Origin of the sequence: Hymenobacter nivis, from assembly GCF_003149515.1 — a bacterium.
Classification (GTDB): domain Bacteria; phylum Bacteroidota; class Bacteroidia; order Cytophagales; family Hymenobacteraceae; genus Hymenobacter; species Hymenobacter nivis.
In genome coordinates, this window is sequence record NZ_CP029145.1 from 4,958,650 (window position 1) to 5,015,483 (window position 56,834).

The 56,834-nt window shown below is 61.5% G+C and carries 55 protein-coding genes and 1 tRNA gene; 36 read left to right on the forward strand and 20 right to left on the reverse strand.

The annotated features are described in order from the left end of the window. Positions 1–104 precede the first annotated feature (104 nt). From DDQ68_RS21945 to DDQ68_RS21965, 5 genes are all read left to right on the forward strand, one after another. The gene (locus tag DDQ68_RS21945) at positions 105–353 is read left to right on the forward strand and encodes a 4a-hydroxytetrahydrobiopterin dehydratase (protein WP_109658210.1); all 249 of its coding nucleotides are present in this window, start codon (positions 105–107) and stop codon (positions 351–353) included. A gap of 178 nt (positions 354–531) precedes the next feature. Further along, complete coding sequence (locus tag DDQ68_RS21950; RefSeq protein ID WP_109658211.1) at positions 532–819, forward strand: hypothetical protein; 288 nt, start codon at positions 532–534, stop codon at positions 817–819. 48 nt (positions 820–867) lie between these two features. Beyond that, complete coding sequence (locus DDQ68_RS21955) at positions 868–1,176, forward strand: transposase (protein WP_109652459.1); 309 nt, start codon at positions 868–870, stop codon at positions 1,174–1,176. Further along, positions 1,173–1,727 carry an IS3 family transposase gene (locus tag DDQ68_RS21960; RefSeq protein WP_109658212.1) on the forward strand — a complete coding sequence of 185 codons (555 nt, stop codon included), beginning with the start codon at positions 1,173–1,175 and terminating at the stop codon, positions 1,725–1,727. Before DDQ68_RS21955 ends, DDQ68_RS21960 begins: the two co-directional genes overlap by 4 nt. Before the next feature lie 49 nt (positions 1,728–1,776). Next, the gene (locus DDQ68_RS21965; RefSeq protein WP_162550341.1) at positions 1,777–2,076 is read left to right on the forward strand and encodes an integrase core domain-containing protein; all 300 of its coding nucleotides are present in this window, start codon (positions 1,777–1,779) and stop codon (positions 2,074–2,076) included. A 116-nt stretch (positions 2,077–2,192) separates the two neighbouring features. Here the strand turns inward: DDQ68_RS21965 and DDQ68_RS21970 are convergent, their stop codons facing one another. Continuing rightward, the gene (locus DDQ68_RS21970) at positions 2,193–2,762 is read right to left on the reverse strand and encodes an IS630 family transposase (protein WP_245897198.1); all 570 of its coding nucleotides are present in this window, start codon (positions 2,760–2,762) and stop codon (positions 2,193–2,195) included. Positions 2,763–2,895: 133 nt separating this feature from the next. Then, entirely contained in the window at positions 2,896–3,171 is a 276-nt protein-coding gene (locus DDQ68_RS23240; RefSeq protein WP_162550306.1) for a hypothetical protein, read from the reverse strand. Between the two features lie 130 nt (positions 3,172–3,301). On the opposite strand from DDQ68_RS23240, the gene DDQ68_RS24910 reads away from it, so the two are divergent. Both DDQ68_RS24910 and DDQ68_RS25065 read left to right on the forward strand, forming a co-directional pair. Next, complete coding sequence (locus DDQ68_RS24910; protein WP_109658215.1) at positions 3,302–3,592, forward strand: transposase; 291 nt, start codon at positions 3,302–3,304, stop codon at positions 3,590–3,592. 183 nt (positions 3,593–3,775) lie between these two features. After that, positions 3,776–4,006, forward strand: a complete 231-nt coding sequence (locus DDQ68_RS25065) for a hypothetical protein (protein WP_438830714.1) — start codon at positions 3,776–3,778, stop codon at positions 4,004–4,006. Between the two features lie 284 nt (positions 4,007–4,290). On the opposite strand, the gene DDQ68_RS21985 is transcribed toward DDQ68_RS25065, so the two are convergent. The 8 genes from DDQ68_RS21985 to DDQ68_RS22020 all read right to left on the reverse strand — a co-directional run bounded on the left by DDQ68_RS21985 (position 4,291) and on the right by DDQ68_RS22020 (position 10,053). Further along, entirely contained in the window at positions 4,291–5,715 is a 1,425-nt protein-coding gene (locus DDQ68_RS21985; RefSeq protein WP_109658216.1) for a DASH family cryptochrome, read from the reverse strand. 147 nt (positions 5,716–5,862) lie between these two features. Next, the gene (locus tag DDQ68_RS21990) at positions 5,863–6,558 is read right to left on the reverse strand and encodes an IS630 family transposase (protein ID WP_245897462.1); all 696 of its coding nucleotides are present in this window, start codon (positions 6,556–6,558) and stop codon (positions 5,863–5,865) included. After that, on the reverse strand, positions 6,555–7,025 hold the full coding sequence (locus tag DDQ68_RS21995) for a helix-turn-helix domain-containing protein (protein WP_109658218.1): 471 nt from the start codon (positions 7,023–7,025) through the stop codon (positions 6,555–6,557). Before DDQ68_RS21995 ends, DDQ68_RS21990 begins: the two co-directional genes overlap by 4 nt. A 109-nt stretch (positions 7,026–7,134) precedes the next feature. Further along, positions 7,135–7,986, reverse strand: coding sequence for an IS3 family transposase (locus DDQ68_RS22000; protein ID WP_109658219.1), 852 nt, complete (start codon positions 7,984–7,986; stop codon positions 7,135–7,137). Next, the gene (locus tag DDQ68_RS22005) at positions 7,983–8,270 is read right to left on the reverse strand and encodes a transposase (protein ID WP_109658220.1); all 288 of its coding nucleotides are present in this window, start codon (positions 8,268–8,270) and stop codon (positions 7,983–7,985) included. Before DDQ68_RS22005 ends, DDQ68_RS22000 begins: the two co-directional genes overlap by 4 nt. Next, positions 8,233–9,210 (reverse strand): hypothetical protein, encoded by a 978-nt coding sequence (locus tag DDQ68_RS22010; RefSeq protein ID WP_162550343.1) that lies wholly within the window; start codon positions 9,208–9,210, stop codon positions 8,233–8,235. The genes DDQ68_RS22005 and DDQ68_RS22010 overlap by 38 nt, the downstream gene beginning before the upstream one ends. Before the next feature lie 160 nt (positions 9,211–9,370). Then, positions 9,371–9,452, reverse strand: a tRNA-Leu gene (locus tag DDQ68_RS22015). A 37-nt stretch (positions 9,453–9,489) separates the two neighbouring features. Then, a complete protein-coding gene (locus DDQ68_RS22020; RefSeq protein ID WP_109658222.1) occupies positions 9,490–10,053 on the reverse strand; it encodes an iron-sulfur cluster co-chaperone HscB C-terminal domain-containing protein in 564 nt (187 codons plus the stop codon). 218 nt (positions 10,054–10,271) lie between these two features. Between DDQ68_RS22020 and DDQ68_RS24350 the strand changes: the two genes are divergently transcribed. From DDQ68_RS24350 to DDQ68_RS22030, 3 genes are all read left to right on the forward strand, one after another. Further along, positions 10,272–10,406 carry a hypothetical protein gene (locus DDQ68_RS24350; RefSeq protein WP_281271056.1) on the forward strand — a complete coding sequence of 45 codons (135 nt, stop codon included), beginning with the start codon at positions 10,272–10,274 and terminating at the stop codon, positions 10,404–10,406. Positions 10,407–10,424: 18 nt separating this feature from the next. Further along, the gene (locus DDQ68_RS22025) at positions 10,425–10,742 is read left to right on the forward strand and encodes a TolC family protein (protein ID WP_162550344.1); all 318 of its coding nucleotides are present in this window, start codon (positions 10,425–10,427) and stop codon (positions 10,740–10,742) included. 119 nt (positions 10,743–10,861) lie between these two features. Beyond that, complete coding sequence (locus DDQ68_RS22030; protein WP_109658224.1) at positions 10,862–12,019, forward strand: alpha/beta hydrolase; 1,158 nt, start codon at positions 10,862–10,864, stop codon at positions 12,017–12,019. 155 nt (positions 12,020–12,174) lie between these two features. On the opposite strand, the gene DDQ68_RS22035 is transcribed toward DDQ68_RS22030, so the two are convergent. Next, the gene (locus DDQ68_RS22035) at positions 12,175–12,945 is read right to left on the reverse strand and encodes an SAM hydrolase/SAM-dependent halogenase family protein (RefSeq protein ID WP_109658570.1); all 771 of its coding nucleotides are present in this window, start codon (positions 12,943–12,945) and stop codon (positions 12,175–12,177) included. A gap of 136 nt (positions 12,946–13,081) precedes the next feature. Between DDQ68_RS22035 and DDQ68_RS22040 the strand changes: the two genes are divergently transcribed. Next, positions 13,082–14,173 carry a PhoH family protein gene (locus DDQ68_RS22040; RefSeq protein ID WP_109658225.1) on the forward strand — a complete coding sequence of 364 codons (1,092 nt, stop codon included), beginning with the start codon at positions 13,082–13,084 and terminating at the stop codon, positions 14,171–14,173. A 96-nt stretch (positions 14,174–14,269) separates the two neighbouring features. Next, positions 14,270–14,704 carry a GNAT family N-acetyltransferase gene (locus tag DDQ68_RS22045; RefSeq protein WP_109658226.1) on the forward strand — a complete coding sequence of 145 codons (435 nt, stop codon included), beginning with the start codon at positions 14,270–14,272 and terminating at the stop codon, positions 14,702–14,704. Between the two features lie 242 nt (positions 14,705–14,946). Here the strand turns inward: DDQ68_RS22045 and DDQ68_RS22050 are convergent, their stop codons facing one another. Then, on the reverse strand, positions 14,947–15,882 hold the full coding sequence (locus DDQ68_RS22050; RefSeq protein ID WP_109658227.1) for a phytanoyl-CoA dioxygenase family protein: 936 nt from the start codon (positions 15,880–15,882) through the stop codon (positions 14,947–14,949). 103 nt (positions 15,883–15,985) lie between these two features. Here DDQ68_RS22050 and DDQ68_RS22055 point away from each other — a divergent pair, with 103 nt between their 5' ends. From DDQ68_RS22055 to DDQ68_RS22105, 11 genes are all read left to right on the forward strand, one after another. Then, positions 15,986–18,322: a ComEC/Rec2 family competence protein gene (locus tag DDQ68_RS22055; RefSeq protein WP_162550345.1), complete on the forward strand. Its 2,337-nt coding sequence runs from the start codon at positions 15,986–15,988 to the stop codon at positions 18,320–18,322. A 204-nt stretch (positions 18,323–18,526) separates the two neighbouring features. Next, entirely contained in the window at positions 18,527–19,333 is an 807-nt protein-coding gene (locus DDQ68_RS22060; RefSeq protein ID WP_109658229.1) for an enoyl-CoA hydratase/isomerase family protein, read from the forward strand. 53 nt (positions 19,334–19,386) lie between these two features. Then, positions 19,387–19,872: a sterol desaturase family protein gene (locus DDQ68_RS22065; protein WP_109658230.1), complete on the forward strand. Its 486-nt coding sequence runs from the start codon at positions 19,387–19,389 to the stop codon at positions 19,870–19,872. A gap of 258 nt (positions 19,873–20,130) precedes the next feature. Then, entirely contained in the window at positions 20,131–20,682 is a 552-nt protein-coding gene (locus tag DDQ68_RS22070) for an RNA polymerase sigma factor (RefSeq protein WP_109658231.1), read from the forward strand. A gap of 131 nt (positions 20,683–20,813) precedes the next feature. Beyond that, positions 20,814–22,304, forward strand: a complete 1,491-nt coding sequence (crtID, locus tag DDQ68_RS22075) for a bifunctional phytoene desaturase/3,4-desaturase (protein WP_109658232.1) — start codon at positions 20,814–20,816, stop codon at positions 22,302–22,304. Between the two features lie 75 nt (positions 22,305–22,379). Then, positions 22,380–23,222: a phytoene/squalene synthase family protein gene (locus DDQ68_RS22080; RefSeq protein ID WP_109658233.1), complete on the forward strand. Its 843-nt coding sequence runs from the start codon at positions 22,380–22,382 to the stop codon at positions 23,220–23,222. A gap of 111 nt (positions 23,223–23,333) precedes the next feature. Next, positions 23,334–23,804: a hypothetical protein gene (locus tag DDQ68_RS22085; protein ID WP_162550346.1), complete on the forward strand. Its 471-nt coding sequence runs from the start codon at positions 23,334–23,336 to the stop codon at positions 23,802–23,804. A 3,122-nt stretch (positions 23,805–26,926) separates the two neighbouring features. Continuing rightward, positions 26,927–27,547: a T9SS type A sorting domain-containing protein gene (locus DDQ68_RS23245; RefSeq protein WP_162550347.1), complete on the forward strand. Its 621-nt coding sequence runs from the start codon at positions 26,927–26,929 to the stop codon at positions 27,545–27,547. Between the two features lie 88 nt (positions 27,548–27,635). Continuing rightward, on the forward strand, positions 27,636–28,829 hold the full coding sequence (locus DDQ68_RS22095) for a carboxypeptidase-like regulatory domain-containing protein (RefSeq protein ID WP_162550348.1): 1,194 nt from the start codon (positions 27,636–27,638) through the stop codon (positions 28,827–28,829). A 39-nt stretch (positions 28,830–28,868) separates the two neighbouring features. Continuing rightward, on the forward strand, positions 28,869–29,720 hold the full coding sequence (locus DDQ68_RS22100) for a 4-hydroxy-3-methylbut-2-enyl diphosphate reductase (RefSeq protein WP_109658237.1): 852 nt from the start codon (positions 28,869–28,871) through the stop codon (positions 29,718–29,720). A 17-nt stretch (positions 29,721–29,737) separates the two neighbouring features. Beyond that, positions 29,738–30,472, forward strand: coding sequence for a fatty acid desaturase (locus DDQ68_RS22105; protein ID WP_109658238.1), 735 nt, complete (start codon positions 29,738–29,740; stop codon positions 30,470–30,472). A gap of 77 nt (positions 30,473–30,549) precedes the next feature. Here DDQ68_RS22105 and DDQ68_RS22110 read toward each other — a convergent pair whose 3' ends face one another. The 4 genes from DDQ68_RS22110 to DDQ68_RS22125 all read right to left on the reverse strand — a co-directional run bounded on the left by DDQ68_RS22110 (position 30,550) and on the right by DDQ68_RS22125 (position 35,093). Then, positions 30,550–30,924: a heavy-metal-associated domain-containing protein gene (locus DDQ68_RS22110; RefSeq protein WP_109658239.1), complete on the reverse strand. Its 375-nt coding sequence runs from the start codon at positions 30,922–30,924 to the stop codon at positions 30,550–30,552. A gap of 183 nt (positions 30,925–31,107) precedes the next feature. Beyond that, positions 31,108–33,453, reverse strand: a complete 2,346-nt coding sequence (locus DDQ68_RS22115; RefSeq protein ID WP_109658240.1) for a TonB-dependent receptor — start codon at positions 33,451–33,453, stop codon at positions 31,108–31,110. 95 nt (positions 33,454–33,548) lie between these two features. Continuing rightward, positions 33,549–33,986, reverse strand: coding sequence for a hypothetical protein (locus tag DDQ68_RS22120; protein ID WP_109658241.1), 438 nt, complete (start codon positions 33,984–33,986; stop codon positions 33,549–33,551). 78 nt (positions 33,987–34,064) lie between these two features. Next, complete coding sequence (locus DDQ68_RS22125; RefSeq protein ID WP_162550349.1) at positions 34,065–35,093, reverse strand: SGNH/GDSL hydrolase family protein; 1,029 nt, start codon at positions 35,091–35,093, stop codon at positions 34,065–34,067. Between the two features lie 189 nt (positions 35,094–35,282). On the opposite strand from DDQ68_RS22125, the gene mraZ reads away from it, so the two are divergent. From mraZ to ftsZ, 13 genes are all read left to right on the forward strand, one after another. Continuing rightward, positions 35,283–35,744: a division/cell wall cluster transcriptional repressor MraZ gene (gene mraZ / locus DDQ68_RS22130; RefSeq protein WP_109658243.1), complete on the forward strand. Its 462-nt coding sequence runs from the start codon at positions 35,283–35,285 to the stop codon at positions 35,742–35,744. Beyond that, positions 35,744–36,670 (forward strand): 16S rRNA (cytosine(1402)-N(4))-methyltransferase RsmH, encoded by a 927-nt coding sequence (gene rsmH / locus DDQ68_RS22135; RefSeq protein WP_245897200.1) that lies wholly within the window; start codon positions 35,744–35,746, stop codon positions 36,668–36,670. The genes mraZ and rsmH overlap by 1 nt, the downstream gene beginning before the upstream one ends. A 170-nt stretch (positions 36,671–36,840) precedes the next feature. Further along, a complete protein-coding gene (locus DDQ68_RS23600; RefSeq protein ID WP_211320200.1) occupies positions 36,841–37,755 on the forward strand; it encodes an FtsL-like putative cell division protein in 915 nt (304 codons plus the stop codon). Continuing rightward, on the forward strand, positions 37,752–40,196 hold the full coding sequence (locus tag DDQ68_RS22145; RefSeq protein WP_109658245.1) for a PASTA domain-containing penicillin-binding protein: 2,445 nt from the start codon (positions 37,752–37,754) through the stop codon (positions 40,194–40,196). Before DDQ68_RS23600 ends, DDQ68_RS22145 begins: the two co-directional genes overlap by 4 nt. Positions 40,197–40,265: 69 nt before the next feature. Continuing rightward, positions 40,266–41,714 (forward strand): UDP-N-acetylmuramoyl-L-alanyl-D-glutamate--2,6-diaminopimelate ligase, encoded by a 1,449-nt coding sequence (locus DDQ68_RS22150; RefSeq protein WP_245897202.1) that lies wholly within the window; start codon positions 40,266–40,268, stop codon positions 41,712–41,714. 37 nt (positions 41,715–41,751) lie between these two features. Beyond that, positions 41,752–42,972, forward strand: a complete 1,221-nt coding sequence (gene mraY / locus DDQ68_RS22155; RefSeq protein WP_109658246.1) for a phospho-N-acetylmuramoyl-pentapeptide-transferase — start codon at positions 41,752–41,754, stop codon at positions 42,970–42,972. A gap of 2 nt (positions 42,973–42,974) precedes the next feature. Further along, on the forward strand, positions 42,975–44,345 hold the full coding sequence (murD, locus tag DDQ68_RS22160) for a UDP-N-acetylmuramoyl-L-alanine--D-glutamate ligase (RefSeq protein WP_109658247.1): 1,371 nt from the start codon (positions 42,975–42,977) through the stop codon (positions 44,343–44,345). A gap of 30 nt (positions 44,346–44,375) precedes the next feature. After that, the gene (locus DDQ68_RS22165) at positions 44,376–45,578 is read left to right on the forward strand and encodes an FtsW/RodA/SpoVE family cell cycle protein (protein ID WP_109658248.1); all 1,203 of its coding nucleotides are present in this window, start codon (positions 44,376–44,378) and stop codon (positions 45,576–45,578) included. Positions 45,579–45,795: 217 nt separating this feature from the next. After that, positions 45,796–46,896, forward strand: a complete 1,101-nt coding sequence (murG, locus tag DDQ68_RS22170) for an undecaprenyldiphospho-muramoylpentapeptide beta-N-acetylglucosaminyltransferase (RefSeq protein WP_109658249.1) — start codon at positions 45,796–45,798, stop codon at positions 46,894–46,896. A 117-nt stretch (positions 46,897–47,013) separates the two neighbouring features. After that, positions 47,014–48,366 (forward strand): UDP-N-acetylmuramate--L-alanine ligase, encoded by a 1,353-nt coding sequence (murC, locus tag DDQ68_RS22175; RefSeq protein WP_245897464.1) that lies wholly within the window; start codon positions 47,014–47,016, stop codon positions 48,364–48,366. Positions 48,367–48,478: 112 nt separating this feature from the next. Further along, positions 48,479–49,237 (forward strand): cell division protein FtsQ/DivIB, encoded by a 759-nt coding sequence (locus DDQ68_RS22180; protein WP_109658251.1) that lies wholly within the window; start codon positions 48,479–48,481, stop codon positions 49,235–49,237. Positions 49,238–49,321: 84 nt separating this feature from the next. Then, positions 49,322–50,716, forward strand: a complete 1,395-nt coding sequence (ftsA, locus tag DDQ68_RS22185) for a cell division protein FtsA (RefSeq protein ID WP_109658252.1) — start codon at positions 49,322–49,324, stop codon at positions 50,714–50,716. A 116-nt stretch (positions 50,717–50,832) separates the two neighbouring features. Beyond that, on the forward strand, positions 50,833–52,305 hold the full coding sequence (ftsZ, locus tag DDQ68_RS22190) for a cell division protein FtsZ (protein ID WP_109658253.1): 1,473 nt from the start codon (positions 50,833–50,835) through the stop codon (positions 52,303–52,305). A gap of 141 nt (positions 52,306–52,446) precedes the next feature. Here the strand turns inward: ftsZ and DDQ68_RS22195 are convergent, their stop codons facing one another. From DDQ68_RS22195 to DDQ68_RS22210, 4 genes are all read right to left on the reverse strand, one after another. Continuing rightward, entirely contained in the window at positions 52,447–52,974 is a 528-nt protein-coding gene (locus DDQ68_RS22195; protein WP_109658254.1) for an NADPH-dependent FMN reductase, read from the reverse strand. 176 nt (positions 52,975–53,150) lie between these two features. Continuing rightward, positions 53,151–53,906: a succinate dehydrogenase/fumarate reductase iron-sulfur subunit gene (locus DDQ68_RS22200; protein ID WP_109658572.1), complete on the reverse strand. Its 756-nt coding sequence runs from the start codon at positions 53,904–53,906 to the stop codon at positions 53,151–53,153. Positions 53,907–54,061: 155 nt separating this feature from the next. After that, positions 54,062–55,996: a fumarate reductase/succinate dehydrogenase flavoprotein subunit gene (locus DDQ68_RS22205; RefSeq protein ID WP_109658255.1), complete on the reverse strand. Its 1,935-nt coding sequence runs from the start codon at positions 55,994–55,996 to the stop codon at positions 54,062–54,064. Between the two features lies 1 nt (position 55,997). Then, entirely contained in the window at positions 55,998–56,753 is a 756-nt protein-coding gene (locus tag DDQ68_RS22210; protein ID WP_109658256.1) for a succinate dehydrogenase cytochrome b subunit, read from the reverse strand. Positions 56,754–56,834: the final 81 nt, after the last annotated feature.

The following is a 56,834-nucleotide window of genomic DNA, read 5'->3' on the forward strand; positions in this document are numbered from 1 at the left end:
AAGGTCCGCCGGCCGTGGCCAAGCTTTTAGTGAAAATGGCTGCCCCACGCTTTTGGAGGCGTTCCTACAATGAACCCAGCAACTTATTCCCCCATGCCCTTTCCATGTGGATAGAACAAGATCATAGCCTTCAATGCCGCTTCCGTTTTGCTGATTTCAAGGTGGCCTTTGCGTTCCTTACCGAAGTGGCAGTTGAAGCCGAGCGTCTCGAACATCACCCTTGGTTCAGCAACGAGTATAACGTGGTAGCATTTCGTTTGTGCACCCACGATGCGGACAATAACGTGACCGCGCGGGACTATGAATTAGCAGCGGCCATTGATGCGATAGCAGGGCAGTACAATACTCTTTAGGATCCATTACGTGAGAGCATCAAAAAGTGTGGGGCAGTCGGGTCGTAGTCAAGTCAGGAGGGCGAGGGGCGGCTAACTGGCTCATTGCCCTTCACCAACAAGTACGGCTTCTCAAGTAACCTGCAAAGCGGTCGACCACCACTGCCCCACACTTTTTGATGCTCTCCTATTTTACACCTTGCCCCTGCAAGCGGCCCTGGGGGCCCTGCGCCTCAATAGCCGCGACGAAGCCGTCCGCTACGAGCCCCTGACCGGTGGGCCCAATGCCGCGCCTACGGCCGCCGTGGCCTGTACCGACTGGGCGCGTTACCCTTACTCGGTCATCCTGGTGCCGGGCAGCGGCCCCGAGCAGCCCGGCGTGGCGCTCGATTCGGCAGGAGCCAGGCGCTGCCGGCTGGCCGCGGCGCGCTACCGGGCGGGGCAGGCGCCGTTTATTGTGGTGTCGGGCGGTCACGTGCACCCGTGAGGTGGTCGGGTAAAAATGGACAGAATAGGGTCTTAACTTTCCAACTTTATGAAAGACAGTCCCCCACCTACCAAACGTCGGCGTTACGATGCCGCCTTCCGGGCCGGAGCCCTGCGCCTGGCCGGTGAAAGCCGCTCGACTCAGGCCGCCGCGCGCGCCTTGAACATCGACCCCAAGCGCATTTACAAGTGGCAGCAGCAAGCGCTTACGCCGGTGGCGGCCGCCCGTGGGGCGGAGCTGGACCCAGCCACGGCGGCCGAATTGCGGCCGTTGCGGGCTGCCAATCAGCGGCAGGCCCAGGAGTTGGACAATTTAAAAAAAGCCATCGCCATCTTTTCCGTGACCGACAGCCAATGAGTCGTTACCGCTTCATCGAGGTGCAACGCGCTCAGTGCCCCGTGCGCCGGCTCTGCCAGGTGCTGGGCATGCCGGCCAGCGGCTATTATGCGTGGCACCAAGCGCAACGGCAGGCAGTCAACCAGGAGCCACCCGCCTGGGAAGCGGCCTTGGTCCAAGTTTTCGCGCACCACAAACGCCGCTACGGCACCCGCCGGCTGCGGGTGGCCCTGCGCCAGAAAGGCTACCGGGTGGGCCGCCAGCGGCTACGTACGGCCATGCGCCGACGGGGGCTGCACGCGCTGCAACCCAAGGCCTACACTCCGCGCACCACCGACTCGCCCCACGGCCTGCGCTGCGCGCCGAATCGGCTGCTTGACCAGCCCAAGCCCACCCAGGCCAACCGGGTCTGGGTCAGCGATAGCACGTACCTGCCGCTGGCCAACGGTGACTGGGTGTACTTGTGCGCGTACCAGGACATGGCCAGCAAGCAGGTACTGGGCTGGCAGGTGGGAGTTTCGATGCCGGAGGAGCTTATTACCCGTGCCTTGCAGCGCGCTTTTTGGGCGTAACCGCCCACGCCCGGCTTACTGGTCCACTCCGACCGGGGTGGGCAGTATTGTGGCAACGTCTGTCTACCGGCAACTGCTCCACGACCACCAGGCCCTGCGCTCGCAGAGCCGCCGGGGCGATTGCGACGACAATGCCCAGGCGGAAAGCTTATGGTCGCGCCTCAAAACGGAGGTGCTCGAGCTACGGGAGCGGCCCGTTTTTGCCGACCTGGCCGACGCCCAGGCCAGCGTGGCCATCTATTTTGACTACTATAATCACGAACGTTTGCACTCCAGCATCGCCTATCAACTGCCGTATCACACTCACCAACAGCTTCTTCAACTTAATGCCCTAAACTGTCCAGCGTAATCGGACCACCTCACAGCACCTCTATATTGCGTGCAGTTCCAGACGCATGATATTGAATTTATGGAAGAGGTTGAGGTAATTCAGAGTTGTAAAGGATTGCTAGAGCGGTTTCCAAATCACTGTACATGATATCCACAATGGTTAAACCAATTTTTGGCATCCTGTTCGGTTACCCACTCGGCGGCGGCCCGGATGGCTTCCTCCAGCAGGTCGCGGGTAGGGGCCTTGGCGGTGCGCAGCCACGTCTTGAGCTTGCTAAAAGCCAGTTCAATGGGGTTGAAATCAGGCGAATAAGGCGGCAGGTAGCGCAGCCGTGCCCCGTATTTGCGCACGATATCGTCCAGCCTGTCCACCTTATGCACGGAGAGGTTGTCGAGTACCACCACGTCGCCCGGCCGCAGGGTGGGGCCGAGCACCTGGTCGAGGTAGGCGGCAAACACGTCGCCGTTGACAGCCCCGTTGACAGCCCCGTTGACGCTGAGCAACGCCCCGAGCCCGTCCGGGGTCAGGGCGGCGAGGAGCGTCACGTTCGGGCCGCTGAGCAACGGCACGGCCTGGTCCAGGCGCTGGCCGGCCGGGGCCCGGCCATAGCGGCGGCAGTAGGTGAGGTTAGTGCTCGTCTCGTCCACGAATACGAAACGGGTAACATCTTCTGGCTGAATGGCTTCCAAAAACAAGCGGCGCAAGGCTACGACGCGTTCGGTGTCACGCTCGGCGGCGTGGATGCTTTTTTTTTGCGCCCCCACCCCAGGCGCTCGACCGCCCGCCACGTACTCGTGCGGCTCAGGGCCGGGCCGGCGGCGGCGGCCAAGGCGAGGCTTATTTCGGCCAGTGTCGCGTCGGGCTGCGCCACCAGACAGGCCCGCAACAGGTCCTGGCCCGCAACAGGTCCTGGCCCGCCGGGTCCAGGCGCGGCATCGGGCCGCCGCTCGCGGGCAGGGCCGCCAGCGAACCGCTCGTACGTTGACGACGCAAAAGCTTGTCCACGAAGGAGATGGAAACGCTGAATTGCGCCGCCACTTGGTAAATCCGGGCCTGCGGCGCGGCACATGCCGCCGCTACCCGTTCCCGCAAATCAATCGAATACGCTTTCATAACAGAAGGTACGTGAAATTCTGTACATTGAATTGGAAACCGCTCTAAGAGCGTGTTAGGGAATCGCGGTAGGGAAAAAGAAAACGAGCCAGTAAGTTGCGGGCGGAGTTCCTAGGCTCCCGCCCGCCTTATGGTCGACTCGCATCAACCCCTCACTGACTCGCAATGGCAAGTTATCGCTCCGTCGTTGCCTACGCAACGAAAACGTCGTCATTGTCTACGCCAAGTAATTGATGCCGTGCGCTATGTCTGCCGCACGGGCTGCCAGTGGCGTTGCTTGCCCAGCAGCTTTCCCCCGCGGTCGGCCGTGTACTACTACTTCCGTCGCTGGCCGCTCACCGGCCGGTGGCAGGCCCTAACGGATGCTGTCAACCAAGCGGACCGGCTGGCCGCCAACCCCCTCGCTCGTCTGCCTCCATAGCCAAAGCGTGCGCCTCGCCCCGCGCATCTGTGAGCACCGGGGCGTCGACGGGGGCAAGCACGTCAATGGCCGTAAATGTCGGATTTTGACCGACGTACAAGGCCGCATTCTGGCTTGCCGGGTCCATGCGGCCAACGGGCACGACGGGGTAGAAGCCCTTGCCCTGCTGCCGGCCCGACCCAATTGGGCCAGCGCCTAATTACGGTGGTGACGGACAGGGGCTATCGCGGGCGCTTTGCCCGGCACCTGGCCCGCCTCGGGCTCACGCACCAAATTGGCAGCCGCCCGCCCAGTGCCCGCGGCTTCGTACCCGTGACGAAGCGTTGGGTCGTGGAGCGCGCCTTTGCCTGGCTCACCAGCTTCCGGCGGCTGGCCATCGACGACGAATACACCCCGCGCTCCCACGAAACCTAGCTGCTGGTGGCCAACATGACCAGGTGTCTCAATCGTTTAGCTCCCGCTTAATTTCCTAACACCCTCTAAACCAAGGCTATCGTGCGCCTCAACCACAAGCGCGCCGCCGAGGAGTTGGCCGAACACGTCCGCTACCTGCGCCCCGCCTACCAGGCTCTTCGCAAGCAGTAAACCGCCCTGGCCTTCCCGCTGCCGTAACGGCGGCCACCACCGGCCCGCAAGCCTAGCCCACCGCGTTAACCCCGCAGATGCGGCCGTTAGTTCTGCGCGCCCCACCCCGGCGGCTATCGGCTGTCATCTTCCCGGCCCCACTTGCGTACGTCTACCAGCGGGTTGGGATAGTCAACGCCCAGGCGCACGGCGAAGTGTTTCTGTTCGTCGTTGGTGAGCAACCCCACCGCGTGTACCTTGTCGGCGGGGACGTGCTCGAGTTGGGGCAGCCAGTGCTTCACATACTCGCCGGCGGGGTCGTAGTAAGTGGCTTGGCGCAAAATATCGAAGTAGCGGGTCTCGCGGGGGTCGTTGCCGACGCCCGCTACATAGAGCCAGTTACCCCAGTTCGAGCACGGGTCGTAGTCGATGCCCTGGCTCTCGAACCAGGCCGCGCCCCAACGCCAGTCCAGCTGCAAGTCCTTGACCAAAAAGCTAGCGACGTTCTGCCGCCCCCGGTTCGACATGAAGCCAGTTTCGAGCAGCTCCTTCATGTTGGCATCAATCAAGGGCACGCCCGTCTCGCCGAGCCGCCACTGCTCAAAGGTTCTCTGCGCCGATTTGGTAGTGGCCGGCATGTGCCGCAACGGTTCCTCCTTGAGTCCATTCGACCGAAAAATCCGGTTGCCGAACTTGACGGCTACGAAGCGGAAGTAGTCGCGCCAGAGCAGCTCGAAGCCCATCCAGTACGTTGATTCATTTTGGATCCGCTCGGTTTCGTAGCGCTGGATTTCGGCCAGCACGAAGCGCGGCGAGAGGCAGCCCAGCGCCAACCAGGCCGAAAACTTGGAGGAGTAATCCAAGCCCAGCATACCGTTGCGGGTTTCCTTATAGGTTCTGAGCAGGTCTTTGGTCCAGAAGTAGTCGTGCAGGCGATGAAAGGCTTCCGTCTCGCCGCCCCGAAAAGCCGGCCGGTACTCGGCCGCCGCGGGCACGGCCGGCACGGTTCCCAGCTCCAGGGTTTCGTTGAACTCCAGGTTGTCGGGCACGGCAAACATGGGTCGCACCTTCCCAAACTTCTCCACCTTGTTTTTGAACTGAGTGAAGACGTCGGGCAGGTTGCGCACTGGCATCGGCAGGTCATCAAGGTGGTGGAGCGTGGTTTGCCAGAACGTGCGCAGGGTGCGGCCGGCGGCCAGCAGGCGCTGCTCCAGGGCCGTTTCCACCGCCAGCTCCTCCTGCGTCACTTCCTCAGACGCGTACACCGCCTCGGCCCCCAGTTCCTGGGCCAGGGCCGGCAGTACCTCCTCAGGAAGTCCCACCCGAACGATGAGGTTGGAGCCTAACTGCCGCAGCCGCAGCCGTAGATCCTGCACCGACTCGGCCAGAAATTGCTGTCGCACGGGCCCAGTTTTGGCGAAACCCAACGGATGCTCGGCCAGCAGGCGCGGATCAAAGACGTAAACGGGCACTACCTGCACGGTTTCCTGGGCAGCCTGCCAGAGAGCCTCGTGGTCGTGGGTGCGCAAATCGTTGCGATACCAAAGAATAATTTTCATATGGGTTACGGAAATTAAGTGGTAGAACCTGGCGCAGTTCTGCGGTTGGGGTGCCGGGCGCAGAAGAAACGAGTTTGGATTACCGCTTAGCCAGCGGCCCCGCCGTTGAACAACCGGACCAGTGATAAGTCTGAGGTGGTCTAGTGCTCAGTCAGGCAAATTAGCTGCCCTAATTTTCTGATAGTGCCGGTCGAGTTTGACGCGCGCTTTTTCCAGGGTGAACTGCCATTTTACGGTGGCCCGCGCCGCATTGCGCTCGGCCACGCACGCGGCGACGTGGGCGGTGAGTTCGTCTTGCGTGGGGATACGCTGGTGCAGGCACTGGCGGGCGATGGCCGAGCGTTCGAGTTCGACCATGTTGAGCCAGGAAGCGTTTTTAGGCGTGTAATGCACCTCAAAGCGCGCGGCCAGCGCCCGGGCTTCGGCGGCTGGCAGGTGCTGGTAGAAGACGGCATCGGTATGGGTGTTGAGGTTGTCCTGCACCAACACGATTTTCTCGGCCTGCGGGTAGGTGGCGGCCAGGGCCTGCCTAAAGCGGCAGTAGTCAGCCCCGGTGCGGCGGGCCGAGACCTCGACCAGGCGCTGGCCGAGGCCCGGCTCGAAGGCCACCAGCAGGCAGGCCGTACCCTGGCGCACGTAGGTGCTGCTTTCCCGGCGGGGCCGCCCGGCTTTGGCCGGTTGCTCGCCCACGGCGGGTTGGGCCGGGACCGGCGGCAGGGGGACGGGCTGGCCGTGCAGCACGCACGGGCGCGCATCGAAGCAGACGACCGGAAAGAGCGGGTGGTAAGGCCGCTCGTACACGGCCAGTACGTCTTCCATCCGCGCAACAAACGCGGCGTTCACTGCCCCCAGGCACCAGTGCTGCTGGCGGTGAGGCGGCAACTCGTTTTTTTGAGCACCTGCGCCACTGTTTCGTGGGAAATGGTTTCTACCAGCGCCAGCTCCACGGCCTTGTCAGCCAGCAGACGCAGCGTCCAGCGGCTGTGGCCTACCGGGGCTGGCGTGCAGGCCAAGGCGGTGAGGGCGGCCCGCTGGGGCCCGTCGAAGCGCGGGGGCGTGCCACTACGCGGGGCCTCGGTCAGCGCGCACTGCCAGCCGCCTGCTTCGTAGCGGCGGCGCAGTTCGCTTACGGTCTGCCGGTTCAGGCCGACGGCCTTACCGGCCGCCTGTTGGCCGATGCCCGTAGCCAAGGCCAGCAGAGCTTGGGCGCGGCGCACGGCCCGCACCGGGCGGCAGCCTGTGCGGGTGAAGTTTTCCAGGGCGGCCTGGTCGGCGGCCGGTAGGGTAAAAGGGGTGATTGGTCGGGCCATACCAGGCTAACCTAAATTGCCTGCATTCTGTTAGTCAATTTGCCTGACTAAGCACTAGTTAAGCAGGAGAGAATTGGGTGATGTTGGCAAGTAGTTGCTGGTGAAAGTGCTAAGGCTTCGAATAGCCGATACTGGCGTGGCGGCGTTTGTGATTATAGTAGTCAACATAATCGGCCACGCTGGCTTGCGCGTCCGCTAAATCCGTGAAAACAGGCCAGTCGCGGAGTTCGAGCAGTTCGGTTTTGAGGCGCGACCACAAGCTTTCGGCCTGCGCATTATCGTCGCAGTCGCCGACTCGGCTATGTGAGAGCTGGGCCTTCGCCTCGCGTAGCAGCGTCTCATAGCTGTTGCCCACGTACTGGCCGCCCCGGTCGGAGTGCACAACCAGCCCAGGCGCAGGCCGCTGGGCGAGCAAGGCTCGCTGCAAAGCCTTGGTAACCAGGTCCTCGGGCATATCAGCCCGTACTTGCCAGCCCACTACCTGCTTGGTGCACACGTCCTGGAAGGCGCAGCAGTAAACCCAGTTCCCATTGGCCAGGGGCAGGTAGGTAATGTCGCTGACCCACACCCGATTAGCTTGGGTCGGTTTTGGCTGGTCCAGCAGCCGATTCGGGGCGCAGCGCTTGCCGTGGGTCGAATCGGTGATGCGCGGCACAAACGCTTTGGTTTGCAACGCTTTGCGCGCTTGGCGACGCAACACTGTGCGGATGGCTTGCCGCCCTACCGGGTGCCCCAACCCGCGCAACTCGACGCGTAAGCGGCGGGTGCCGTAGCGGCGTTGATGGGTATCAAACACGTCGACTAACGCCGTTTCCCAGGCCGGCTCCGCGGGGGCTGTAGCTCGCGCCGCCGCGCCTTTACGCCAGGCATAGTAGCGGCTGGGTACCACACCGAGGGCCTGGCAAAGCACCTGCACGGGATAGTGAAGACGTTGCTGATCAATGAACTGTAATTGGATCACAGCGTCGGGGTGGTCGAGAAGATAACGATGGCTTTTTTTAAAATCTCCAGTTCTTGGGCCAGGCGTTTGTTGGCCTGACGTAGGGCGCGCACCTCGGCGGCCTCGGCTGGGTCAGCCGGCAAGGGCTGTTGAGTCGCTTTCTGCCAGGCATAGAGTCGTTTGGGGTCAATGTTCAAGGCGCGTGCGGCGGCCAGCGTAGAGTGGCTTTCGTTGGCTAAGCGCAAGGCTTCGGCGCGGAAGGCCGCCTCATAACGCGGCCGTTTCGTGGGAGGAGCTTTTTCCATGAGGTTGGGAATTTAGCACCCAATTCTCTCCTGATTCACCCGACCACCTCAGGGCCCCGGCCGGCGGCGTGAGGTAGATGCTCACCCCCGTGCGCGTCTTGGTCTGCGTTAGCCGCAGGATGCGCCCGCCGTCCCATTCCTTCACGTTGCCCGCGTGCAGGGCCGAAAGGTCCGAGTAGCGCAGCCCCGTGTAGCAGCAAAACAAGAACGCGTCCCGCACGGGCCCCAGGTTGTCGGGCAGCTTCACCGTTTCTAGCCGCCCCAGTTCGGCGGCCGTCAGCCACACCTTTTCCACGTCTTCCCACTCCACCCGCAGCTTGCCCGGGTCCACGGCCAGCGCTTGCCCCCGCTCGTCGCGGGCCCACGCCAAAAACGGCTTGAGCTGCTTGACCACGCCCGCCACCGTGTTCTGGGCCGACCCGCGCACGTCCCGCAAATGCCCCAGCAGCCCGTCGTGCACCTCCGCGTCGTAGTCCGCCGTCGTCAGCCGCCCCGGCCGCGTCGCGGCAAATTCCAGCAGCGTGTTGTGCGCCGTCTTGTAGCCTTTCAGGGTGTGAAACCGGAACCCCCGGGCCCGCAGCACCTCGATGTACGCCCCGAACAAGTCCGTGAGCAGCGGCGCGGGCGGTAAGTCCGCCGCCGCCACTTTCGGGGCCAACGCCTCTTTCAATAGGGCTGGGGTGACTACTACGCTCGTTGTGCGCAGGTCCCGGTACGCCTTGGCCACCCGTTCCCCTAACGCATCGAGCACGTCATTCGCGTCCTGGTACCCAGCGAATGATTTCCGGAACCGTCCTTTTTCGGCAAACCATCCGGCCGTCTCACACCGCTCCCCCGTGCTCAGCCGCAGGCGCTGCCCGTCGAAAGTTGCCACCAAATACACTTTGCAGCGCCCAGCAGCATCCGGCTGGTCAGTACGGCGTTCAAACTTGATTATCATGACCAGGAGAAAGTAGTGGCAAAAGCAGTGGCACGTACAGTGGCAGTTTTCCCGTAGTAAGTCGGTATATACGGGGTAGTGCATCAAATGCAAAAACCCCCGAAAAGTGCTTCTACTACGTAGTAAGCGACGATTCGGGGGTTCCCGTAGCAGTATGTCGTACCCGGAGCCGGAGTCGAACCGGCACATCTTGCGATATTGGTGTTTGAGACCAACGCGTCTACCGGTTCCGCCATCCGGGCAGGATGAGTTTTGCAGAACAATTCCGCTCTGCCGGCATCAGGAGCGGGCCGTAAAGGTAGCCACTTGCCGCTGGATGCGCAACAGGTAGCGCTTCTTTAAGTAGTACGTGAGGACCTGGCGCAGGGCAGCGGGGCGGTGGTCGGTAGGAAGCTGCTCGTAGCCAGCGAGAACGGGCTCGATGCCGGCGTCGAGGGTGTCGGCCAGGGCCTGGGCTTCGGCGGCTATGGGGCCCACGGCGGTGGGGTCAGGGTCCATTTCCAGCTCCATCAGCTGCTCGTTGAGGTCCATCACGTCCATCAAAAAATTGGGCGGGAGCTGCTCCGACTGGCCTTCCACCAGCAAGCCATGGTGGCGCAGCAGGTAAGCCATACGTTGATCGGCGTCGGCCAGGGTGCGGTAGGCATCGGTATTGAGGGTGGCCTGGCGCAGCATTTCAGCCTGGTTGTCGGGGCTGGAAGTGGCGTGGAAGTCGGGGTGGGTTTCGCGGCTTTTGGCGTAGTAGAGGCGCTTGAGGGTGAACTCATCGGGCCGGAACGACTCGGGCAGGCCGTAGAAGGCGAAGTAATCGGCAGGGGCAGGGGCGGAGATGGCGTCGGGCATGGGGCGAAGGTAGGCCGGCGCGGGGCCGGGCGGTGGGCCCTGCTTACCGACAAAGCCGCTTGATGGTTTTGCCCGGTTCGGCGGCCCAACGGTGGGCCCCGGCGAGAACGGCCCCGCGGAGTTGGCCAGCGGCCAGGTTTTCCGTTAATGGCGGGATACGTTCTTTCTATGGTGCTCAATGCCCTGCTGCTCGTTCGTTGGGCGCTTCGCGCCGCTGTATGGGGGCCCTGCTGGGCCTGGTCATGGCTTGCGGCGGCAAAAAATACACCGCCGACGGTGGGGCCGCGGGCCGCCGGGGCCCCGGCGGCAAAGACGGTGGCCCGCCCAAAGTTCTGCCCTACGTCGTGGTGTAGGTGCAGCCGCGCATTACGTTGCTCCACAACGATTTCCCGGCTATCATCCAAGGCCAGCAAACCCTGCTCGGGGCCGGCCGGGAAGTGTCGAACGGGCTGTACGCCTACCAAACCGTCGGCCAGAAGGTCGCCATCCGCACCAACCAGCTGGTGGCCCTGCAACGCGCCGTCGACTTCACCCGGGAGCTGCTCAAGTACAGCTCGGCCACCTACACCGACATGCTGACCTCGCAGCAGAGCCTGCGCGCTGCCCAGTTCAGCAGCGTGAACGACTGCCTCCGGCAGCTCCAGGCCACCACCGACCCCCACCACGCCCTGGGCGGCGGCTGGCGCTAGGGCTCCCCGGGCCCCGGGTCGGAAGCCACGGCATTCTGGTAAAGAGGGTAGGGACGTAACTAGCTCCCTACTGCGCCGTAAGGAAGGGGAGTTGTTTTAAATGTTCACCTTCTCCTCGCATGAAACGTATTTTCTCATACCCGGCCGCGCTGGCCGCCGCCGGCCTGCTGCTGGGCGGCTGCAACAGCAAGCCCACCGAAACCAACACCGATAAAACCGCCGTGGTGGTGCCAAGCGAAACCAACGCGGCCTCCGATAGCACCGCCACCGTGGCCACGGCCGCCGGCACCGGCGCCGTGAAGCCCACCGGTCCCAAGCCCGCCTGGGGGCCCAACCTCACCCCCGCGATGGCAGCCGTGATTGAGCAGCTGATGAGCTTCAGCCCGAAGCCGCTGCCCACGCTCACCGCCGTCCAGGCCCGCCAGCAGCCCAGCTTCGCCGATGCCCTTAAAAAGCAGATGCAGGTGAGCAACATCCCCACACCACCCATGAACTGCGATACGATGAGTGTAACGGTGGCCCCCGGCGTACGGGCCCGCGTGTACACGCCCAAGAGTGGCACGGCCCCGTTTCCCGTCATCGTGTATTACCACGGCGGCGGCTGGGTAATCGCTACTAATGACACCTACGCCGCTTCGGCCCAGGCCATGTGCGAGCAGGTGGGAGCCGTGCTGGTGTCGGTGGAATACCGCAAGGGCCCGGAGCATAAGTTCCCCACTGCTCACGACGATGCTTTCGCGGCCTACCAATACGTGCTGAAGAACGCTGCTTCGATGAAGGGTGACCCCAACCGGGTGGCCGTGATGGGCGAAAGCGCCGGTGGCGGCCTGGCCTGCGCCGTGAGCATGATGGCTCGCGACCGCAAGGTGGCCCTGCCCAAGTACCAGGTGCTGGTATACCCCATCGCCGGGTACGATATGACCACGCCCTCGTACCAAAAATACACCGATACCGCGCCCCTGAACGCCCCGGCGATGGCCTGGTTTTTCAAAAACTACCTGCGCAGCCCCGCCGACGGTAAAGACCCCCGCGTGAACTTGGTGGCCGCCAACCTGAAAGGGCTGGAACCCACCACCGTCATCTCGGCCGAGTATGACCCGCTGATGAGCGAAGGAAAAACCCTGGCCGATAACCTCCAGAAGGCCGGCGTGAAAGTCGATTACAAACTGTACGACGGCACGACGCACGAATTCTTCGGCATGGCCGCTGTGGTGCCCCAGGCCAAAGAAGCCGAGCAGCTCGCCGCCGCTAACCTGAAAAAGGCGTTCGGCAAGTAGTTCTAGCTGCTCTACTGCTCACATAAGAACGTCATGCTGAGCGCAGCCGAAGCATCTCTTCCGCGCCAGTAATCATTTACTGCTGCGGTAGAGATGCTTCGGCAGGCTCAGCACGACGTTCTTTTTTCGTAGCGCCCGCCCACCCGCCCGGGGCCCTATTCCGCCGCGAAGCGCACGTCCACCTGCGAGTCGAAGTACTGGCCGAACAGTTCGGCGGCATTGCCCTCGCAGATGCCCAGGCACAGGTAGTCCTGGCTGTTGAATACGACGACGGCCTCGCCGGCGGGCGCGGCCGAAAAGTGCGGCTGCACCCCCTTCAGCACCTCGCGCCCGAAGTGCACGCTGAACGGCCGGCCGTGGCCCACAGCTTCCACGGCGGCGCGCGAGATGTTGGTAATCAGGTTGCCGTAGTGGTCCACGTGCGCCACGTGGCCCGTGATGCGGTGGTCCAGCAAGCGCAGCTGGCGGTTGGTGCGCACGTACAAGTCGGCAGCCGGGGGGCCCAGGCTGGCCAGCGGCGCGCCCTGGGCCAGGGCCACGGCGGCGGGCAGCAGCACGTCGCGGGTGGGCGAAGCGGTGGCGGCGGCCGGCAGTGCCACCCAGGCCTCGGGGGGGCCGTCGCAGAGTAGGGCCAGGATGCCGTTGTCGGCCACCGCGAAGTAGTGGCCCTGGTACTGGGCCGCGTGCCATACCGACTCGGGCCCCGCGCCGTGGTCGTTCACGCCCACCACGTGCACGGTGCCCGTGGGAAAATCCCGAAACACGGCCTGGAGAACGTGCACGGCGTGCGCGGTGTTGAACGGCTCGACGCTGTGGCTGATATCAACCACCGGCACGCCGGGGGCTAGGCGCAGCAGCCGGGCCCTGAGCGCAGCCACGTAGTGGTCGCGGTAGCCAAAATCCGTCAGCAGCGTTATCAATCCCATGCCCGCGTTCCGTAGTTTTTCGTAGTATTGTTGAGCCGCCCGCACCGGGGCAAAAGTAGCCGGTTTGGGTGGATGCCCGGGCCTTTGTAGGTGGTTCGGGATTCCTATTTTTCATCACTTCCTCATCTCCAAAAGATTGGTCGAAAAAGTCATCACCCTTGAAAACGTCTCCCTGGTGGATTTCCTCGGGGCCGATAACCAAAACATCCGCCAGCTGGCGGCCGCGTTTCCGGGCTCCAAAATCATCAGCCGCGGCAACGAAATCAAAATCCAGGGCCAGACAGTCGTCATTGCTCGCATTAATGATATCCTCAGCTCGCTCATCGAGCACTACCACCAGTACGGCATCGTCACGGACCGCGACGTGAACCAGTACCTCTCCGCTACCTCGGAAGAAGCCGAGGGCCGCGTGCTGGCCGCCTCGCCCGACGTTATTCTGTTTGGGGCCAAGGGCGGCGTCATCAAGGCCAAAACTCCCAACCAGCAGAAACTGGTGGATACCGTGATGAAGCACGACCTGACCTTCGCGCTGGGCCCCGCCGGCACCGGCAAAACCTACATTTCGGTGGCGCTGGCCGTGCGGGCGCTGAAGAACAAAGAGGTCAAAAAGATCATCATCTCGCGCCCCGTGGTGGAGGCCGGCGAAAGCCTGGGTTTCCTGCCTGGCGACATGAAGGAGAAGGTGGACCCCTACCTGCGCCCGATTTACGACGCCCTGGAGGACATGATTCCGGCCGAAAAGCTGAAGTTTTACCAGGAAAACAAGATCATCGAAATCGCGCCCCTGGCCTACATGCGCGGTCGCACGCTCAACAACGCCTTCGTGCTGCTCGACGAAGCCCAGAACACCACGCCGAGCCAGATTAAGATGTTCCTGACCCGGATGGGCCCCACGGCCAAGGTGATGGTGAACGGCGACCGCAGCCAGATTGACCTGCCTACGCGCCAGAAATCGGGCCTGATGCAGGCCATGGATATCCTGAAAAACGTGCAGGGCATCGGCTATGTCGAAATGACCTCCGAAGATGTGGTGCGCCACCGCCTGGTGAAGGAAATTGTGGAAGCTTACGACAAGTTCGACACCGACGAAATGAGCCGCCAGGCCGCCCAGGCCGGGGCCCCGCCCCGCCGCGACGAGCGCCACGAGCGCCGCCTGCGCGAGCAGCAGGAACCCGGGAGCCCCACCCCCGGAGCCGAGCTGCCCGTGAACCACGAGCAGGCCCTGTAGCCGGCCGGTTGGCATTTTTTTTGGAATATTAGCGGGGCCCGGGCTGAAAAGCCGGGGCCCCGTTTTCCGTTCACCGGTTTTTAAACATCCCGTTCTATGTCAGCTTCCGCTTACCGCGTCACCGATTTGCGCGACCTCGACGCCGCCTTCACCATCCGTAAAACCGTGTTTGTAGCAGGCCAGGGCGTACCCGCCGCCCTCGAAAACGACGAGCACGACCGCCGCGACGCCCGCCACTACCTGGCCCGGGCCCCTGACGGCACGCCCGCCGGGGCTGCCCGCTGGCGCGAAACCGAAAACGGCGTGAAGCTGGAGCGCTTCGCCGTGCTGGAAAACTACCGCAACCAGGCCATCGGGGCCACGCTGCTGTACGCCGTGCTGGCCGATGTGCGCGCGGAACTGCCCGACAAGGAAGTGTACCTGAACGCTCAACTCCGCGCCGTACCGTTCTACGAGCGCCACGGTTTCCAAACGGAAGGGGAGATGTTTGAGGAGGCCAATATCCAGCACTACCGGATGGTGCTGGGGTAGGGGGCCCCACCAGACAAGCCGAAAGAGGCCATTTCCGCACGCGGAAATGGCCTCTTTTTACGGGTGGCAGGCCAAGCTGTTTTGGCAACGGTTTTACGCCCGGGCCTTTTGTGTTCGCTCTCGCGGCATAATTTTTTTTCAGGGTTGCGAAAAGCTTTTTTAGCTTTAGCAAGGATCTGCTCAACGTTGAAAAAGAAACGTAACCGGCTTCAAAAGCTCTGGATGGCCCTGGGGCCCTCACGTTACAGCAGTGCCGGCCGCTGGGTGATTTCGTGGTAGCACACGTGGGCCGGGCTGAAGTAGTGAAACACCATGCTCCGGCGCGTCAGCGCCTTGTTGCGGTGCGGCTCGCCGCCGTGCAGCAAGTTGGCGTGCCAGATGAAAACGTCGCCCTTCCGGGCCAGGAATACTTCTTTCCGCAGGCCCAGCGCCACCACGCGGCCCTCGATAAACTGCTCATAGGCGGCGTAGCTTTTGTCGCCGATGAGCCAGGCCGTGCCTTCGTTCTGGTAGTCGGCGTTAAGGTAGTAGGGCAGCGTGTGGCTGCCGGGGAAGTAGTGCAGGGGCCCGTTTTCCGTCGTGATGTCTTCGAGCGCGACCCAGGCCGCGGCCAGGCCGCCGAGCGGATACGTGCTCATGTGGATGCTGTCGGAATGGGTGTGCTGCTCGCTGCCATTGATGAAGTTAATACTTTGAAACAATGCCGCCTCGTGGCCCAGTAGGGCCGAAATGAGGTCGCGCAACCCCGAGGCTTCGCCCGCGTGCCGGATGCGGGCCGACTTGCGGTACACGAACATAAACTTGTTGCCGTAGCGCCGCGCCACCTGCTTGCGGGCGATGAGCCGCGCCAGCTCGTCGTTGATGCCATCCACGGCGCCGGCGCTAAAAAAGCCGGGCAGCACCGCAAAGCCGTTCGCCTCAAACCCGAGCAGGCTGGCTTGCCCGGCCCCGCCCAGGGCCCCGAAAGCGGGGCTGGCCGCCAGCCGCTGGGCCAGGGCGGGGCCGGCGCTGGCATCGGGCGCGGGCAAGTGGGCAAAGTCGCGGCTGCTGATGGGCGAAAAGTAGCGCTTGCTCAGCCCCAGCTTTTTATAAACCGGCACGTTGTGCAGCAGCCGGCTACGCTGGAAAATGTTGTAAACGGCGTAGCTGAGCTTGAGGCGGCGAATTAAGGAAAGCATCGGGAGGGCAGAAAGTAGGCCGCCAAGATAATGGCGGCCAGCGGTTGGGGCGAAACGCGCCGCTAGCCTGGCAGCGCGGGCGCGCAATGCTGGACCGGCGGTTGTGCCGGCCAGCGGCTACATTGCCGGGCCCTATTCTTTTGCCGGGGCCCGCACGAACACGAAGATGATTACCTGGGCCAAGTTTCCTTTCCTGCGCTACACCCCCGCGCTGATTTTGGGCATCGTGGCCTACATGGTACTGGGCGCAGGCTGGCCCACGTTATGGCCCGGGGCCCTGGGACTGGCCGCGGCCAGCGCGGCGTTGCTGGCCGGGGCCGTGCGCCGGCCCCACCCCGCCGCTACCGATGCTGCCGGGCTGCTCGCGCTGCTGGCTGTGGCGGTGCTGGGGGCCGCCCTGGCTCAGCGCGCTACCGAGAGCCGCCGCCCCGACCACCTCGCCCAGCTGGGGCCCCGGGTGGAGGCTTACCAGGCCGTGGTGGACGACTACACCGTGGTGCGGCTTGCCACCTACGCCACCACGCTGCGGGTACGCGCCGTGCGCGTGGCCGGCCGCTGGCGCACCGCCACCGGTGGCATCCGCGTGTCGGTGCCGCGCGCGGGGGCCGGGGCCCCGCCGCGCTACGGCGCGGTGTGGCTCGTGCGCGGCCACCCCGATGCCAGCAAGGGGCCCCTGAATCCCGGCGAGTTCGACTACCGCCGCTACCTGGCCTTTCACCAGGTGTACCACCAGCAATTCATCCACCCCGATCAGTACCGGGTGGTGGGCATGGCCCCGCCCAACTATCTGGTAGCCGTCAGTATGCGGGCGGCTAAGCAGATTGAAGGCGTATTCAAGCACTACGTTAAGGAGAAGCGCGAGTACGCGCTGGCCTCGGCGCTGGTGCTGGGCATCAAGGACGACGTAGACGCTGATACTAAGCAGGCCTACGCCGCCACCGGCACCACGCACATCATGGCCGTGTCGGGGCTGCAAGTGGGGCTGCTGTTTGCGGCCCTTACCTGGGCTTTGCGGCTCAGCTTCGGGCGGGTGCGCGGGTTTCGGTACTGGTCGGCGGGGGTGGGGCTGGCCGTTATCTGGGCCTACGCGTTTCTAACCGGCCTTTCGCCCTCGGTACTGCGGGCGGCGGTGATGTTTTCCTTCGTGATTGTGGGCCGCGCCGCCGGCCGGCAGGAAGGCATCGTCAACACGCTGGCCGTAGCCGCATTTTGCCTGCTGCTGTACGACCCGTTTCTGGTGGCCGACGTGGGGTTCCAGCTTTCGTTTCTGGCCGTGCTGAGCATCGTGTACTTGCAGCCGCGCATCGCTCGTTGGTTTGATGCCAAGGCGTACTTTGCTGGCCGCCAGCGCCCTTGGCAATCCAAACCCGCGCAAGCCGCCTGGCGCGGCACTGGCTGGGCGGCCGAGGCCGTGTGGCAAGCCACCGCCCTGAGCCTGGCCGTGCAGGTGGCCACGTTCCCGCTGGGACTCTACTACTTCCACCAGTTTCCACTCAGCTTCTTGTTTTCCAACCTGGTAGCGGTACCCATTTCCAGCGGCGCAGTGTACGTGGGCCTGGCCCTGCTGCTGCTGAAGGGCGCGCTGGCGCTGCTGGGCCTGGTGCTGCCCGCCGCCGCCAACGCGGCCCTCGACCTGCTGCCGCAAGGCTTGGCCTGGGTGTTCGAGCAAATGATTTGGGCCTTCAACGAGTACATCGGCTGGATTGGCCGGGCCCTGCCGGGGGCCCTGGTGCGCGAAATCCACGTCACAGCCGGGCAAACGGTGCTTGTGTTTGGGCTGCTGGGCGCGTGGCTGGTCTGGCAGCGCACCCGCCGCCTTGTCTGGCTGGGCGCCGCGGCCAGCGTGGCGGTAGTGCTGGCCGGCAGCCGCGTGGCCGAAGCCCGCGCCGGGGCCCCGCTCGAAGAGTTCGTGGTGTACAGCATCCCGCGGCGCTCGGTGGTGGGCTTTTGGCAGGGCCCTACGGCCGAGTTCGTGGCCGCCGACTCGCTGCCGCTCTCCGAAACCGAGCGCACCTACCGCCTGCTGCCCGGCCTCATCCAGCGCGGCGCCCGGGCCCCGGCCTGCCGCGTGGGCTGGCGCGGGGCCACCGTGCCCACCCGCCGCCTCGCCGACGCCGACAGCACTAATCCCAAGTTTTACCTGCAAACCAGCCCCGTGGTGCTGGCCTCCTGGCGCGGCCTGCGGCTGGGCTTTGTGAGCGGCCGCCTGGGCCCGGCGGCCCGCCCCACGCCGCTCGACGTGCTGGTGCTGCGCCGCAACGCCCGCGTGACGCCCGGGGCCCTGGCGGCCACTTTCGGCCCGCAGGCGCAAGTGGTATTTGACTCATCGTGCAAAAGCTGGTATGTGGCCCGCCACGATTCGGCCCTGCACGCCCAGGGTTTCCGCACCTGGGACGTGGCGGCCCAGGGTGCGTTTCGGCTGCGCCCGCCGGGCCGCTGAGATCCGCCGCCGGCCGTCGGGCCCCGGCGCCAGTTGGGCAGCCGCGGAGCTATTTTGGCTGGGTATGGGGCTGGCCCGGGTGAGGCGCGCTAGCCATTCGCCGGTTTTTTGCGTTACTTACCAGCCGGGACGCCACCGTTCGGTGGCAGGCTGGGTCTTTTTTCCGGTGCCCGTTGGCCCGCTCCACGCTTCATTCGCACGCTCATGGACCACCTGCTTACGCCCCAACTCGAAGCCCTGCGCTACCTCACCTACGGCTGCGAGGACCGCATTGCCTACATTACCCTCAACCGCCCCGAAAAGCGCAACGCCCTGAACGCCGACGTAGTAGCCGAACTAAAGCGGGCTTTTGAATACGCCGAGAACGACGAGGACTGCAAAATAGTGGTGCTGCGCGCCGCTGGCGACGTGTTCTGCGCCGGGGCCGATTTGGCCTACATCCAGGAGCTGCAAGGCTTCGGCTACACCGATAACCTGGACGACAGCACGCACCTCATGCAGCTGTTCCACCAGGTGTACACGCTCAAAAAAGTCGTCATTGGGCAGGTGCAGGGCCACGCCATCGCCGGTGGCTGCGGCCTGGCCGCCATCTGTGACATCACCTTCGCCGTGCCCGAGGCCAAGTTTGGCTACACCGAAGTAAAAATTGGCTTTTTGCCGGCCATCGTCAGCGTATTTCTGCTGCGTAAGATAGGGGAGGCCCGTACCAAGCAGTTGCTGCTGAGCGGCGACGTAGTATCGGCCCAAACGGCCCTCGACCTGGGCCTCGTCAATTTCCTGGTGCCGGCCGATGAGCTGGCCGCCACTGTGCGCACCTACGCCCAGCGCCTGTGCCGCGAAAACTCGGGCCAGAGCATGGAAGTAACCAAGGAAATGCTGGCTGCCCTGCCCGAAATGGCCCTCGAAGAAGCCCTGCGCTACGCCGCCCAGCGCAACGCCGCGCTGCGCGGCTCCGACGATTGCCGCCGCGGCATCGGTGCGTTTTTGAGCAAAGAGAAAATTAGCTGGTAGGGCCCCCGCGGCCTATTTTAAAACCAACCGCCGCCTTACCCGGTTAGCTCCACATGCCCGCTCTGCTTGCTGCCGCCGTCACCCTTGCCACCTTCGCCTTCATGGAGTTTTGGGCGTGGTTCATGCACAAGTACGTGCAGCACGGGCCTCTGTGGGTGCTGCACCGCTCCCACCACGTGCGCCACCCGCACCCAGTTGAGCGCAACGACCTGTTTTTTGTGATTTACGGGGCCCTGTCGGCAGCGCTGTTTATTACCGGGGGTAGCGGAAGCCGCTGGTGGTTTTGGGTGGGCGTGGGCATCGCGGTCTACGGTGCTGTGTACTTTTTTGTGCACGATGTGCTGATCCACGGCCGCCTGCGTTTCTGGAAAAAATCTCAAAACGCCTACCTGCGGGCCCTGAACATGGCCCACAAGATGCACCACAAAACCACCGGCCGCGACGGTTCAGCCGAGTTCGGTCTGCTGTGGGTATCGCCCAAGTACTTGCGCTTGGCCCGGGCCCAGTCGCAGCGGCGGGCCCCGGCGGCGGGCGAATAAGCTGCCAGCGCTAGATTAGTGTACATACATTACTAGCAATGGGTTAATGAGTTTTGCTACGGGTGCATAAGTAATTCTTATGGCTGAATCGTAAAAAATTAACATGGTGGGGCCCCATATTTCAGCCGTGGCCCAGTCAGTTGCCGTAACTTGCATGACCATTCAGCCGAATTGGGAATGTGGGCCCCAGGGCCAAGGTTCTCAAAGAATTTTCGGCTGAGTCGTTGGTTGTTTACTCCGTCACGAAACCAAGGCTCTATGACTTCGCTAGAATTTACTTCGCAAGTGCAGCGGATATCCCTCACCCTGCGGCCCGCAGCCCTGAACCTCACCCGCGACGCCGACGACGCGAAGGACCTCGTGCAGGAAACGTTGCTTAAAGCCCTCTTGAATAAAGACAAGTTCAAAGCGGGTACTAATTTGAAGGCGTGGTTGTACACCATCATGCGCAACACCTTCATCAATAACTATAACAAGATCACCAAGCGTAGCTCCAACATTGATTCGACGGAGTATTTCCAGTATTTCAACACCGACCAGAATTACATTACACACAACGGCGCCACGTCCGATTTTGTGGTGCGCGACATTAACGAGGCCATTGCCAGCCTCGGCACCGATTACCGCACGCCGTTCATGATGTACTACATTGGCTACAAGTACCTGGAGATTGCCGAGAAGCTGCAAATCCCCATCGGCACCGTAAAAAACCGCATTCACATTGCCCGCAAGGAGTTGAAAACCGCCCTGCAAGTGTACGCTCCGGTTGGTGCCAGTGCCGCTGATTTGAGCGATGCCGTTGAGGACTAGGTACAAAAAAGCCTTCATTTAAAACTATCCGCCGGCCCCGGCGTTGCATCAGCAGCGCTGGGGCCGGCGCATTTATTGGCGGCCCTTCCCACCACGCCTTGCTAGCTTGCTGGTCTAATTCTTCCTTTGCCTTGCCCACTCCCACCGCTTCCCACCACGCCGTTGTCATCGGGGCCGGCTTTGCCGGCTTAGCCGCCGCCAGCACCTTAGCCCAAGCCGGCTGGCGCGTCACGCTGCTCGAAAAAAACGAGGGCCCCGGGGGTCGTGCCCGCGTGTTCCACGCCCAGGGTTTCACCTTCGATATGGGCCCCAGTTGGTACTGGATGCCCGACGTATTCGAGAAATATTTCGCCCGCTTCGGCAAAAAAGTGGCCGATTACTACGAGCTAATACGCCTCGACCCGTCGTACCAGGTTATTTTCAAAGGTCCCGAAGCGGTGGATATTCCCGCGAAAATGAGCGAGCTGCGGGCTTTGTTCGAGCGCTACGAGCCGGGCAGCGCGGCCCGGCTCGACGAGTTTCTGAAGCAGGCCGCCTACAAGTACGAGGTAGGCATCAACCGGCTGGTGTACGCGCCCAGCCGCTCGGTGCTGGAGTATGCCGACCCACGTCTGCTCGTGGACATGCTACGCATGGACGTGCTCCAGAGCATGCATAAGCACGTGCGCCGCTTCTTTAAAGACCCGCGGCTGCTGGAGCTGGTCGAGTTCCCGATCCTGTTCCTGGGGGCCGTGTCGGAAAATACGCCGGCGCTGTATTCGCTGATGAACTACGCCGACCTGGCCCTGGGTACCTGGTACCCGCTGGGCGGCATGCACAAAATTGTGGAGGGTATGGTGCGCCTGGCCGAGGAGCTGGGCGTAGAAATCCTTTACAACCAGGAAGTAACGGAGATTGTGGTGGAGCACGGCCGCAGTACTGGCGTGCGCACCGCCCAGGGCTTTTTCGCGGCCGATGCCGTGGTGGCGGGGGCCGACTACCACCACATCGAGCAGGAGGTGCTGGCCCCCGAGTACCGCCACTACGACGAAAAATACTGGGACGGCCGCACCATGGCCCCGTCGTCGCTGCTGTTCTACCTGGGCGTGAACCGCAAGCTCGACAAGCTGCGTCACCACAACCTGTTTTTTGACGAAGACCTGACCCAGCACGCCCGCGAAATTTACGTCCAGCCGCAGTGGCCCACCCGGCCGCTGTTCTACGCCTCGGCGCCCAGCAAAACCGACCCCACGGTAGCCCCCGAAGGCCAGGAAAACCTGTTCCTGCTCATTCCTGTGGCCCCCGGCCTCGACGATACCGAGGCCACTCGCGAGCGGTACTACGACCAGCTGATGGACCGCCTGGAGCGCCACTGCGGCCACCCCATCCGCGACGCGGTGGTGTACAAGCGCGGCTACGCCCACCGCGACTTCCAGGCCGATTACCACAGCTACAAGGGCAACGCCTACGGCCTGGCAAACACGTTGAAGCAAACCGCCATCCTCAAGCCTACGCTTAAAAGTAAGAAGGTGAGCAACTTGTATTTTACGGGTCAGCTTACTGTGCCGGGCCCCGGGGTACCGCCTTCGCTCATTTCGGGCCAGGTAGTGGCGGGAGAAGTGTTGAAAGAAATTAAAAATTGACAATTAAAATTAAAAACGGAGCGGGTTGCGGTGCCCTGGCTCAGCCGTCTTAATTTTTAATTTTTAATTCGTCAAATGGACCACGTTAAACTATTCACTGATACCAGCTTAGCGTGCAGCAAGCTCATTACCAAGCGCTACAGCACATCGTTTTCGCTGGGTATCCGCACGCTCGACGAGAGCCTGCACGCGCCGGTGTACGCCGTGTATGGCTTCGTGCGCTGGGCCGATGAAATCGTGGATACCTTCCACGGCCACGACCGGGCGGCACTGCTGGCCGATTTCCAGCGCCAAACCGCCGAGGCCCTGGCCACTGGCCTCAGCCTGAACCCGGTGCTGCACGCCTTCCAGGCTGTGGTGCACGAATACGGCATCGACCAGGAGTTTATCGATGCGTTTCTGCACAGCATGGCCCTGGACCTGGAAGACCAGAACTACCACCCCGGCCTGTACAACGAATACATCTACGGTTCGGCGGAAGTGGTGGGGCTCATGTGCCTACGCATTTTCTGCCACGGGCAGCCAGCCATGTTTGAGCAGCTGCGGGGCCCTGCGCGGCGGCTGGGGGCAGCGTTTCAGAAGGTGAATTTTCTGCGCGACATCCGTTCCGACTACGAGGACCGGGGCCGCGTGTACTTTCCCGGCGTGGCCTACCACCGGTTTGATGATGGCGCCAAGCGCGAAATAGAGGCCGACATCCGGGCCGATTTTGAGGCGGGTTACGCCGGTATCCAGCAGTTGCCGCGCCCGGCCCGGCTGGGCGTATACCTGGCGTACGTGTACTACCTGAAGCTGTTTTATAAGATTAAGAATCTGCCCGCGACGCATATTTTGCACCAGCGGGTGCGGGTACCCACCAATACCAAGCTGCTGCTGCTGCTGGGCTCGTATTTCCGCTTCCGGCTGGCGCGCTTGTGAGCGGGCGGCGGGCGGTAGCTTTGGGGCCTCATGAACTGCCTATTGGTCTCTTTGCTGCTTGCCCTGGCTCCGGTGGCGGTCGCGGCGCGCCCGGTAGCGTATCCTTTTGCCATGCCTTCTCCCTACGAACCCGCGCTGTTGCGCCGCCACTACGAACTCGCCGCCGCTGATAAAGCTGCCGGCGAAAAATTCTACCAGCTCCTGGCCGAGTATCACGACCAGGATGCCCTGGTGCTGGGCTACAAAGCCGCCGCTCAGGCCATCCGCGCCCGCGACGCTTCCATGTTCAACAAGCTCACCTACGTGCAGGATGCAGCCCGCACCTTCGCCCAAGCCGTGGCACTGGCCCCCGATAACGCCGAAATCCGCTTCCTGCGCTTCTCCGTGGAAAGCAACCTGCCAGCCTTTCTGGGCCTGAGCACGCACGTCGACGAAGACAAGGCCTTTCTGCTTAGCTCAGCCCTGGCCCACCCCCGGTCGGGCCTCGACGCGGAGTCGTTCCGCACGGTGCGCAGCTTCCTGATAGCCCGCGGCCACGTGAGCACCGCCGACGCTGCCCGCCTGGGCGAAGTACCGGAATAGCGCACCCCAACCAAAACGAGCTTCCCCATTCAACGGGCCCCCGGCAGCACTCCTCATTTGGGAGCCGCCGGGGGCCCTTGTCTATAATGGAGAATAATAAAACTTACTGTAGTACAAATAATAATTGTAAAATTAAAATAGTAATGTTTCTGCCCGCTGCGAGCAGCTAAAAAGCGTCTAAAAAAGTATTTTGGATTGATCAAAATACTTAGTTGAAAATTTATAACATAAAATACTAATGATCAATAAATTAATTTTTAAAATAGATTATAAATCGAGCTTTGTAAACAGCAGGATTGGATAAAACGACTATTATTGTTCTGCATAGTAACCTAAACTTTAGATCGTCTGTATTGAAGGTTCACTTGGATTAGTATAACTTCGCCCAATGAAATAAAGGTTCCAATGGCATGAAGATGGTTTTAATTGAGAAATTGTTATAAATAATGCAATTAAATCTTGCGAAATACCAAGACCTGCTTCTCTGTCAATTCATTCTTTGTAAAGTTCAATAAAATATCTTACTGTTAAATTTTATATCCACTCAGCTCACCAGACACACTACCATGAAACATTCTTACTCACCATTAACAAGTTGGCTGCGGTGGCTCTGCCTCTGCTTGCTACTGGCCATGCCCGGATTAGGCTTTGCCCAGACGGTTACGCTTACACCAAATACTGCGGGTGACCCTCAAGATTTTAATAGTGTCCAAGTGGGCAACGTGTCAGGTTCTAAAGCATATACGGTAACTGGAAACGCTTTAACAGGCGATGTCACCATCGCCATTCCTCAGTATTTTGAGGGTAGTAAGGACAATGCCAATTTTTCAACTTCGACAGTAGTATTCGCAAAGAATGGCACTAGCCTGCCTGCTGGGTCAATCTTATACCTGCATTATAAGCCTGCGCAGCCTGGAAGCGATACTACGTTTGTTAATGCGACTACCAATAAGAAATCATCCCCACCAGTTTCTTCTAATTATATACAATTGGTGGGTACCGGCACGCCGGGTTCTCCCATCATTATGGTGAACCCAAATGCATTGCCAAATTTTGGAAGTCAAGCAACTGGCACTGCTTCTGGCTCTTCTAAGAGGGTCGCGGTAACGGGCTCGTCGCTTACGGCTAATATTACGGTACAGGCCCCAACTGGCTTTGTAGTAAGTAGCGATAGCATTACTTACGGCACAACGGCAACACTTGTGCAGACCGGCGGCACTGTGAGTACCACGTTGTACGTGAAATTTAAGCCCACAGCGGCAGGTGATATCAATGGCAACGTAACGCTCTCCAGCACTGGCGCCACCGATAAAACGGTGGGCGTTTCGGGCAATGGGCTGGCACCCACGCCTACACTGAGTGTGTCGCCCACTACATCAACTGATTTCGCCTCAGTGGTCGTGGGTAACTCAAGCACAGTCAATGGGTCTTTCACCGTCAGTGGCCAGAACCTGCAGAGCAGCGTGACCGTTACGCCCCCCACCGGATTTCGCATCCGCACGGGGTCTAATGTATTTTCCACAAATGCTATTGTGCTGACGCAAGCCAACGGAACGTTGCTGCAAACTATAATCGACGTACAATTTACGCCCATTGTGGCTCAATCGTATCAAGCATCGGTATCGCTTAGTACAACTAATACTAGTGCAACAATAGCCGTAAGCGGTACAGGTAGCCCGGCTCCGGCTACTGCCACCTTAAATGTAAGCCCTGCCTCCCTTGACTTTGGGGTCGTAACAAGTAGTGGTAGTGCTGGTGTCCTTCGCTTTGATGTGAGCGGCACTAAGTTGTCAGCCGATGCAGTGCTAACGCCAAGCAGTACTAATATACAAATTCGAAATGCTTCAATCGGAGGTCCCTTTTTGAACAATCCCATTACGCTGGCCCAAACCGATGGTACAGTGGTCGTTCAAACCATTGAAGTGAGGTTAGTAGCTAGTATACCTAAAGGCGCTTATGAGCAACAGGTAGGCATAACAAGTAGTGGTGCGCCAGATGTGCAGAAAGCTGTACTTGCTACTAATCCCAGCGGGGCTGTGTCGGCTATTTCGGTATCAATCCCAGCTAGTAATGATTTTATATTTGCGGCCCAACGCGATAATATATCGGCTTCGCAATCATATACTGTATCTGCTAATAACCTGTTGCAAGACTTAGTGGTAGCCCCGACCGGACCAAACGCTTCCTATTTTGAGGTGTCTAGCGATAATTCGAAATTTTACCGCCAATTGAGTATTCCTCGCAACACTACAGATAACAACGTTGCTCTTACGACAATATATGTGCGCTTCGTGCCTGGGCCTAACCAATTTACTGTAATTGCTACCATCAGTAATTCCAGTTCGCCGGCCCCAGCGGCTGACCTACAAGTATCGGGTATTAGTCAGCCTACCATTCGCCTGAGCAATTTTCCTGTGGCTTTTCCTGACGTTGTAAAGGGTAACGTCTCGGCGCCAGTATCAGCGCGCCTGCAAGGTTTCCTAATAGCTGGTACTGTAAACGTTCAGTTTCCTAGCGATCCTGGAGCTGATTCAGCGTTTCCTGATCGTAACCCAGAAGGTTTGCCGCAATATGAGTTCTCGTTTGATAACGGTGCAAGCTATTCTAAATCCATGGATATAACTCCGAACGATGCTGGCAATTTCGTCCGAGACATTAAAGTGCGTTTTGCTCCGGTTCGAGTAGGCGATGCGACATCGGCGATGCAATTCCGCAATGCCAGCCTGAACAATGATAACGGCACTGCTTACCAGCCTCTGCCAAATAGTGGTAGCGTGGTATCAGGGTATTCAATTGCTATTGAACCCACTGCGCAGTCGACAGCAATCATAGTGCGGTCGGCAGATCGTACCAGCGCTACAATTACTTTTAGGTTGAGTAATCCACCAGCTGGAACCAGCTATGGTGCAAACCGACTTGTCATAGCCAGTACTACCTATTCGCAGTTACCGCCCAGCCTGTTTCCTGTTGATAAATCTACTAAGTACACTCCGGGTAACTTCAGTAATGGTGCTTATGAATTCGGTGCACCAGCCAATAGCAGGGTTGAAGCGTCTGGTAATACTTTCACAGTATTCAAAGCAGCAGATACAAGCTTTACTGTCAGTAAATTGGACCCAGACTTGACGTATTACTTTTACTCTTTTGAGTACAACTCTGACCGGCTGGCGGGAGCCGAGAACTACCTCGTGCCCAACAACCAGCCCTTGGCGCCGCTGCCGGTAGAGCTGGTGTCGTTCACGGCGCAGCTTCGCAACAAGCAGGTGAACCTGAACTGGGTGACGGCCAGTGAGAAGAACAGCCGCAGCTTCGACGTGCAGCGCAGCTCGAATGGCCAGACGTTTGCGACCGTGCTGACGAAGTCGGCCCAGGGTAACAGCAGCGCCCGTACCACCTACGACGCCGTGGACCGCCAGCCGCTGCCGGGCCTGAGCTACTACCGCCTCAAGCAAATCGACAACGACGGCACGGTGGCCTACTCGCCGGTGGTGTCGGTGCAGAGCGATGGCGCGGTGGACATCAGCATCTACCCGAACCCGACGAGTGGTAAGGTGACCATCACCCTGCCCGCGGCCCTGGCTGCCAGCGCTCCCCGCGTGCGCATCAGCGACCTGATGGGCCGCGTGGTGCAGGAAGTAAGCCTGCCCGCTTCGGGCGAGATTGACCTGGGGGCCCTGCCCGCGGGCACCTACCTCCTCAACGTGGGCGGCCAGCAGGTGCGCAGCCGCGTGGTGAAGTACTAGGTACAGGCAATCCGTAATGAGAGGGCCTTCCGCAATTGCGGAAGGCCCTTTTTTGTGCCGGTGGGCGGTGCCGGCCTACCTTGCGGCCATGCATTGTTTCTATCGTTTGCTGGGGGACTTGCTGGTCCTTTTGTCCGGCTGCCCCGCTGTTGCCCAAGGGGTTGTGACGGGCCGGGTGGTGGACGAAAAAGGCCAGCCTGTGCCCTACGCCAGCGTAGCCCTGGCCGACGGCCGCACCGGCACCGCCACCAACGAGGTGGGCGAGTTTAGCCTGCGGGTGCCCGCGCTGCCGCAGCAGCTCGTGGTACTCAGCATTGGCTACGGGCGCGCCGGGGCCCTGGCTACGCAGGCCGGGGCCCTGCCAGTGGTCATCGTGCTCAAAGCCAGCGCCGTGGAGCTGCCCGAGGTGACGGTGCGCGCCAACGCCGAGGCCGAAGAGCTGGTGGCCCGCTGCTACGCTAAGCTGCTGCGCCACCAGGCCGACGCGCAATACGGCCGGGGCTTCTACCGCCAGAAAACTCGTGAGAACGGCCACTACCGCGAGCTCTTCGATGCATTTTACGACGTGAAGCTCACGCCGCGCGACATGCCCAGCTGGGTGCTGGGCGAGGCACGCTACGCCTTTGTACCGGGCATTTTGAGCATGAAAAACTTCTCCATCTACACGCGGGCGCTGCCCGTTTTTCAGTTGCCTGGCGGGACCAGCCGCACGGCCCAGCCCCTGGGGGCCAATGCCGCGGAGCGTTTCCGGTTTGTACTGCGCCAAACCCTGCGCGACCAGGGCCGCGAGCTGGCCGTGGTTGACTTTGGACCCCGCGTGGCCGGCGACCCCGTGGCCAGCGGTACCCTTTATATCGACCCGCGCACGGCGGCGCTGTTTCGTTTCGAGCGCGATATGCCCACAGCCGGCAATTTCACTTCCAGCAACCCCGCCATCCAGCTTGGACTCTGTACGTTGCATACTACCACCAATTTTGCGCCCCTGGACGACTCGCTTAGCCGCTTGGCCAGCACGCAAGTAGTGTCCAATATCCAGATGACGATGAAGGGCGTGCCATCGGAAACAACAACGACTTCCCAGTTTTTTCTCTACGAATACGGCCCGCCGACGCCCGGCCAGAAGTACCGGGCCATGCCCCAGGACGTGAACGATCTGGCGGAAATCAAGAAGCGCCGCTACCATCCCGAGTTCTGGCGCGATAATGCCGTGGTGAAAGACAGCCCGGTGGAAGCCCAGGTAATCCAGGATTTTGAGGGCCGCCGGGTCTTCGGAAGATTATAGCCGTAACCTTACACGGGTTTTTCTGGTTACCCTGCTACTATGCCGCCTTTATTGCTCAGTGTTCGCATCGACCCTAACTCCGGCTTCTGCTTCGGAGTCATCTATGCCATTCAGATGGCGGAAGATTTGCTCGACGAGCAAGGCTACCTGTACTGCCTGGGTGACATTGTACATAACGACGAGGAAGTGCACCGCCTGCAACAGCGTGGCCTGCGCATCATCTGCCACGAGCGGCTGGCCGAATTGCGCGACGAGGCCGTGCTCATCCGGGCCCACGGTGAGCCGCCGAGCACCTACAAGCTAGCCCTGGAAAATAACCTGACGCTGATTGACGCCAGTTGCCCGGTGGTGCTAAAGCTGCAAAACCGTATTAAAACCAGCTTCGACAAGCGCGAGCAAATTTTCATCTACGGCAAGCACGGCCACGCCGAAGTGCTGGGTCTACTGGGCCAGACCGGCGGTAAGGCCGTGGTATTCGAGAATCTGGCCGAGCTGATGACCCACGAGCTGCCCTCGGCGCTGACGCTTTACAGCCAAACCACTAAGAGCACCGCGAGCTTCTATAATATTAAAAATGAGCTGGAAAGCCGGGGCTACCAAGTGAACGCCAACGACACGATTTGCCGGCAGGTGAGCAACCGCGACAAAGATTTGCGACGCTTCGCAGCGCAGTTCGACCAGATTGCCTTCGTATCGGGCACCAAAAGCTCCAACGGCAAGGTGCTCTACCAGGTGTGTAAGGACACCAACCCGGATACCCACTTCATTTCCAACGTCGACGACATCGACCGCGCTTGGTTTCAGCCGGGGCAGTCGGTGGGCATCTGTGGGGCCACCAGCACGCCCATGTGGCTGATGGAGCAAGTGCGCGAGGCCCTGGTGGGCCTGTAATTTAAAAGCTAGTATTGATGAGCGTATCCACTGCCCCTTCCGTACCGGCCCGCCGCGTGGCCCCCGCGCCGCTGGCCGGCAAGGGCGTGGCGGCAGCCCTGCTGATTATGGTGGCCTGGGGCGGGCTGCTGGCTTGGCTGCTGGCTGGCTACCAGCCCAACTGGCACGCGCCGGGCCCCTATTTGCTGGTGCTGCTCCAAACGCATCTCTACACCGGGCTGTTCATTACGGCCCACGACGCTATGCACGGCGTGGTGAGCCCCAACAAGCGCCTCAACAACGCCCTGGGTACGGTGGCTACGGTACTGTTTGCCTACAACTGGTTCCCAAATCAGCTGCCCAAGCATCACGACCACCACCGCCACGTAGGCACCCAGGCCGACCCCGATTTCCACTCCGAAGACCACGCTGGCTTCTTGCCCTGGCTGGCTCGCTTCGCCTGGAACTACGTAACCTGGTGGCAAGTGCTGCTGATGGCTGTGACCTACAACGTGCTGAAACTGTATTTTCCACAGACCAACGTCATCGCCTTTTGGATGATACCGGCGGTGCTGGCTACGTTGCAGCTGTTCTTCTTCGGTACCTACCTGCCGCACCGCGGCGAGCATGAACCCGAAAACCGGCACAAGTCGCGCAGCCAGTTGCGGCACCACGTCTGGGCTTTCGTCACCTGCTATTTCTTCGGTTACCACTTCGAGCACCACGACCAGCCGTACCTGCCCTGGTGGCGGCTATGGAAAACCAAGGTCTGAACCAGTATTCAAAACTTGACCCAATAAAAAAGGCCCGCCGAAGCGGGCCTTTTTTATTGGGCTAGGGCCCCGGGGCCCTATTGGTGGGCCGGGGCGGTTTTCTTGCAGCACTCGGGCAGGCGGCTGTAGGCGCGGGCATCAGCGGTTTGCTCGTCGGCGTCGTAGCCGGTTTTCTGCACGGCGGCGCGCAGGGCGGCGGTGTTAGTTTTTTCGGGGCGGTAGTTCACCGTGAGCACCTTGGTGGGCACGTCGAGGGTGGCGCTTTGCACGCCCTTCTCGTAGGCCATGCTTTTCTCGATGCGCGCCTTGCACATATCGCACACGGCCGAGGTTTTGAACTTGACCGTTTCGGTGCCGGCCACGGCTTTGGCGGCGGCGGGAGCAGTTTGGGCCTGGGCGCTGAGGCCGGCCGCGCTGAAGGCGGCGAAGAGGAAAAACGAAAGAGCTTTCATAAAAATGAAAAGAGATTAGAAGGCGAAATAGTGCGAAAATTAAGCTAGGTTTTAATCTATAAGGTCGTCACGCTGAACGAGTGAAGCGTCTCTACCGCTTCGGTGAATCGATTAGTTTACTTACGTATTAGAGATGCTTCACTTCGCTCAGCATGACGATATCATATATTGAAAACCAATTGGTTACTCGACGCGGTAGCGGAGGCCAACATACGTGAGGCGGCCGTACACGGGGCCCCACACCATTGCGGCGTCGAAGGTGGGGCTGAATGGGAAGGCGGCGCTTTCGATGGGGTTGGGCTGGCGGTAGTTGGTGAGGTTTTCGACGCCGGCGTACACCTCCAGGCGCTTGAAGGCGCGCGTAATTTGGGTGTTGAGCGCGGCGTAGCGCGGGGCGTAGTACACGGCCGGGTTTTGGCCGGCGGCGTGCTGGTGGGCGCCGTCGTTGCCGAGGTAGGCCAGTGGCCGCTGGCCAAACCACTGCACCGTGAAATCGGCCCGCCACTTGTCGAAGGCCGAGGCGTAGCCCAGGTTCAGGAAGGCGCGGTGGCTGGGGGTGAGGGGTTTGGGCAGCAGCTCGTTGCCGTAGGTGGTGCGCACGTCGAGGTACTTGTAGGCGCCCTTCACCTGAAAGCCCTTCACGGGCTCCACCTGCAACTCGGCCTGCACGCTGCGGGCGAAGGAGCGGTTCCCGGGGCCCAAATTGTTGATGAGCACGAATTGGGGCGCAGTGTACATATCGGCCACCACCTGGTTGCCGAACATGGTGTCGTAGTAGTCGGCCACGAACGTGGCTTGGCGGCCCCATAGCTCAAAATACTGCGTGAAGCTGCCGCCCAAGTTCCAAGCCGTTTCGGGGCGCAGGGCGTTGCCGATGACGAAGGTGCGGGCGCTGGCCAGCAGGTAGGCGTTGTCGGCGATGGGGTTGGCCATGCGCCAGCCGCGGCCCGCCGAGAGCCGGAAAATGGAGTTTTGGGTGGCGTCGTACTTCAGGTTGAAGCGCGGCGTGACCTGCCAGCCGTACAGGTTGTGGCGGTCGGCGCGTAGGCCGGCCACTATGGTCAGGTTGCGGCTGTTCTGGTACGTGTACTCGGCAAAGGCTCCGGGCACTAGCTCGCGGCGGCTGCGGTGCTCGCGGGCGTAGGTGTCATCCGGCGTCTCGGTGCCGTAGGTTTGGCCGGTGCCCAAAAACTCGCGGTAGTCGTCGTACAAAAAGCTCAGCCCCGCCCGGTAGCCGTGCGTGGTGCTCCCGATGATGCTCTGGAACAGCAGCGTGGCTTGGCCCGTGCGCTGGGTGCCGTCGTAACGCCGGGCCCCCGTCACCTCACTAAACGAGTAAGTCGAGTTGAAGTCGTGGCTCGTGCCGTTCATCAGCAGGCCCAGGCTCTGGAAGGGGCGGGTGGGCCAGGTGTACGACGTTTTGGTGAAGGCCGTGTAGCGGCGGGTGGTGTTGGTGGTGCCGTAGGCCTGGCGGTAGGCGTCGGGCGCGTCGGGCCGGAAGCTCAGCTGGCCGCCCTGGCGGTCTTCGTGCAGGGCCCCCAGGCCCACCTCCGTCACCAGGCCGTGGCCGGAAAGGTACTTCCACTTGTTCACGGCGTTGAATTGCGTGGCCAGCGGCAGGTCCAGAAAGCCGTCGCCGTTGCGGTCCACGCGCCGGCCCAGGTGGTCGGTGTGCAGCAGCAGCACGGTGCTCCACTTCGGGTTAAGACGGACCGAGGAGTTGAGGTTGACGTCGAACTTGCCCAGGTCGTTGGCGTAGGCGTTGAACAGCAGCTGGTCGGTCTTTTCGGGCTCCTTCAGCTTGATGTTGATCTGGCCCGAAATGGCCTCGTAGCCGTTCACCACCGAGCCCGTGCCCTTGATGATTTCAATGTTTTCAATCCAGGGCCCCGCCAGGTAGCCCAGGCGGTAGGGCGCGGCCAGCCCGCGCAGGGCCGGCTGGTTGTCCACGGTCAGCAACGAGTAGGCCCCGTCGAGCCCCAGCAGCTGAATCTGCTTAGCCCCCGACACGGCATCGGAGGTCGTTACCTCCACGGCGGCGTTGGTTTCGAAGCTCTCGGCCAGGTTGCAGCAGGCCGATTTGGTGAGGTCGCGGGCCGAAATTACCTGCGTGTTGGTGGGCGTGATGGCCGAGTAGGCGGGGGCCCGGGTGGTTACCGTCACCTCGCCCAACTCCAGGCCGGGCCGCAAGCCCACCCGCAGGTAGGGGCTGCCGGCGGCGGGCACGGCCACCGTATCGGGCCGGTAGCCGAGAACCTGCACCACCAGGCGGCCGGCGGCCCGGGCCGGGCGGGCCAGCACAAAGTGGCCCGCCGCGTCGGCGGTGGTCGTGGGAAAACTGTCGGCCGTAGTGGGCGCGTCGGCCAGCCAGCGCAGCAGCGCGCCGGGCAAAGGCGCGGCCGTGGTTTGCTCCGTGACTTCGCCCCGCACCGGGCCGGGCACGGCCTGCGCCCAGGCGGCGCTGGGGGCCCCCAGCGCCAGCAGCAAGCCGCTGGTAAGCAGCGGGCTGAGCCCGCGCAAGGATTTCATAATAGCTGTAAATTAAGGTTTTCCGAAAACAGAAAGTCGGGCCAAAAAGCCGCGACGGCGGTCGCTGCACCAGCGGCCGCCTCATCCGAAAAACCCTAAACCACCAGCTTACCTACCCAGCGCAGCAGGGCCCGCCCGCCCCGCGGCGGGGGCGAGGCATCGGCCGCAAACCAGCGCGGCCCGGCCGTGCCCCTCGCCGCTTCAGAAACCGGCAGTTGCGGCCACGCCGCACCCGGCAGCCAGGCCGCCAGCAGGGGCCCCGGCACCGGCACTTTCTCAAGAGCGTGCGCATGGGCCGGGGCCGTCAGCTTGTGCCAGTGGCTGCTGAACTCGCAGCAGTTGTCCTTGATGCGCGGCGGCGCCGTGGCCCCGTAGCACCTACGCGGCGCTGCCCCCAGCAGCGCCAGGTTGGCCCGGCTGCGCCCGCTGAACCGGCAAGTGTGCTGCTCCACCGTGAGGCCCACCGAGGCGGTGAGCACCAGCACGGCCAGCCACAGGCTGACGATTCGGTGGGCGAGGGAACGGGGTTTCACGCCGCAAAGGTACGGCCTGGGGGCCCCAGTGGTACACAAAATTCGGCCCCGCCGCGTGCACAACTTCCGCCCCGGTGCTTAGTGCGCCAGGACAGCCTTGGCGCGCTTGTGCTTAGATCTCAGCTTGCCGTGGCTAGGTATGGCCTCGGCCGGCGGGGCCGCCCGCACCTGCTCGTAGGCTAGGCGTTGCAGGGCCACGGCGTCGGGCGGGGCAATGTTCAAGTCGGCCGCGGCCTGCTCCTGGGGCCCCAGGGCGCGCGGGTCGTAGCCGGCGATGGTGGCCAGCAGCACGCAGGCGTTCAGGTAGGCGCCCTGCGGACTGGGGTGATAGTGGTCGTTGGTCCATAGGTCGAGCTGGCCGGCGGCGGGTGCGTAGGGGTTGGGCATCGCCACGCCGGTTTGGATGGCCCGCAGCCAGGTATCGCCGGCCGGGGCTACGCCCGCGAAGTGGCCGTTGGCCGCCGCCAGGCCGTAGTAGCCGGCGTGCAGGTCGGCCGTCATCGAGTCCACGGGCTGGCCCGAATATGGCTTGTCGGGCGGGTAGGTGAGGTCGGCGCGGGCCCAGGTTTCGTATAAGTACACACGGGCGGCAGGGTTGGCTTGGTGCACGGCTTGCTCCAGGCGGGTGCCGTAGTCGTAGAATTCGGCCCGCTTGCCGCTGCGCCGCGCCGGCAGGGGCCCCGTGCTATACTCCTGCAACACCACCGCCTGCCAGCGCGGCTGGTTGATGACGCTCAGGGCGTTGTCGTAGTGGAACTTGAGTGTCTGCCCGCTCAGAGTTTCCGAGTGCACGTCGTAGTTCAGCCCCGCCTCGTCGGCCAGCTTCTTGAAAATACCCGGGATGCCGCCCCAGGGCCCCAGCTCGGGCGGGTTGCCTTGGCGGGGTGTGCCCTTGGGCTGCCCGTAGTTTTCGTCGGTCACGGCAGCGGCGTTGTACTGCTGCACCGGCAGGTGGGCGCCGTGGGTGAAGCTGTTGCCGACGAACAGAATGTGCACCGGGGCCCCCACTTGGGGCCGGTCTTGGGCCCCGGCCGCCGGGCCGTGGAGTAGCAATGCCGCACCAGCGGCCAACGAAAGCGCGGGGAAACGCCAGGAGAAAAAGCGCATGGGCAGAACGGTTAGGGTGGCCCCGAAAGTAGCTGCCATTTTGGCAAATATCCACACCTCGCCAAGCGAATGTGCCCCTGGGGCCCGGAAACGGGCCCTGAATTGTGGTAAATAATGGTAAATTGTGGTTGTTATTCAAAAGGCCGCCCGTACTTTTGTTTACTTCCCTTCCTTTTCCCTGGCTCCGCCATGCACCTGCTCTCCGGCGAATACGAATGCAAGCTCGACCCCAAGGGGCGGCTCGTGCTCCCGGCCAAGGTTAAGGGTAACCTGCCCGACGAGTCGGGCAATCAGCTGGTGCTCGTGCGCGGCTTCGAGCCTTGCCTGGTGCTATACCCGCGGGCCGCCTGGCGCGTCATCCACGACAAAGTGATGGCTCTCGACGAGTTTAACGAGGAATACCGGCAGTTTCAGCGCAATTTTTTCCGGGGCATGACGGAGGTGGAGCTGGACAGTATCAGCCGCTTTATGCTGCCGCGCACCATGCTGCGCTACGCCGGCATCGAGAAAGAAGCCATTGTGGTGGGCCTGGGCAACCGCTGCGAAATCTGGGACCCAGCTCGCTACGAGGAGTTCCTGATTAAAGACCAGCAGACCTTTAGCCAGCAGGCACAGAAATTTTTGGCCACCGACTCCACCTTGGCCGTTTGATGATGGAACCACGCCCCAACGATACCGCCTACCACCGCCCCGTGCTGCTGGCCGAATGCCTGGCCGGGCTCGACGTGCAGCCCGGCGGCCGCTACGTGGACGTGACGTTTGGCGGCGGCGGCCACTCGGCGCGCCTGCTCGAGCGCCTCACCACGGGCCACCTCTATAGCTTCGATCAAGATGCTGACGCTGAGGCCGAAGCCGCTCGCCTGGCCCGGCCGCAGTTCACTTTCGTGCGGGCTAACTTCCGCGACCTGGCCGCCGAGCTGCGCCGCCGTGACGCCCTGCCCGTGGACGGCCTGCTGGCCGACCTGGGCGTGAGCTCGCACCAGTTCGACACGCCGGAACGGGGCTTTTCCACCCGCTTCGACGGGCCCCTCGACATGCGCATGGACACCGACGGGGGCCCTACGGCCGCCGACGTGCTCAACGACTACAAGGAAGCCGACCTGCACCGCATCTTCGGCATGTACGGCGAAGTGACCAACGCCCGCACCCTGGCCGCCACCGTGGTGCAGGCCCGCCGCGGCCGCCCGTTGGCCACCATCCAGGAGCTGAAAACGGCCATTCAGAGCGTGATGCCGCGCGGCAAGGAGAACAAGTATTTAGCTCAGGTTTTCCAGGCTCTGCGCATCGAGGTGAACCAGGAAATGGACGCTTTGCAGGAAATGCTGCTGCAAACGGCCGACGTGCTGCGCCCCGGCGGCCGGCTGGTAGTGCTCAGCTACCACTCGCTGGAAGACCGGCTGGCCAAGAATTTTATCGGCAAGGGGAAGTTTTTTGGGGAGGTAGAAAAGGACTTTTTTGGCCATGAAACCAAGCCGTTCACCGCTCTCAACCGTCGCCCTGAAGAGGCCTCGGCTGAGGAAGTGGCCCTGAACAGCCGCGCCCGCAGTGCTAAATTGCGGGTTGCGGTGAGGAATTAAAAACGAAGAATTAAAAATGAGCCGTTCTCCTCAAGTCCCGGGGCCCCACCTCAACTTTCTCTAGGGCTCAAACGGCAATTAAACGCCGTTACCTCTTCATTATCAGTTTAAACCAAATTATTTTTAATTTTTAATTCATAATTTTTAATTCATAATTTTTAATTAAAATTTTGGCCGCCAATACCTACCGTCCCACCGATGCGCCGCGCCGCGCCAACGTGCCCCGGGCTCCCGAGCCGGTGCCCGGGCCCCCGCCCGTGCCGGTCGCCGTGGCGCCGGAGGCCGTGGCGCCGGAGGCCGTGGCGCCGGAGGCCGTGGTAGAGGCCCCGCGCCCACGCGCAGCGGCCCCCGAGCGCCCGGCCCGCCCTGCGCGTCCGCCCCGCCCGGAGCGCGTGCCCCGCACTTGGAGCCTGTTCTCGGTTTTTGACCGGATGACGAGCGTGGACGGGCTTTTCCGCGAGGGCCTGCCGGTGCGCTACCTGCCGCACCTGCTGTTCGTGATGTTTCTCACGCTGCTCTACATCGGCAACACGCACTACGGCAACCGCATGAGCCGCAACATCCAGCGCCTCAAGCAGGAAACCGAAGACCTGCGCGCTGACTATACTACCTTGAAATCGGACTACATGGAGGCCAGCAAGCAGAGCGAGGTGGCCCGCAAAGTGGCGGCCTTCGGGCTGGTCGAAAGCTCGTCGCCGCCCTTCCGCATCCAGGTGCCGGCCGGCCACCTCGACGCCGCCGCCCTGGAACTGATGCCCGTGCTGACGGCCGATACGCTGGCCGCTCGCGCCGGCCGCGACTCGCTGGCTGCCCAGCGCGCCGACGCCCTGGCGGGCCGCCGCAGCTACGCCAACGCCGGCATCGACGGCGAGCCCGAAATTGCCGCCGCCATTCCCGAAGATTCCCTCGCCGCTGTAGCGCCGGTGCTCGCACGCCGAACCGTTAAGGTGCTGATGGACAAGCCGAAGGCGAAAGTAGCGCGTAAGCCCGGCGATAAGAAATCAGTTAAAAAGAGTACAAAGAGTACAACTAAGTACAAGAAAGAAGCTGCTCGTACCCAATCTATTACCTTCCACCGTCGATGAAAGGCAGCGTAAAAAAGTCAATTGTGACGCGGGTACGGCTGGCCTTTTTGGGGGTGGCTGTCTTCTCGGGGCTCATCCTGTGGAAGGCTACGCGCATCCAGTTCCAGGAGGGCGCCAAATGGCGGGCCCTGGAGCAGGAGCGGCGCATCAGCTACCAGCCAGTGCCGGCCACGCGGGGTAATATTTTCTCCGATAACGAGAGTATTATGGCTACCTCGCTGCCCTTCTACCGGGTGGCCTGGGACCCAGGCGTGGTGGAAGAAGCGGTGTTTCAGGCCGGGGTCGATTCGCTGGCTTGGCAGTTGTCGCACTTCTTCGGCGACCGAACTAGGCAGGAGTATAAGCAGCGCCTAACCAATGCCCGCCGCGCTAAGGACCCGGCCCTGCGCTACATCCGCCTGAACTCGCGCCAAATTAACTTTCAGGAGAAAAAGCTGCTGGCCCAGTGGCCCATCTTCCGGGCAAAGCGTAACCGCGGCGGGGCCATTTTTGAGAAGGTCGACAAGCGGTTCCGGCCGTTTGGGGGCCTGGCGCAGCGCACCGTGGGCTTCGTGAACGAGCAGCAGCACGGCGCGGGCCTGGAATTCACCTTCGAGCCCAGCCTGGCGGGCAAGGCCGGCGAAGCCCTGTTTGAGCGGGTGCCGGGCGGCATTAAACCGCTTTATGACGGCACTGAAATCAAGCCCCAGCCGGGGTACGACATCAAAACCACGCTTGACATCAACTTGCAGGACGTGGCCGAAAACGCCCTCTACAAGTCGCTGGTGGACAATAACGCCCAGTACGGCTGCGTGATTCTGATGGAAGTGGCAACCGGCGAAATCAAGGCCGTGGCCAACCTGGGCCGCGCCGCCGACGATACCTATAAGGAAGACTACAACTACGCCTTTGCCGACCAGGGCCGCACCGAGCCGGGCTCGACCTTCAAGTTGGCCTCGATGATGGCCTTGATGGAGGCGTACCCCGACATCACGCTCGACGATGTGGTGGACACGGGCCCCGGGCGCATGGCCATCGGGGGGGCTGTGAAGACCGACTCGCACGCCAACGGCCGCATCACGGTGCAGCAGGTGTTCGAGAAATCGAGCAACATCGGGGTGGCGCGGCTGGTGCAGGAGCACTTCGCCGCCAACCCCGCGCAGTACACTGACTACCTCAAGAAATTCGGGCTCGATAAGCCGCTGGGCTTCCAGATGAATGGCGAGGCGCTGCCTTATGTGAAGGACCCCACTGACCGTAGCTGGAGCCGCACCTCGCTCTCAACCATGAGCATCGGCTACGAGTTGAAGCTGGCTCCGCTGCAAACGCTGGCTTTCTACAACGCCGTGGCCAACAACGGCGTGAAGGTGGCCCCCATGATTGTCAAGCAAATCAAGCAGGCCGACCAGGTAGTGCAGGAGTTTGCGCCCCGGGTGCTGATCCCCAAAATCTGCTCCGACAACACGCTGCGCAAGCTGAAGGCCATGCTGGAAGGCGTGGTGGCCGAGGGTACCGCCAGCCGGATTCGGCCCAAAGACTATACCATCGCCGGCAAAACGGGCACGGCCTGGAAGTTCAAAAACGGCCATTACACCAAAACGTACTCGACTAGCTTCTGCGGCTACTTTCCGGCCGACAAGCCCAAGTACAGCTGCATTGTGGTGATTGACTCGCCCAGCCGCGGCCGCGTGTACGGCGGCGATGTGGCCGCCCCGGTATTCCGCGAAGTGGCCGATAAGTGCATGGCCCGCGACCTGCTGAGCCAGCGCCCGCTGCTGGCCAAGGCCCGCCTGAACAAGAGCCGCGTGCCGCTGGTGCGCGCCGGTATGCAGGATGAGCTGGCCCTGGTTTGCCAGAAGCTGGGCCTGGCCGGCAATACCCAGGCCACCGGCGGCGAGGAGTGGGTGCGGGGCGCGTCCGACACGGCCTTCCACGCCCGCACCGTGGCCTTGGTGGTGAACCCCATGCGCGCCGGCCGCGTACCCAACGCTCGGGGCCTGAGCCTGCGCGATGCGCTGTTTCTGCTCGAAAACCGGGGCTTGCACGTGCGGGCCCTGGGTACAGGCCGCGTGCGCGCCCAGAGCCTGGCCGCCGGGGCCCCTTATAAGCGCGGCGACGCCATCACCCTCACGCTGGTGGAGACGGGGCCCCGCGACGATGCTCCTCGGGCCCTGCCCGCGCCCGAGCACACCGACCTGGCGGAGAATATCCTGCTGGTGCCCACGGAAGCCGAATCGGTGACCGCCAAAGCTTCGCCCAGCAAGGCCAAAGCCGCGGCTCCCAAAGGGGCCCCTGCCAAACCCAAGGCGGAGGCAAAAGCTAACGCCAAGGTGCCAACCAGAACCAATTCCGCCGCTAAGTCTAAGGCTGATAAAGCCAGGCCGAAATCTGATGCCAAAGCCAAACCGGCCAAAACCCGCCTGGCTACCGACAAGCCCCGCAAATCGGCGCGCAACGCCTGACCACCTTCCTCGCCTCCAAAGCCCCGCTGCCCCGCGGTTTTGCCCTTGATTTCTCTTCCGCTCTTTTCCTTGCTCGCCGACGTGGCCGTGCTCCAGCAGCAGGGCCCCGCCGACGTGCCCATCACCGGCCTCACCCTCGACTCGCGGGAGGCCGGGCCCGGGGTGGCGTTTTGCGCCCTGCGCGGCACGGCCACCGATGGCCACCAGTACATTGAAACCGCCGTGGCCCAGGGCGCGGCGGCCGTCATTTGCGAGGAGCTGCCGGCCGTGCTGCGCCCCGGCACCGCCTACGTGCGGGTGGCCGACAGCGCGGGGGCCCTGGGCCTGGTGGCGGCGGCCTTCCACGGGCACCCATCGCGCCAGCTGAAGCTGATTGGCGTGACGGGCACCAACGGTAAAACTACCTGCGCTACGCTGCTGCACAAGCTCTTGCGCGAGCTGGGCTATCACGCCGGCCTGCTGAGCACGGTGCAGAACCAGATTGATGAAACCGTCGTCCCCGCTACCCACACTACCCCCGACGCCATCCGGCTGAATGCGCTGCTGGCCCGCATGGTGGCCGCCGGCTGCACCCACGCCTGCATGGAGGTGAGCAGCCACGCTGTGGCCCAGCACCGCGTGACGGGCCTGCGCTTCGCGGGCGGCGTGTTCACCAACCTCACCCACGACCACCTCGACTACCACGGTACGTTCGACAATTACCTGAAGGCCAAGAAGGGCTTCTTCGACGCGCTGCCCAAAACGGCCTTTGCCCTCACCAACGCCGACGACAAGCGGGGCCCCGTGATGCTGCAAAACACCGCCGCCCGCCGCGAAACCTACTCGCTTCGCGGGGCGGCCACGTTCCGGGCGCGCCTCATTGCCAACGAGGTGCACGGCTTGTTCCTGGAAATTGACGGCCGTGAGGTGCAGTTCCGGCTCATCGGCGTGTTCAACGCCTACAATTTGCTGGCCGTGTACGGGGCCGCGGTGCTGCTGGGCGAAGACCCCACGGAGGTACTCACCATTCTCTCGGGCCTGACTACGGCCCCCGGCCGCTTCGAGCCGGTGGTGTCGCTCCGGCAGGGCATTACGGCCGTGGTAGACTACGCCCACACGCCCGACGCGCTGGAAAATGTGCTCCAGACCCTGCACCAAATCCGCCAGCCCCAGCAGCGCATTGTCACGGTGGTGGGCTGCGGCGGCAACCGAGACGCCGCCAAGCGCCCCGTGATGGCCGCCCTCGCCGCTCGTCTCTCCGACCATGTGGTGCTCACCTCCGACAACCCGCGCTTCGAGGACCCGCTCGAAATACTGGCCCAAATGCAGGCCGGCTTGCTGGCCCCCGATGCCGCCCGCGTGCGTACCCTGCCCGACCGCCGCGCCGCCATCCGCGCTGCCCTGGAGTGGGCGGGGCCCCACGACATTGTGCTGGTGGCGGGCAAGGGCCACGAAAACTACCAGGACGTGCAGGGCGTGAAAACGCACTTCGACGATAAGGAAGTCCTGCTCGAATTATTTGAAACTTTGAACAAGTAAAGCCGGGGGGCCCGCTCCGCTTTATTCGCCGTTGCCCATGCTCTATTACCTCTTCCGCTACCTCCACGAACATTTTCACGTGCCCGGCACCGGGGTGTTTCAGTACACCACGTTCCGGGCCGGCCTGGCGGTAGTGATTTCGCTGCTCATCGCCCAGTTTTTTGGCGGTCGCCTCATTCGATTGCTCCAGAAGAAGCAGGTGGGCGAAAGCATCCGCGACCTGGGTTTGCAGGGCCAGAATGAAAAAAAAGGCACCCCCACAATGGGCGGCCTCATCATTCTGTTAGCTATTCTGGTGCCGGTGCTGCTGCTGGCCCGGCTGCGCAACATCTATATTATCCTCATGCTGCTGAGCACGGTGTGGCTTGGGCTGATTGGCTTCCTCGACGACTACATCAAGGTTTTCCGCAAGAACAAGGAGGGCCTGAGCGGGCGCTTCAAGGTGCTGGGCCAGGTGGGGCTGGGCCTTACGGTGGGTTGGGTGCTGTTTTTCTCGAACGAGGTGACCGTGCGCCAGTACCTGCTGCCCAACGGGGCCCTGTCGGAAGTGGACGCCAGTAAGGTGTACCACGACGTGCACCTGATGATTACCACCGTGCCGTTCATGAAAAATAACGAGCTGAACTACGGCGACTTATTCGCTAACGCCGGCACGTTCTTCAACGGCCTGTATGCCATCTTCTACATCCCAATTGTCATCTTCCTGATAACGGCCGTCAGCAACGGGGCTAACATCACCGACGGCCTCGACGGGCTGGCGGCCGGCACGTCGGCCATCATCGGCATTACGTTGGCTATCTTCGCCTTTGTCAGCGGCAATGCCTTACTGGCTGATTATCTGGACGTCATGTTCATCCCGGATTCGGGCGAGCTGGTTATTTTCTGCACGGCGTTCGTGGGGGCCTGCATTGGATTTCTGTGGTACAATTCGTACCCCGCGCAGGTATTCATGGGCGATACCGGCTCGCTGGCCCTGGGCGGCATTATCGCCGTGCTGGCCCTCATCGTGCGCAAAGAGTTGCTAATCCCCATTCTTTGTGGCGTGTTTCTCATTGAAAACCTGTCGGTTATCCTCCAGGTCGGCTACTTTAAATATACCAAGCGCAAGTACGGCGAAGGCCGCCGCATCCTGCGCATGTCGCCGTTGCACCACCATTACCAGAAGCTGGGTTACCACGAGTCCAAAATCGTATCGCGGTTTTGGATTGTGGGTATTATGCTGGCCGTCATCACGTTGGTAACCCTCAAGCTGCGCTAATTATGAACATTGTCATCCTTGGCGCGGCCGAAAGTGGGGTAGGGGCAGCGTTGCTGGCGCAGGCCAAGGGCCACGCCGTATTCGTGTCGGACCGCGGCACCATTCAGGTCGGCTACCGCGAGAAGCTGGCCCGGGCCGGGATTGAGTTTGAGGAAAACCAGCACACGCTGGCGCGGGTTCTGGCCGCCGACGAGGTAATTAAAAGCCCCGGCATTCCCGAGAAAGCGCCGGTCATCCAGTCCCTGCGCGAGCAGAAAACACCGATTATCTCCGAGATAGAGTTCGCGGGCCGCTACACCAAGGCCAAGTGCATCTGCATTACCGGCACTAACGGCAAAACCACGACTACGCTGCTTACCTACCACCTGCTAAAGGAGGCAGGCCTGAAAGTGGGCCTGGGCGGTAACGTGGGCCGCAGCTTTGCCGAGCAGGTTATTGCTGATGAGTACGACTATTACGTGTTGGAAATTAGTAGCTTCCAGCTCGATGATACCCACGAGTTCCGGCCTTGGATTGCCGTGCTGCTCAACATCACCCCCGACCACCTCGACCGCTACAACTACTCGCTGAGCGAGTACGCCCACGCCAAGCTGCGCATCGCCCGCAAGCAAGACAGCAGCGGCTATTTTATTTACAACGCCGACGATGAGAACATCACGCGCTACTTCCAGGCCGCGCTGCGGCCGGTGATGAAAATGCCGTTTGGCCTGGAGCGCCGGCCCGACCTGCACCTGGCGGGCTACTACAAAGCGGCGACGCAGCTCTGCGTGGACCTGCTGCCCGGCTACTATAGCAAAACGGAAATAATCAGCACGGCGCAGTCGCCGCTCATCGGCCAGCACAACCGCCAGAACGTGCTGGCGGCCGTGCTGGCCGCGCGCGTGGCGGGCGTCGGCATCGCTCAGATCGAAGGGGCCCTGGCCACCTTCCGAAACGCCGACCACCGGTTGCAATCCCTGGGCGTAATTGCTGGCGTGGAGTACATTAACGACAGCAAAGCCACCAACGTGGAAGCCGCCTGGTACGCCCTTGGAGGCCTTAAATCCCAAATTGTGTGGATTGCCGGGGGCACCGACAAGGGTAATGATTACTCACCGCTCGTGGACCTGGCCCGCCAAAAAGTTAGGGCCCTTGTCTGCCTGGGGGTGGACAATGCCAAGCTGCGCGCCGCGTTTGAGGGCGTGGTACCGCACGTGGAGGAAACCCAAAGCATGGCCGATGCGGTGCGCCGCGCCGGGGCCCTGGCGCAACCCGGCGATGTGGTGCTGCTCTCGCCCTGCTGCGCCAGCTTCGATCTGTTCGAAAATTACGAAGACCGCGGCCGCCAGTTTGCCGCCGCCGTGCAGGAATTGCACTCGTCTGAATCTGCGTAAATCAATTATAATCTGCAAAATCTGCGATTTATGGAACCCACTTTCCGCCCCAACTGGCTCCAGCGCAACCTCAAGGGGGACCCCATTTTATGGGCCATTGTGCTGATTTTTTCCGTCATCAGCATCGCCGTGGTGTACTCGGCCACCGGCACGCTGGCCTACCGCAACGAGCTGCGCGGCCGGCCCGGCTCGGCGGAAATGATTGTGCTTAAGCACAGTGGGCTCATCTTCATGGGTTTGGCGCTAATGTGGCTGGCGCACCGCGTGGACTACCGGCACTACTCGCGGCTGTCACTCTACGCGCTGCTGATTTCGGTACCGCTGCTGCTGTTCACGTTTTTCGTGGGCGGCACCACCCTCAACGACGCCTCGCGCTGGCTCACCATCCCGGTCATCCACCTCACCTTTCAACCCTCCGACCTGGCCAAGCTGGCCCTGATTTCGCACCTGGCCAGCATGCTCAGCCGCCGCCAGCAGCACCTGCACGATTTCAAGTCCACGCTGCTGCCGGTGATGCTGTGGGTGGGCGTCATCTGCGGCCTCATCATCCTCAGTAACGCGTCCACGGCCCTGCTGCTGTTTGCTACTTGCATGCTGCTGATGTTCATCGGGCGCGTGCCGCTCAAGCAAATGGCCGTGATGGTGGCCATCGGCGTGGTGCTGGGCGGCGCGGGCCTGGCCGCTGGCCAGCGCCTGGGCACCGTGATGTCGCGCGTGTCGAGCTTCTCCGACCCCACCAAGAAGACGCCGTTCCAGCTGGAGCACAGCTACATCGCCATTGCCACCGGCGGCGTGGCCGGCAAGGGCCCCGGCAAAAGCACTGAGCGCAACATTCTGCCCCACCCGTATTCCGACTTCATTTTCGCCATCATCATCGAGGAATACGGCCTGCTGGGCGGGGCCGTGGTGCTGCTGCTATACTTAGCGCTGCTGTATCGGGGCCTGAAAACGGTGATGAATAGCTACGGCGCCTTTGGGGGCCTGCTCTCGGCGGGCCTCAGCTTCAGCCTGGTGCTGCAAGCGCTGGTGAATATGGGCGTGGCCGTGGGCCTGGGGCCCATCACGGGCCTGCCGCTGCCGCTGCTGAGCATGGGTGGTACCTCCCTGATTTTCACCGGTATTAGCATCGGCATCATCCTGGCCGTGAGCCGGGGCGAACCTGAAATTCGTCCCGTCGTGGGCTCCGATCCCGACGCGCCCCGCATCCCGCGCCAAAACCCGTCGTATACCTAATTCTGAATTGCTTCCAATAGCTGAGTATGGAGGCTTGAGGTTCGAAATTGAGAACGATTCAACGGTTGGAGCTTACTTATATGTTTATCGGAATGGGAGCACCTTGTTCGATTATCTTCAAAACACTGAACTAGATGCTAAAGATTTTGCGCTCGAGGAATTCGGCGTTCCATTGCATTTATGGCGATTAGAAGAATCAAATTTTGCGGCCGTGAATATGTCTAATCCACTTCGCGTCATCATCAGCGGCGGCGGCACCGGCGGGCACATTTTCCCGGCGGTGGCCATTGCCAACGAGCTGCGCCGCCGCCACCCCGACGCGGCCATCCTCTTCGTGGGCGCCAACGGCCGCATGGAAATGACGCGCGTGCCCGAGGCCGGCTACGACATTGTGGGCCTCGACATCAGCGGTTTGCAACGCCGCCTCACGCCCCAAAACCTGTTGTTTCCAGTGAAGGTATTCCGTTCGGTACGCCGGGCCGGCAAGCTCATTGAGGACTTCCTGCCCGACGCCGTGGTGGGCGTGGGCGGCTACGCTTCGGCACCGGTGCTGCTGGCCGCTGCCAGCCGCGCCATCCCGTCACTCATCCAGGAGCAAAACTCCTACGCGGGCCTGGTTAACAAGCTGTTGGGCCGTCGGGTGGCGTGCATTTGCGTGGCCTACGAGGGTATGGAGAAGTTCTTTCCCGCTGATAAGCTGGTGCTCACCGGCAACCCCGTGCGGGCCGAAATCGTGGGCGGCAACCGGGCTGAAGCCTTGGCTTTTTTCGGCCTCGACCCAGCCAAGAAAACGCTACTTGTGGTAGGTGGTAGCCTGGGGGCCCGTACCCTCAACCTGGCCACGGCCGCCGCCCTACCGCGCCTGCAAGCCGCCGGCGTGCAGCTGCTCTGGCAAACCGGCAAGCTCTACTACCCCGAGGCCAAGCAGCAGGCCGCCCCTTACGCCGCTGGCGGCCTGTACGCCTACGAGTTCATCCGGCGCATGGACCTGGCCTATGCCGCCGCCGACGTGGTGGTGAGCCGCGCCGGGGCCTTGTCGGTGAGCGAGTTGGCACTTACAGGCAAGGCCTGCATCCTGGTGCCATCGCCCAACGTGGCCGAAGACCACCAAACCAAAAACGCCCTGGCCCTAGTAGGTAAAGGCGCCGCCGTGCTCATTACCGACGCCCACGCCGCCGAGCGTCTCTACGACGAAGCCCTGCGCCTGCTGGCCGACGAGCCCCGCCAGCAGCAGCTGCAAGCGCGGGTACTTGAGCTGGCCCGACCCGATGCTACCACGGCCATTGTTGACGAATTATTGAAATTAATTAAAAATTAAAGCGGCTTAGTTTTAGCGAAACTTATTTTTTACCTCGCGGGACTTTGCGCGAAATTTATTAATTACCACTTGGACCAATTTCCGTACATCTTCTTTCTGGGCATCGGGGGCATTGGCATGTCGGCGCTGGCGCGGTGGTTTCGCGCCAACGGCCACCAAGTCAGCGGCTACGATAAAACCGCGACGCCGCTCACGCAAGCCCTGGAGGCCGAAGGAATTGCCGTGCACTACGCCGATGTAGTAGAGAATATTCCGGCGGCGGTGCGGGAAAATAAAGCGCAAACACTGGTCGTGCTCACGCCCGCCATTCCGGCCGACAGCCGCGAGTGGGCCTGGTTACGAGCCGAGGGCTACGATATCCGCAAGCGCAGCCAAGTGCTGGGCGTACTCACGCAGGGCCGGCGCACGATTGCGGTGGCCGGCACCCACGGCAAAACCACCACCAGCAGCATGGTGGCCCACCTGCTGCACCACGCCGGCCACGACGCTGGCGCCTTCCTGGGCGGTATCGCCGTGAACCTGGGCAGCAACCTGCTGCTGCCGCAGTCGCCCGGGGCCCCCGTGGTGGTGGAGGCCGACGAGTATGACCGCAGCTTCCTCACGCTGCGCCCCGACGTGGCCATCGTGACCAGCACCGACGCCGACCACCTCGATATTTACGGCACTCAAGGGGCCCTGATTGAATCGTTTCGGCAGTTCGTGGGGCAAATCAAGCCTGGCGGCACGCTGCTCGTCAACCACACGGCCGACCCTAGCGTGGCCGCGGCCGCGTCGGCCGGTACCCGCGTCATTCACTACGGCTTAGCAGCTGCACCGGGCCGTGAATTATTCGCCGCCCACGTGACAGCCCAAGGGCAAGAATTTTACTTCGACCTGCACGGGCCCCTGGGGCCCGTGCCCGGCCTGGCGCTGGCCGTGCCCGGCTTCCACAACGTGGAAAATATGCTGGCCGCCGCCGCCGTAGCGCAAATTGAAGGCCTGGACGCGGCGCAAATAACGGCCGCTGTGGCCGCCTACAGGGGCGTGAAGCGGCGGTTTGAATTTGTGGCGACGGGCCCCCAGGGGCAGGTTTATTTGGACGACTACGCCCACCACCCACGCGAAATTGAGGCGTTCTTGCGTTCGGTGCGGGCGCTGTACCCGGGGCGGCGGTTGCGGGTAGTGTTCCAACCCCACTTATTCACCCGCACCCGCGATTTTGCCGAAGGCTTTGCGCAGAGTTTAAGTATTGCAGATGAGGTAATTCTGTTGGATATTTACCCCGCCCGCGAGCTGCCGCTGCCCGGTGTCACGTCGGATATTATCTTGGCTGGCATTACCAGTCCGCTCAAATCCATTCAAACCAAGGCCCAGGTGCTGGCCGGGGCCCAAACCGACCCGCTCGAAGTGCTGGCCACGGTGGGCGCTGGCGACATTGATACCCTCGTGCCGGAATTAAAGTTGATTTTTACTGAGCGTTGGAAAAATTAATTAATTCAGCAGCGCTAAACGCTTGACTTGATAAAGTTAAAATTATCATCCAATTTTTAAATCCTGTGAAGCGTAATAATTAATTTATTCCTTCGATTTTTCGCCACTATTCATGCACCGCACCGTTCGGAATTTTTCAGTTGTTTTTGTCTGCCTCCTGGTGCTGGGCGGGTTGGGTGTGTTCGCGGCTGTGCGCCAGGCCCACCGGCCGGTAGGGGCCGTGGACGTGCGTATCGCCAACGAGTTTGATAACTACTTCATCAGCGAGCGGGGCGTGACGGCCCTGCTCACCAAGGGCGGGCAGGAGCCGGTGCTGGGCACCCGCCCCGAGGGCCCCCGGCTGCGCGAGCTGGAAGCCCGCCTCGCTGCCCACCCGTTCGTGCGCACCGCCCAGGTGTACCGCGACCTGTCCGGCGACCTGCACGCCGACGTGACCCAGAACCGCCCCATTGCCCGCCTCACGCACCCCGACGCCCGCCTCGATACCTACGTAGATGCCGCTGGCCAGCCGCTGCCGCTTTCGCCCCTCTATACGGCGCGAGTGGCCACGGTGGCCCGGCCGGGTGGGGCGGCCTTGCCGGCCGATTTTTTTCAGGACAGCACGGGGCAACGCTGCCTCGGGTTTCTCCGTTTCGTGGACGAACACCCCTTTTGGCGGGCGCAGGTAGCAGAGGTAATAATTGGGGCTGACGGCCGCTTATCTTTCACCCAACAGGTGGGTGACCAGCGCGTGGAATTCGGGCCCCCGGATAACATTCCCGAGAAATTCGCTAAGCTTATGGTATTTTACCGCCAAATTCCATCAGTCCTCGGTTGGGACACCTACCACCGCGTGAACGTGGAGTATCAGAATCAAATCATTTGCGAATAGTAATTCGCTGATATATACTTACATTGGGCGCAAGTCCAGTATTTTTTCTTCCCGCCCCCACTGCTTTCGCCAGGCACCTCTCTCATGCAACAGGATAAAATCGTCGTCGGGCTCGACATCGGCACCACAAAAATTTGCGCCCTGGTAGGCCGCAAAAACGAATTCGGTAAACTAGAAATTCTGGGCATGGGCAAGGCCGTGTCGGAAGGCGTTTCGCGGGGGATTGTGCTTAACATCGATAAGACGGTGGACGCCATTCGCCGGGCCATTCGGCAAGCCGAGGAGCAGTCGGGCATCAGCATCGGCGTGGTGAACGTGGGCATTGCCGGGCAGCACATCAAAAGCCTGCGCCACAACGGCAGCATCACGCGCAACTCGGCCGATACCATCGGCCCCGACGATGTGAACCGCCTCACCCAGGATATGTACCGGCTCGTGACGCAGCCTGGCTCGCAAATCATCCACGTAATGCCCCAGGATTACAAGGTGGATTACGAGGAGGGTATTGTGGACCCGGTGGGCTACGAGGGCGTGCGGTTGGAGGGCAACTTCCACATTATCACGGCCCAGAGCACGGCCATCAACAACATTAACAAGTGCGTAACCAAGGCGGGGCTGGAAATCGCCGACCTCATCCTGGAGCCACTGGCCAGCGCCATGTCTATTCTCTCGGAAGAGGAAAAGGAAGCAGGCGTGGCCCTGATTGACATCGGGGGCGGCACCACCGACCTGGCCATTTTTAAGGATGGTATTATCCGCCACGCGGCGGTGCTGCCGTTCGGGGGCAATATTATCACCCAGGATATCAAACAGGGTTGCAACGTGGCCCCCGGCCAAGCCGAGCAGCTAAAGGTGAAGTTCGGCAAAGCTATTGCCGAGGAAGCCAGCGACCATGAAATCGTGAGCATCCCCGGCCTGCCCAACCGCCCGCCCAAGGAGGTTTCGCTGAAAAACCTGGCTTACATCATCGAGGCCCGGATGTCGGAAATTATGGAGCTGGTATACGCCGAGATTTACCGCATGGGCCTGCACGACCAGCTTTCGGCTGGCATCGTGCTCACCGGCGGCGGCTCGCAACTGCAAAATTTGGAGCAGCTGACGGAATACATCACTGGCTTGGATACTCGCATTGGCTACCCCAACCAGCACTTGGGCAAGAGCCGTATCGAGGCTGTAAAATCGCCGATGTACGCCACCACCGTGGGCCTCGTGCTTTCGGGCTACCAAGGCCTGGAAGAGCGCAGCCCCCGCTCGTTATTCGACGGAGAGCCTAGCGCCTACGTAGTGTCGCCCGCCGCGATGCCCGCCGCCCCGGCGCCACAGGTAGTTTTGCCGGCGCGCCCGGTGGCGGCCCCCGCTCCGGCTCCCGAGCCCAAAAAAGAGCCCAAGCAGCCCAGCCGCGCCGCTGGTTTCTTCAAGGATATTCTCAGCCGCACTAAAGGGCTGCTGATTGACGACTACGACGATAAATCTTACTAAATCATTTAACAATTATCATTTATCATTTAACAACTGACATTTTTATTTATGGGCCCCCACGGGCATCCACGAGCGAAAATGTTAAATGTTAACTGCTAAATGTTAAATGAATTCATATGAATTACAAATTTGATATTCCCGCTCAGACCAAATCCATCATTAAAGTGATTGGGGTGGGCGGCGGTGGCTCCAACGCCGTGAAGCACATGCACAAGCAGGGCATCAAGGACGTGGAGTTCATCATTTGCAACACCGACCAGCAGGCCCTGCAAAGCTCGACGGTGCCCAACAAGCTCCAGATTGGGGTGGACCTGACCGAAGGCCTCGGCGCCGGGGCTAAGCCCGAGCGTGGCCGCCAAGCCGCGCTGGAAAGCAAAGAGCAAATCCGCGAGCTGCTGAACCAGGGCACCAAAATGCTCTTTATCACGGCGGGCATGGGCGGTGGCACCGGTACCGGGGCGGCCCCGGTTATTGCGCAAGTGGCGCAGGAGCTGGGTATTCTGACGGTGGGTATTGTGACGGCGCCCTTCCTATTTGAAGGCAAGAAGAAGCGGTTGCAGGCCGAGGAAGGCATTAAGGAGCTGAGCGCGCACTGTGACACAGTGTTGGTAATTCTCAACGACAAGCTGCCTCAGATTTACGGCAACCTGACGATGAGCGCGGCCTTTGCTAAGGCCGATACGGTGCTTACCACAGCCGCCAAGTCGATTGCCGAAATCATTACGGTGACGAGCGATGTGAACGTGGACTTTGAGGACGTGAAAACGACCATGAAGCAGTCGGGCGCTGCCGTGATGGGCAGCAGCATCACCGACGGCGAAAACCGCGCCCGCCGTGCCGCGGAAGAGGCCCTGAACTCGCCGCTGCTCAATAACACCGACATTCACGGGGCCCAGAAAATCCTGCTCTCCATCATGTCGGGTACCGAGCACGAGCTGGAAATGGACGAGCTGACGGAAATCACCGAGTACATCCAGGACAAGGCTGGGCAGGACGCGGAGATGATTTTCGGCCACGGCGTGGACGAAACGCTGGGCCAGAGCATCCGGGTGACGGTAATTGCTACGGGTTTTGCCCGCGAGGCGCACACCATCACTACGCCGGGCCAGCGCTCCGCTGCTGAGGCCACCCCCGAACCAGCCGCGCGCCAGCCCACGCCGCCTGCTAATGCAGCTGGCGCCCCCGCCGCACCCTTCGTACCGAGCTTCGGACCACCCCCGGCCGAGCCGGCCCGCGTGCATCTCACCTTGGATGGCCCTGGCCTGCCGGGCAATACTCCGCCGCTAACGGGCCAGCCTATCACGGGCCCTGGCGAGCCAGTGCTATTGCCGGCCAATACGACCACGGCGCCGGCCCGCCCCCGCCCCATGGATGCTCAGGCCGAAGAGCGCCGACGCCGCATGCAGGAGCTGAGCCACGGCTTGCCGCCCGACGCCGTGACTCAGTATGAGGCCCCGGCCTACTTGCGCCGCCAGGTGAAACTAGAAACTGTGGTGCCTAGCTCGGAGCAAAATATTTCCCGCTTCAACCTATCGGATGACAACGAATTGCTTGGCGATAATCGTTTCTTGCACGACAATGTGGATTAACACGTTGCTTTGCATTTGCAAATGGAGAAGCCCGCCCCGAAAACATTCGTGGTGGGCTTCTCCATTTGCAGTGTCATTTGTTTGTAGTGACTATGCAAAGTCCCTACGGCCAATAAAGGGCCTTGTTTGCACGCTGCAAAGCTAAAACGCCAGCAGCGCCGCCGCTTGCTCGCGCAACAACTCCGTCAGTAGCGGGGTGGTCAATTGGCCTTCGGCGGTTAATTCTTTGTCGATAAAGGGAAGGCGTACGCGCTGAGGTAACACGGCTGAGTTCAGGTACATCAGCACGTCGGTGAGGTGACTTAGCGCCAGGCTGCCACCTTGGCTACCAACACCCAGGCCTACAAGGGCGGTCTTCTTGCCGCGCAGGCCACCGCGGTAGGGGAGGCCGTCGATGAACAACTTCAGGGCCCCGGGAAATGAGCAATTGTATTCGGGTACGAAGAAAACTACTTTGTCGCTGGCGTCGAGACTGGTAGCGAGGCGGTTGAAGGCTTCGTGCTTGCCAGCGTTGTGGTACAGGGTACTTTCTAGGGCGTCGGCGGGCAAGTTGGCCAAGTCCAGGAATTGGGTTTTGGCGCCCAGCGTGTCCAGTAGGGAGGCGTAGAGGCTCGCCACGCGGCGGGCACGAGAGTTGGGGCGGTTGGTGCCGATAATCAGGGTAATCAAAGCAGAAGCGGGTTATAAAGCAAAGGTCAACGTCTAAACCGTTCCTGCGGCCGTTGGTTGCGCTGCCGTGGCCAATAGGATGTCAGGGCATCGGAAGTAGGACAAAATAAAAAACCAACTACAAAAAAGGCGCTGCGACCATGCCGCTGCGCCTTTTTTGTAGTTGGTAGAAGCTTTTACACCAAGTTGTTCGACGTGGCTTTGGCGGTCAAAAACTCGCGGTTCAGAATGGCAATGTTTTCCAGCGAAATGCCCACCGGACATTCGGCGGCACAAGAGCCGATGTTGGAGCAAGCCCCAAAACCTTCGATGTCCATCTGCGCCACCATGTTTTCAACGCGGGTTTTACGTTCCACGTCGCCTTGGGGCAGCAAAGCCAATTGCGATACTTTGGCCGATACGAACAGCATGGCCGAGGCATTCTTGCAGGCCGCCACGCACGCGCCGCACCCGATGCAAGTGGCCGCTTCAAAGGCACGGTCTGCAATGTCTTTCGGAATCGGAATCTCGTTGCCGTCGGGAGCCCCGCCGGTGTTCACGCTTACGTAGCCACCCGCTTGAATGATGCGGTCAAAGGCCGAGCGGTCTACACTCAGGTCTTTATTGATTGGGAAGGAGTTAGCGCGCCAGGGTTCAATGGTAATGGTATCACCGTCCGAGAACTTGCGCATGTGAAGCTGGCACGTAGTGGTGCCTTTCTCCGGGCCGTGCGAGCGGCCGTTAATGAACAAGTCGCACGAGCCACAAATGCCTTCGCGGCAGTCGTGGTCGAAGGCTACCGGGTCTTCGCCCTTGTGCAGCAAGTCCTCGTTTAGCACATCGAGCATTTCCAGGAAAGACATTTCGGGTGAAATGTCTTTCACTTGGTACTCTACAATCTTTCCCTGCGCTTGGCGGTTAGGCTGCCGCCACACGTTCAGGGTCAGGTTCATCGGTTTAGCGTTGGGGTTGGAGCCGGCCATTTCTTAATTTCACTTTTGTCATCCTGAGCACAGCGAAGGATCTTATCACGGCGACGCTCGTTGGGTTAGTAACTAAACTGGCGCCAGCGTGATAAGCTGCTTCGCGACGCTCAGCATGACAGGGGCTATTTGTAGCTGCGCTGAGTAAGCTTCACGTTCTCGAATTGCAGCTCCTCCTTGTTGAGGCGCTCGGGTTGGTTTTCGCCCATGAACTCCCAGGCGGCTACGTAAGCGTAGTTTTCGTCGTCGCGCAAGGCCTCGCCCTCGGGGGTCTGGTACTCCTCGCGGAAGTGGCCGCCGCAGCTCTCGTTCCGGTCGAGGGCATCGTCGATCATTAGCTCGCCGAGTTCGATGAAATCGGCCACGCGGCCAGCTTTCTCCAGCGCCTGGTTCAGTTCCTCATTGGTACCGGTCAGCTTCAGATCCTGCCAGAACTCGCGCTTCAGCTTCTGAATCTCAGCTTTGGCGTAGGTGAGGTCTTCGGCGTTGCGGGCCATGCCGCAATACTCCCACATGATGTGGCCCAATACCTTGTGGAACTGATCGGGCGTGCGGTTGCCTTTGATACTGAGCAGCTTGGCCGTCCGCTCTTTCACCGTCTTATCGGCTTCGGCAAAAGCGGGGTGGTTCGTGTCCACTGGCTTGGGAGCCGTCTTAGCGAGGTAATCGCCAATGGTGTAGGGAATCACGAAGTAGCCGTCGGCCAAGCCCTGCATAAGGGCGGAGGCCCCGAGGCGGTTGGCACCGTGGTCGGAGAAGTTGCATTCGCCGGTGGCGTACAGGCCGGGCACGGTGGTTTGCAGGTTGTAGTCAACCCACAGGCCGCCCATGGTATAATGCACCGCCGGGTAGATGCGCATCGGCAACTCGTACGGGTTCTCGTTGGTAATTTTCTCGTACATGGCAAACAGATTGCCGTATTTCTGGCTCACTGCCTGGGCACTGGTGCGCTGGATGACGTCGGCAAAATCGAGGTACACGGCTAAGCCCGTGCTGCCTACGCCGCGGCCTTCGTCGCACATCTGCTTGGCGTTGCGCGAGGCCACGTCGCGCGGCACGAGGTTGCCAAACGCTGGGTACTTGCGCTCCAAGAAGTAGTCGCGGTCGTCCTCTTTCAAATCCTTTACTTTGATTTCGCCTTTGCGCAGGCGCTCGGCCAATTCCTTGGTGGCGGGCACCCACACGCGGCCGTCGTTACGCAGCGACTCCGACATCAGCGTTAGCTTCGACTGGTAGTCGCCCGATACCGGGATGCAAGTGGGGTGAATCTGGGTGAAGCACGGGTTGGCGAAGTACGCACCCTTTTTATGGGCCCGCCAAGCGGCGGTTGCGTTGCAGTACATGGCGTTGGTGCTCAGGTAGAACACGTTGCCATAGCCGCCGGTAGCCAATACCACCGCGTGGGCGGCATGTTTCTCAATGGCGCCCGTCAGCAGGTTACGGGTCACGATGCCAGCAGCTTTACCATCGGCCACCACTAAGTCCAGCATCTCCGAACGGGTGTGCAGCTTCACTTTGCCGTAGGCTACTTGGCGGCTCAGTGCCGAATAGGCCCCCAGCAACAGCTGCTGTCCGGTCTGGCCGCGGGCATAGAACGTACGGCTTACCTGGGCTCCTCCAAAGGAGCGGTTGGCCAGCAGCCCGCCATATTCGCGGGCAAAGGGCACGCCCTGGGCTACGCACTGGTCGATGATGCTGACCGACACTTGCGCCAGGCGGTACACGTTGGCTTCGCGGGAGCGGTAATCGCCGCCTTTAATAGTGTCGTAGAACAGGCGGAACACCGAGTCGCCGTCGTTCTGGTAGTTTTTGGCGGCGTTGATGCCACCCTGAGCTGCGATGGAGTGGGCCCGGCGTGGTGAATCGTGGTACGTGAAAGCGTGGACGTTGTAGCCCAGCTCAGCCAGCGAAGCGGCTGCGGAGGCCCCGGCTAAACCAGTGCCCACTACAATCACGTCGTACTTGCGCTTATTGGCAGGGTTTACGAGCTTAACGTTGAATTTGTGCTGGTCCCACTTCTCGGCTAGGGGGCCTTCGGGAGATTTTGAATCCAGAAACATGTTATTTCAGGGCTAGCGTGAGGGTATGGACCAGGGGTGACACGGCCGATGAAAGTTGGCCGTTGGCATCCGTAAACAGAAAGAAATAGAGGGGCATTGCCGCAAAGGCGGCCGACACCACTACGGCAAAGCCGTAGCCGACGGCCTTAATGAGCGGGGTATATTTGCGGTGGTTCAGGCCCAGCGTTTGGAAGCCTGAGCCGAAGCCGTGCCATAAGTGGTAGCCCAGCGAAAACTGCGCCGCCACGTACAGCAGCACGTACCACCACACGTGGAATGACGAAACGACGGCCGTGTATAGGTTGTCGTAGTCGCGGGTTTCGACGTTGGTGCCGCCAATCTTGTCCAAGCCGCCGAAACGGGCGCGCCAAAAGAAGTTGTAGAGGTGAACAATCAGGAAGATGAGGATGAGGCTACCCAAGATGCCCATGTTGCGCGAGGTCCATTCTGAGTTCTGCTCCGAGTGGTTTGCTACGTATTTCTGGGGGCGGGCCGTCTTATTGCGGCGCGTCAGCATCACCGCCTCGTAGATGTGGAAGCCGAAGCCCAGCACCAGGCCCCACTCGATGGTGCGGATGATGGGGTTGGTGCCCATGAAATGCGAATAGACATTGAAGGCCGTGCCGCCATCGTGCTTGAACAGCTGCAAGTTGCCTACGAGGTGTACTACCAGGAACGTGCAAAGGAACAGGCCCGTGAGGGACATGACAATCTTGCGCCCGATGCTACTGGAGAAAGTTTTGGAAATCCAACTCATAAAACGGTCCGCAGAGCGGAGAAATAGTAGGTTTGTGCTGCCCAAAGGTAGGGCCGAGGGACTAAGCAGGCAAAAAACCAA

Coding starts and splice junctions, on each gene's coding strand:
- DDQ68_RS21945 (WP_109658210.1), top strand. CDS start 105: ATGTGGATAGAACAAGATCATAGCCTTCAATGCCGCTTCCGTTTTGCT.
- DDQ68_RS21955 (WP_109652459.1), top strand. CDS start 868: ATGAAAGACAGTCCCCCACCTACCAAACGTCGGCGTTACGATGCCGCC.
- DDQ68_RS21960 (WP_109658212.1), top strand. CDS start 1,173: ATGAGTCGTTACCGCTTCATCGAGGTGCAACGCGCTCAGTGCCCCGTG.
- DDQ68_RS23240 (WP_162550306.1), bottom strand. CDS start 3,171: ATGAAAGCGTATTCGATTGATTTGCGGGAACGGGTAGCGGCGGCATGT.
- DDQ68_RS24910 (WP_109658215.1), top strand. CDS start 3,302: ATGGTCGACTCGCATCAACCCCTCACTGACTCGCAATGGCAAGTTATC.
- DDQ68_RS21985 (WP_109658216.1), bottom strand. CDS start 5,715: ATGAAAATTATTCTTTGGTATCGCAACGATTTGCGCACCCACGACCAC.
- DDQ68_RS21995 (WP_109658218.1), bottom strand. CDS start 7,025: ATGGCCCGACCAATCACCCCTTTTACCCTACCGGCCGCCGACCAGGCC.
- DDQ68_RS22005 (WP_109658220.1), bottom strand. CDS start 8,270: ATGGAAAAAGCTCCTCCCACGAAACGGCCGCGTTATGAGGCGGCCTTC.
- DDQ68_RS22010 (WP_162550343.1), bottom strand. CDS start 9,210: ATGATAATCAAGTTTGAACGCCGTACTGACCAGCCGGATGCTGCTGGG.
- DDQ68_RS22020 (WP_109658222.1), bottom strand. CDS start 10,053: ATGCCCGACGCCATCTCCGCCCCTGCCCCTGCCGATTACTTCGCCTTC.
- DDQ68_RS24350 (WP_281271056.1), top strand. CDS start 10,272: ATGGGGGCCCTGCTGGGCCTGGTCATGGCTTGCGGCGGCAAAAAATAC.
- DDQ68_RS22030 (WP_109658224.1), top strand. CDS start 10,862: ATGAAACGTATTTTCTCATACCCGGCCGCGCTGGCCGCCGCCGGCCTG.
- DDQ68_RS22035 (WP_109658570.1), bottom strand. CDS start 12,945: ATGGGATTGATAACGCTGCTGACGGATTTTGGCTACCGCGACCACTAC.
- DDQ68_RS22045 (WP_109658226.1), top strand. CDS start 14,270: ATGTCAGCTTCCGCTTACCGCGTCACCGATTTGCGCGACCTCGACGCC.
- DDQ68_RS22050 (WP_109658227.1), bottom strand. CDS start 15,882: ATGCTTTCCTTAATTCGCCGCCTCAAGCTCAGCTACGCCGTTTACAAC.
- DDQ68_RS22060 (WP_109658229.1), top strand. CDS start 18,527: ATGGACCACCTGCTTACGCCCCAACTCGAAGCCCTGCGCTACCTCACC.
- DDQ68_RS22065 (WP_109658230.1), top strand. CDS start 19,387: ATGCCCGCTCTGCTTGCTGCCGCCGTCACCCTTGCCACCTTCGCCTTC.
- DDQ68_RS22070 (WP_109658231.1), top strand. CDS start 20,131: ATGACTTCGCTAGAATTTACTTCGCAAGTGCAGCGGATATCCCTCACC.
- DDQ68_RS22080 (WP_109658233.1), top strand. CDS start 22,380: ATGGACCACGTTAAACTATTCACTGATACCAGCTTAGCGTGCAGCAAG.
- DDQ68_RS22085 (WP_162550346.1), top strand. CDS start 23,334: ATGCCTTCTCCCTACGAACCCGCGCTGTTGCGCCGCCACTACGAACTC.
- DDQ68_RS22095 (WP_162550348.1), top strand. CDS start 27,636: ATGCATTGTTTCTATCGTTTGCTGGGGGACTTGCTGGTCCTTTTGTCC.
- DDQ68_RS22100 (WP_109658237.1), top strand. CDS start 28,869: ATGCCGCCTTTATTGCTCAGTGTTCGCATCGACCCTAACTCCGGCTTC.
- DDQ68_RS22105 (WP_109658238.1), top strand. CDS start 29,738: ATGAGCGTATCCACTGCCCCTTCCGTACCGGCCCGCCGCGTGGCCCCC.
- DDQ68_RS22110 (WP_109658239.1), bottom strand. CDS start 30,924: ATGAAAGCTCTTTCGTTTTTCCTCTTCGCCGCCTTCAGCGCGGCCGGC.
- DDQ68_RS22115 (WP_109658240.1), bottom strand. CDS start 33,453: ATGAAATCCTTGCGCGGGCTCAGCCCGCTGCTTACCAGCGGCTTGCTG.
- DDQ68_RS22125 (WP_162550349.1), bottom strand. CDS start 35,093: ATGCGCTTTTTCTCCTGGCGTTTCCCCGCGCTTTCGTTGGCCGCTGGT.
- mraZ (WP_109658243.1), top strand. CDS start 35,283: ATGCACCTGCTCTCCGGCGAATACGAATGCAAGCTCGACCCCAAGGGG.
- rsmH (WP_245897200.1), top strand. CDS start 35,744: ATGATGGAACCACGCCCCAACGATACCGCCTACCACCGCCCCGTGCTG.
- DDQ68_RS22145 (WP_109658245.1), top strand. CDS start 37,752: ATGAAAGGCAGCGTAAAAAAGTCAATTGTGACGCGGGTACGGCTGGCC.
- mraY (WP_109658246.1), top strand. CDS start 41,752: ATGCTCTATTACCTCTTCCGCTACCTCCACGAACATTTTCACGTGCCC.
- murD (WP_109658247.1), top strand. CDS start 42,975: ATGAACATTGTCATCCTTGGCGCGGCCGAAAGTGGGGTAGGGGCAGCG.
- DDQ68_RS22165 (WP_109658248.1), top strand. CDS start 44,376: ATGGAACCCACTTTCCGCCCCAACTGGCTCCAGCGCAACCTCAAGGGG.
- murG (WP_109658249.1), top strand. CDS start 45,796: ATGTCTAATCCACTTCGCGTCATCATCAGCGGCGGCGGCACCGGCGGG.
- murC (WP_245897464.1), top strand. CDS start 47,014: ATGTCGGCGCTGGCGCGGTGGTTTCGCGCCAACGGCCACCAAGTCAGC.
- DDQ68_RS22180 (WP_109658251.1), top strand. CDS start 48,479: ATGCACCGCACCGTTCGGAATTTTTCAGTTGTTTTTGTCTGCCTCCTG.
- ftsA (WP_109658252.1), top strand. CDS start 49,322: ATGCAACAGGATAAAATCGTCGTCGGGCTCGACATCGGCACCACAAAA.
- ftsZ (WP_109658253.1), top strand. CDS start 50,833: ATGAATTACAAATTTGATATTCCCGCTCAGACCAAATCCATCATTAAA.
- DDQ68_RS22200 (WP_109658572.1), bottom strand. CDS start 53,906: ATGAACCTGACCCTGAACGTGTGGCGGCAGCCTAACCGCCAAGCGCAG.
- DDQ68_RS22205 (WP_109658255.1), bottom strand. CDS start 55,996: ATGTTTCTGGATTCAAAATCTCCCGAAGGCCCCCTAGCCGAGAAGTGG.
- DDQ68_RS22210 (WP_109658256.1), bottom strand. CDS start 56,753: ATGAGTTGGATTTCCAAAACTTTCTCCAGTAGCATCGGGCGCAAGATT.